Annotated in this window: 44 protein-coding genes and 3 rRNA genes (2 of these 47 running past the window's edge); 25 read left to right on the top strand and 22 right to left on the bottom strand. The window is 49.4% G+C overall.

Annotated features, from left to right (window positions below; translation table 11 throughout):
- From ACYQ2N_RS22910 to rrf, 3 genes are all read left to right on the top strand, one after another.
- A 16S ribosomal RNA gene (locus ACYQ2N_RS22910) occupies positions 1 to 208 on the top strand (it extends 1,457 nt beyond the left edge of the window).
- Between the two features lie 373 nt (positions 209 to 581).
- A 23S ribosomal RNA gene (locus ACYQ2N_RS22905) occupies positions 582 to 3,490 on the top strand.
- Between the two features lie 132 nt (positions 3,491 to 3,622).
- A 5S ribosomal RNA gene (rrf, locus tag ACYQ2N_RS22900) occupies positions 3,623 to 3,739 on the top strand.
- Together the 16S, 23S and 5S rRNA genes form the textbook arrangement of a ribosomal RNA operon.
- A 406-nt stretch (positions 3,740 to 4,145) precedes the next feature.
- Here the strand turns inward: rrf and hypE are convergent.
- The 17 genes from hypE to ACYQ2N_RS22815 all read right to left on the bottom strand — a co-directional run bounded on the left by hypE (position 4,146) and on the right by ACYQ2N_RS22815 (position 22,145).
- Positions 4,146 to 5,219 (bottom strand): hydrogenase expression/formation protein HypE, encoded by a 1,074-nt coding sequence (gene hypE / locus ACYQ2N_RS22895; RefSeq protein ID WP_460001743.1) that lies wholly within the window; start codon positions 5,217 to 5,219, stop codon positions 4,146 to 4,148.
- A complete protein-coding gene (hypD, locus tag ACYQ2N_RS22890; protein WP_459999035.1) occupies positions 5,212 to 6,330 on the bottom strand; it encodes a hydrogenase formation protein HypD in 1,119 nt (372 codons plus the stop codon). The genes hypE and hypD overlap by 8 nt, the downstream gene beginning before the upstream one ends.
- On the bottom strand, positions 6,314 to 6,538 hold the full coding sequence (locus tag ACYQ2N_RS22885) for a HypC/HybG/HupF family hydrogenase formation chaperone (RefSeq protein ID WP_459999034.1): 225 nt from the start codon (positions 6,536 to 6,538) through the stop codon (positions 6,314 to 6,316). Before ACYQ2N_RS22885 ends, hypD begins: the two co-directional genes overlap by 17 nt.
- Positions 6,516 to 8,918 carry a carbamoyltransferase HypF gene (hypF, locus tag ACYQ2N_RS22880; protein ID WP_459999033.1) on the bottom strand — a complete coding sequence of 801 codons (2,403 nt, stop codon included), beginning with the start codon at positions 8,916 to 8,918 and terminating at the stop codon, positions 6,516 to 6,518. Before hypF ends, ACYQ2N_RS22885 begins: the two co-directional genes overlap by 23 nt.
- A gap of 7 nt (positions 8,919 to 8,925) precedes the next feature.
- On the bottom strand, positions 8,926 to 9,594 hold the full coding sequence (hypB, locus tag ACYQ2N_RS22875) for a hydrogenase nickel incorporation protein HypB (RefSeq protein ID WP_459999032.1): 669 nt from the start codon (positions 9,592 to 9,594) through the stop codon (positions 8,926 to 8,928).
- Positions 9,591 to 9,953: a hydrogenase maturation nickel metallochaperone HypA/HybF gene (locus ACYQ2N_RS22870; RefSeq protein ID WP_460001742.1), complete on the bottom strand. Its 363-nt coding sequence runs from the start codon at positions 9,951 to 9,953 to the stop codon at positions 9,591 to 9,593. The genes hypB and ACYQ2N_RS22870 overlap by 4 nt, the downstream gene beginning before the upstream one ends.
- Positions 9,954 to 10,128: 175 nt before the next feature.
- Positions 10,129 to 10,347: a HypC/HybG/HupF family hydrogenase formation chaperone gene (locus ACYQ2N_RS22865; RefSeq protein WP_460001741.1), complete on the bottom strand. Its 219-nt coding sequence runs from the start codon at positions 10,345 to 10,347 to the stop codon at positions 10,129 to 10,131.
- A gap of 12 nt (positions 10,348 to 10,359) precedes the next feature.
- Entirely contained in the window at positions 10,360 to 10,962 is a 603-nt protein-coding gene (locus ACYQ2N_RS22860; protein WP_460001740.1) for a hydrogenase maturation protease, read from the bottom strand.
- Entirely contained in the window at positions 10,938 to 12,404 is a 1,467-nt protein-coding gene (locus ACYQ2N_RS22855; protein ID WP_460001739.1) for a Ni/Fe hydrogenase subunit alpha, read from the bottom strand. The genes ACYQ2N_RS22860 and ACYQ2N_RS22855 overlap by 25 nt, the downstream gene beginning before the upstream one ends.
- Complete coding sequence (locus ACYQ2N_RS22850) at positions 12,401 to 13,414, bottom strand: NADH-quinone oxidoreductase subunit B family protein (protein WP_460001738.1); 1,014 nt, start codon at positions 13,412 to 13,414, stop codon at positions 12,401 to 12,403. The genes ACYQ2N_RS22855 and ACYQ2N_RS22850 overlap by 4 nt, the downstream gene beginning before the upstream one ends.
- Positions 13,407 to 13,886 carry a hydrogenase iron-sulfur subunit gene (locus tag ACYQ2N_RS22845; protein WP_460001737.1) on the bottom strand — a complete coding sequence of 160 codons (480 nt, stop codon included), beginning with the start codon at positions 13,884 to 13,886 and terminating at the stop codon, positions 13,407 to 13,409. Before ACYQ2N_RS22845 ends, ACYQ2N_RS22850 begins: the two co-directional genes overlap by 8 nt.
- Complete coding sequence (locus tag ACYQ2N_RS22840; protein ID WP_460001736.1) at positions 13,883 to 17,224, bottom strand: NAD(P)-binding protein; 3,342 nt, start codon at positions 17,222 to 17,224, stop codon at positions 13,883 to 13,885. The genes ACYQ2N_RS22845 and ACYQ2N_RS22840 overlap by 4 nt, the downstream gene beginning before the upstream one ends.
- Positions 17,224 to 18,102, bottom strand: a complete 879-nt coding sequence (locus ACYQ2N_RS22835) for a CoB--CoM heterodisulfide reductase iron-sulfur subunit B family protein (RefSeq protein ID WP_460001735.1) — start codon at positions 18,100 to 18,102, stop codon at positions 17,224 to 17,226. Before ACYQ2N_RS22835 ends, ACYQ2N_RS22840 begins: the two co-directional genes overlap by 1 nt.
- Positions 18,099 to 18,671 (bottom strand): 4Fe-4S dicluster domain-containing protein, encoded by a 573-nt coding sequence (locus ACYQ2N_RS22830; RefSeq protein WP_460001734.1) that lies wholly within the window; start codon positions 18,669 to 18,671, stop codon positions 18,099 to 18,101. The genes ACYQ2N_RS22835 and ACYQ2N_RS22830 overlap by 4 nt, the downstream gene beginning before the upstream one ends.
- Positions 18,672 to 18,983: 312 nt before the next feature.
- Positions 18,984 to 19,187, bottom strand: coding sequence for a helix-turn-helix domain-containing protein (locus ACYQ2N_RS22825; RefSeq protein WP_460001733.1), 204 nt, complete (start codon positions 19,185 to 19,187; stop codon positions 18,984 to 18,986).
- A 17-nt stretch (positions 19,188 to 19,204) separates the two neighbouring features.
- The gene (locus tag ACYQ2N_RS22820; protein WP_460001732.1) at positions 19,205 to 20,446 is read right to left on the bottom strand and encodes a sigma 54-interacting transcriptional regulator; all 1,242 of its coding nucleotides are present in this window, start codon (positions 20,444 to 20,446) and stop codon (positions 19,205 to 19,207) included.
- Between the two features lie 142 nt (positions 20,447 to 20,588).
- Positions 20,589 to 22,145, bottom strand: a complete 1,557-nt coding sequence (locus tag ACYQ2N_RS22815) for an ABC-F family ATP-binding cassette domain-containing protein (protein ID WP_460001731.1) — start codon at positions 22,143 to 22,145, stop codon at positions 20,589 to 20,591.
- 119 nt (positions 22,146 to 22,264) lie between these two features.
- Here ACYQ2N_RS22815 and ACYQ2N_RS22810 point away from each other — a divergent pair, with 119 nt between their 5' ends.
- Together ACYQ2N_RS22810 and ACYQ2N_RS22805 are read left to right on the top strand one after the other, a co-directional pair.
- Positions 22,265 to 22,420 (top strand): hypothetical protein, encoded by a 156-nt coding sequence (locus ACYQ2N_RS22810; RefSeq protein WP_460001730.1) that lies wholly within the window; start codon positions 22,265 to 22,267, stop codon positions 22,418 to 22,420.
- A gap of 24 nt (positions 22,421 to 22,444) precedes the next feature.
- Positions 22,445 to 24,514 (top strand): DNA topoisomerase III, encoded by a 2,070-nt coding sequence (locus tag ACYQ2N_RS22805; RefSeq protein WP_460001729.1) that lies wholly within the window; start codon positions 22,445 to 22,447, stop codon positions 24,512 to 24,514.
- Positions 24,515 to 24,705: 191 nt separating this feature from the next.
- Here ACYQ2N_RS22805 and ACYQ2N_RS22800 read toward each other — a convergent pair whose 3' ends face one another.
- Positions 24,706 to 25,035: a hypothetical protein gene (locus ACYQ2N_RS22800; protein WP_460001728.1), complete on the bottom strand. Its 330-nt coding sequence runs from the start codon at positions 25,033 to 25,035 to the stop codon at positions 24,706 to 24,708.
- Between the two features lie 287 nt (positions 25,036 to 25,322).
- Here ACYQ2N_RS22800 and ACYQ2N_RS22795 point away from each other — a divergent pair, with 287 nt between their 5' ends.
- From ACYQ2N_RS22795 to ACYQ2N_RS22750, 10 genes are all read left to right on the top strand, one after another.
- The gene (locus ACYQ2N_RS22795) at positions 25,323 to 25,898 is read left to right on the top strand and encodes a uracil-DNA glycosylase (protein WP_460001790.1); all 576 of its coding nucleotides are present in this window, start codon (positions 25,323 to 25,325) and stop codon (positions 25,896 to 25,898) included.
- Positions 25,899 to 25,960: 62 nt separating this feature from the next.
- The gene (locus tag ACYQ2N_RS22790; RefSeq protein ID WP_460001727.1) at positions 25,961 to 26,677 is read left to right on the top strand and encodes a ClpP family protease; all 717 of its coding nucleotides are present in this window, start codon (positions 25,961 to 25,963) and stop codon (positions 26,675 to 26,677) included.
- Between the two features lie 166 nt (positions 26,678 to 26,843).
- Positions 26,844 to 29,282: an FtsK/SpoIIIE family DNA translocase gene (locus tag ACYQ2N_RS22785; RefSeq protein ID WP_460001726.1), complete on the top strand. Its 2,439-nt coding sequence runs from the start codon at positions 26,844 to 26,846 to the stop codon at positions 29,280 to 29,282.
- 111 nt (positions 29,283 to 29,393) lie between these two features.
- Positions 29,394 to 30,431, top strand: coding sequence for a tRNA 2-selenouridine(34) synthase MnmH (mnmH, locus tag ACYQ2N_RS22780; RefSeq protein WP_460001725.1), 1,038 nt, complete (start codon positions 29,394 to 29,396; stop codon positions 30,429 to 30,431).
- Between the two features lie 73 nt (positions 30,432 to 30,504).
- Complete coding sequence (locus tag ACYQ2N_RS22775) at positions 30,505 to 31,194, top strand: DUF3388 domain-containing protein (protein ID WP_460001789.1); 690 nt, start codon at positions 30,505 to 30,507, stop codon at positions 31,192 to 31,194.
- A 44-nt stretch (positions 31,195 to 31,238) separates the two neighbouring features.
- Positions 31,239 to 32,015 (top strand): helix-turn-helix domain-containing protein, encoded by a 777-nt coding sequence (locus ACYQ2N_RS22770; RefSeq protein WP_460001724.1) that lies wholly within the window; start codon positions 31,239 to 31,241, stop codon positions 32,013 to 32,015.
- A 40-nt stretch (positions 32,016 to 32,055) separates the two neighbouring features.
- Positions 32,056 to 32,547: a YajQ family cyclic di-GMP-binding protein gene (locus ACYQ2N_RS22765; protein ID WP_460001723.1), complete on the top strand. Its 492-nt coding sequence runs from the start codon at positions 32,056 to 32,058 to the stop codon at positions 32,545 to 32,547.
- Between the two features lie 139 nt (positions 32,548 to 32,686).
- A complete protein-coding gene (locus ACYQ2N_RS22760; protein WP_460001721.1) occupies positions 32,687 to 34,561 on the top strand; it encodes a YgiQ family radical SAM protein in 1,875 nt (624 codons plus the stop codon).
- A gap of 84 nt (positions 34,562 to 34,645) precedes the next feature.
- Positions 34,646 to 35,950, top strand: coding sequence for an alkaline phosphatase family protein (locus ACYQ2N_RS22755; RefSeq protein ID WP_460001720.1), 1,305 nt, complete (start codon positions 34,646 to 34,648; stop codon positions 35,948 to 35,950).
- A gap of 47 nt (positions 35,951 to 35,997) precedes the next feature.
- On the top strand, positions 35,998 to 37,245 hold the full coding sequence (locus ACYQ2N_RS22750; RefSeq protein ID WP_460001719.1) for an MFS transporter: 1,248 nt from the start codon (positions 35,998 to 36,000) through the stop codon (positions 37,243 to 37,245).
- A gap of 8 nt (positions 37,246 to 37,253) precedes the next feature.
- Here ACYQ2N_RS22750 and ACYQ2N_RS22745 read toward each other — a convergent pair whose 3' ends face one another.
- Entirely contained in the window at positions 37,254 to 37,853 is a 600-nt protein-coding gene (locus tag ACYQ2N_RS22745) for a hypothetical protein (RefSeq protein ID WP_460001788.1), read from the bottom strand.
- A gap of 208 nt (positions 37,854 to 38,061) precedes the next feature.
- On the opposite strand from ACYQ2N_RS22745, the gene pstS reads away from it, so the two are divergent.
- From pstS to phoU, 5 genes are all read left to right on the top strand, one after another.
- Positions 38,062 to 39,150 (top strand): phosphate ABC transporter substrate-binding protein PstS, encoded by a 1,089-nt coding sequence (gene pstS / locus ACYQ2N_RS22740; protein WP_460001718.1) that lies wholly within the window; start codon positions 38,062 to 38,064, stop codon positions 39,148 to 39,150.
- Between the two features lie 190 nt (positions 39,151 to 39,340).
- Entirely contained in the window at positions 39,341 to 40,312 is a 972-nt protein-coding gene (pstC, locus tag ACYQ2N_RS22735; RefSeq protein ID WP_460001717.1) for a phosphate ABC transporter permease subunit PstC, read from the top strand.
- A complete protein-coding gene (pstA, locus tag ACYQ2N_RS22730) occupies positions 40,309 to 41,148 on the top strand; it encodes a phosphate ABC transporter permease PstA (protein ID WP_460001716.1) in 840 nt (279 codons plus the stop codon). The genes pstC and pstA overlap by 4 nt, the downstream gene beginning before the upstream one ends.
- Positions 41,149 to 41,164: 16 nt before the next feature.
- Positions 41,165 to 41,917, top strand: coding sequence for a phosphate ABC transporter ATP-binding protein PstB (gene pstB, locus ACYQ2N_RS22725; protein ID WP_460001715.1), 753 nt, complete (start codon positions 41,165 to 41,167; stop codon positions 41,915 to 41,917).
- 19 nt (positions 41,918 to 41,936) lie between these two features.
- Entirely contained in the window at positions 41,937 to 42,590 is a 654-nt protein-coding gene (gene phoU / locus ACYQ2N_RS22720; RefSeq protein ID WP_460001714.1) for a phosphate signaling complex protein PhoU, read from the top strand.
- A 2-nt stretch (positions 42,591 to 42,592) separates the two neighbouring features.
- Here the strand turns inward: phoU and ACYQ2N_RS22715 are convergent, their stop codons facing one another.
- From ACYQ2N_RS22715 to ACYQ2N_RS22705, 3 genes are all read right to left on the bottom strand, one after another.
- Complete coding sequence (locus tag ACYQ2N_RS22715) at positions 42,593 to 43,105, bottom strand: GGDEF domain-containing protein (RefSeq protein ID WP_460001787.1); 513 nt, start codon at positions 43,103 to 43,105, stop codon at positions 42,593 to 42,595.
- Between the two features lie 33 nt (positions 43,106 to 43,138).
- Positions 43,139 to 44,746, bottom strand: coding sequence for an EAL domain-containing protein (locus tag ACYQ2N_RS22710; RefSeq protein WP_460001713.1), 1,608 nt, complete (start codon positions 44,744 to 44,746; stop codon positions 43,139 to 43,141).
- A gap of 87 nt (positions 44,747 to 44,833) precedes the next feature.
- On the bottom strand, positions 44,834 to 45,556 hold the full coding sequence (locus ACYQ2N_RS22705) for a zinc dependent phospholipase C family protein (RefSeq protein ID WP_460001712.1): 723 nt from the start codon (positions 45,554 to 45,556) through the stop codon (positions 44,834 to 44,836).
- 257 nt (positions 45,557 to 45,813) lie between these two features.
- On the opposite strand from ACYQ2N_RS22705, the gene ACYQ2N_RS22700 reads away from it, so the two are divergent.
- The 5 genes from ACYQ2N_RS22700 to rimO form a co-directional block, all read left to right on the top strand.
- Positions 45,814 to 47,208, top strand: coding sequence for a methyl-accepting chemotaxis protein (locus ACYQ2N_RS22700; RefSeq protein ID WP_460001711.1), 1,395 nt, complete (start codon positions 45,814 to 45,816; stop codon positions 47,206 to 47,208).
- Between the two features lie 287 nt (positions 47,209 to 47,495).
- On the top strand, positions 47,496 to 48,011 hold the full coding sequence (locus ACYQ2N_RS22695; protein WP_460001710.1) for a tetrahydrofolate dehydrogenase/cyclohydrolase catalytic domain-containing protein: 516 nt from the start codon (positions 47,496 to 47,498) through the stop codon (positions 48,009 to 48,011).
- On the top strand, positions 48,008 to 48,268 hold the full coding sequence (locus ACYQ2N_RS22690) for a methylenetetrahydrofolate reductase C-terminal domain-containing protein (RefSeq protein WP_460001709.1): 261 nt from the start codon (positions 48,008 to 48,010) through the stop codon (positions 48,266 to 48,268). The genes ACYQ2N_RS22695 and ACYQ2N_RS22690 overlap by 4 nt, the downstream gene beginning before the upstream one ends.
- 18 nt (positions 48,269 to 48,286) lie before the next feature.
- On the top strand, positions 48,287 to 49,150 hold the full coding sequence (locus tag ACYQ2N_RS22685; protein WP_460001708.1) for a methylenetetrahydrofolate reductase: 864 nt from the start codon (positions 48,287 to 48,289) through the stop codon (positions 49,148 to 49,150).
- A 209-nt stretch (positions 49,151 to 49,359) separates the two neighbouring features.
- Positions 49,360 to 50,416, top strand: partial view of a 30S ribosomal protein S12 methylthiotransferase RimO gene (gene rimO / locus ACYQ2N_RS22680; protein ID WP_460001707.1) — the 5' portion only. The gene runs 269 nt beyond the window's last position; 1,057 of the gene's 1,326 nt are visible here — the first part of the coding sequence; it begins with the start codon at positions 49,360 to 49,362; its stop codon lies off the right edge, out of view.

The raw sequence follows: 50,416 nt of genomic DNA, 5'->3' as shown, positions 1-50,416 counted from the left end.
GGAATCGCTAGTAATCGCAGGTCAGCACACTGCGGTGAATACGTTCCCGGGCCTTGTACACACCGCCCGTCACACCACGAAAGTTTGCAACACCCGAAGCCGGTGGGCTAACTCGCAAGAGAGGCAGCCGTCGAAGGTGGGGTAGATGATTGGGGTGAAGTCGTAACAAGGTAGCCGTATCGGAAGGTGCGGCTGGATCACCTCCTTTCTAAGGAGACATGTTTAGCAAGCTATTGCTAAACTAATCCTAAGGTCGAGACTCAAATCGAAGTTCTGCTCCTTAGTTTTCGGACGAAGGAAAGAAAACTGGATGAGAGTTTAATGAAGTTATAACAGACTTCAAGCCGGAAACGGCAAAACCATTGGCGGCGTGATTGCTTTGGCAATCTGCTTAAGTCTTGTTGTTTAGTTTTGAGGGACCAGATTATCCAAGTGCGAGGCACGAAGCCGGAGGCCCGTAAGGGAACGCCGAAGTCGTGCATCGTGCATCTGACCTCGATCCTGTTCTTTGAAAACTGCACAGAGAGATCTTTTTGTCAAAGGATTCATAAAGAACGAACCTTAAAGTGTTGGCGAAAATAGGTCAAGCTAATAAGGGCGTACGGTGGATGCCTAGGCGCTAAGAGTCGAAGAAGGGCGCGGTCAACGGCGAAACGCCACGGGGAGTCGCAAGCAGGCTTTGATCCGTGGATACCCGAATGGGGCAACCCAGTTGGAGTCATATCCAGCTATCTCTAACTGAATACATAGGTTAGAGAGGACAACCCGGGGAACTGAAACATCTAAGTACCCGGAGGAAGAGAAAGAATAATCGATTCCCGTAGTAGCGGCGAGCGAAGAGGGAAGAGCCCAAACCGGATTCTTCGGAAGCCGGGGTTGTAGGACTTTCTATTAAGCAAGGAAATCTAATCGAAGCGGTCTGGAAAGGCCCAGCAGAGAAGGTAACACTCCTGTAGGTGAAAGATAGACTTGCTGTGAAAGTATCCTGAGTACCGCGGGACACGAGAAACCCCGTGGGAAGCAGGGAGGACCACCTCCCAAGGCTAAATACTCCTTAGCGACCGATAGTGAACCAGTACCGTGAGGGAAAGGTGAAAAGCACCCCGGGAGGGGAGTGAAAAAGAACCTGAAACCGTACGCTTACAAGCAGTCAGAGCTCTTTGGAGTGATGGCGTGCCTTTTGTAGAATGAACCGGCGAGTTACGGTATGTAGCGAGGTTAAGGCGAGAAGCCGGAGCCGAAGCGAAAGCGAGTCTGAATAGGGCGACGAGTTACATGCTGTAGACCCGAAACCGTGTGATCTACCCATGGCCAGGGTGAAGTCCGGGTAAAACCGGATGGAGGCCCGAACTCACTGTCGTTGAAAAGGCAGGGGATGAGCTGTGGGTAGGGGTGAAATGCCAATCGAACACGGAGATAGCTGGTTCTCCCCGAAATAGCTTTAGGGCTAGCCTCAATTGATGATTATTGGCGGTAGAGCACTGAATAGGCTAGGGGCCTTACCAGGTTACCGAACCTTATCAAACTCCGAATGCCAAATAATTTAGATTGGGAGTCAGACTGTGGGGGATAAGCTTCATAGTCGAGAGGGAAACAGCCCAGACCATCAGCTAAGGTCCCAAAGTATACGCTAAGTGGAAAAGGATGTGGAATTGCCCAGACAACCAGGATGTTGGCTTAGAAGCAGCCACCATTCAAAGAGTGCGTAATAGCTCACTGGTCGAGTGGTTCTGCGCCGAAAATGTAACGGGGCTCAAGCGTATCACCGAAGCTATGGCTTGCCACTTATAGTGGCAGGGGTAGGGGAGCATTCCAAGTGCAGCGAAGTTATTCTGTAAAGAATGGTGGAGCGCTTGGAAGAGAGAATGCCGGTATGAGTATGCGAAAAGGAGGGTGAGAATCCCTCCCGCCGAAAACCTAAGGATTCCTGGGGAAGGCTCGTCCGCCCAGGGTAAGTCGGGACCTAAGCCGAGGCGAAAAGCGTAGGTGATGGACAACTGGTTGAAATTCCAGTACCACTCTTAAGCGTTTGAGTGAAGGGGTGACACAGAAGGATAAGTTAAGCGTGCCGTTGGTTGAGCACGTCCAAGCCAGTAGGGAGTGAGGTAGGCAAATCCGCCTCGCTAAGTCCTGAGAGGTTAAGGGGAGCGAAATTAAGTAGCGAAGTAACTGACTCCAAGCTGTCAAGAAAAGCCTCTAGCGAGCGAGAGAGTGCCCGTACCGTAAACCGACACAGGTAGGTAAGGAGAGAATCCTAAGGCGCGCGAGAAAACCCTCGTTAAGGAACTCGGCAAAATGACCCCGTAACTTCGGGAGAAGGGGTGCTCCTAGGAATAGGAGTCGCAGAGAAGAGGTCCAGGCGACTGTTTAACAAAAACACAGGTCCCTGCAAATTCGAAAGAAGAAGTATAGGGGCTGACGCCTGCCCGGTGCTGGAAGGTTAAGAGGAGAGGTTAGCGCAAGCGAAGCTTTGAATTGAAGCCCCAGTAAACGGCGGCCGTAACTATAACGGTCCTAAGGTAGCGAAATTCCTTGTCAGGTAAGTTCTGACCCGCACGAAAGGCGTAACGATCTGGACACTGTCTCAACGAGGGACTCGGCGAAATTGTAATACCCGTGAAGATGCGGGTTACCTGCGACAGGACAGAAAGACCCCATGGAGCTTTACTGTAGCTTGACATTGGATTTTGGTAAGGAATGTACAGGATAGGTGGGAGACTAAGAAGCTAGGGCGCCAGCCTTGGTGGAGTCGCCGGTGGGATACCACTCTTTTCGTACTGAAGTTCTAACTTAGGCCCCTGAATCGGGGTTGAGGACAGTGTCAGGTGGGCAGTTTGACTGGGGCGGTCGCCTCCTAAAGAGTAACGGAGGCGCCCAAAGGTTCCCTCAGAATGGTTGGAAATCATTCGCAGAGTGTAAAGGCAGAAGGGAGCTTGACTGCGAGACTTACAAGTCGAGCAGGGACGAAAGTCGGGCTTAGTGATCCGGTGGTACCGAGTGGAAGGGCCATCGCTCAACGGATAAAAGCTACCCTGGGGATAACAGGCTTATCTCCCCCAAGAGTCCATATCGACGGGGAGGTTTGGCACCTCGATGTCGGCTCATCGCATCCTGGGGCTGTAGTAGGTCCCAAGGGTTGGGCTGTTCGCCCATTAAAGCGGTACGTGAGCTGGGTTCAGAACGTCGTGAGACAGTTCGGTCCCTATCCGTCGCAGGCGCAGGAAATTTGAGAGGATCTGTCCCTAGTACGAGAGGACCGGGATGGACGGATCACTGGTGTACCAGTTGTCTCGCCAGAGGCACCGCTGGGTAGCTATATCCGGATCGGATAAGCGCTGAAAGCATCTAAGCGCGAAACCGGCCTCAAGATGAGATTTCCCACAGCATAAGCTGGTAAGACCCCTGAATGATGATCAGGTTGATAGGCCAGATGTGGAAGCACGGTGACGTGTGGAGCTGACTGGTACTAATCGGTCGAGGGCTTGACCTAAAATTAAGCCACACAAGAGGTTAGGCTCACTTGGGCTCAAACTAAAGTGAGTAAATGATCCTAAGACAAAAAGATCTGTGCAGTTTTGAGAGAACAGAGTTCGCAAGGAACAACGTTCTAACTCAAACTTAATCTGGTGACAATGCCGGAGGGGTTCCACCCGATCTCATCCCGAACTCGGAAGTTAAGACCTCCAGGGCCGATGATACTTGGATTGCAGAATCCTGGGAAAGTAGGTCGTTGCCAGGTGACATGTGAAGAGACTATCTTTTGGTAGTCTCTTTGCTTTTCACTGCGTGAAAACTTAATCTGTGAAAGATTCTATGGGGTCTGTTCCACCCGATCGATCCTCGGGCGGTAAGTTAAATATGGAGAAGCGCCCTCGGCGATAATGTCCACCGGACACTATCATCACACGGCGAAAGTATTCGTCACTAGTTTGCCGTGTGGCGTTAGTCTCCACCGTGTCTCGCCGCCAATCTTGTCATCCCCACGAATCAGAACCATGGCAATATCCAGAAAGATTTTGAAGCTCTGGTGCCGCAAATTTTAGACCGCAGTGAGGAGGAGATCAGGCTGCTGTTGGAGATGCTGGTGCGCGCTTATGACCCGTGTGTTTCCTGCTCAACGCACTAGGTTGCTCTTGCTGGGGGGGTCAGCAGATCCTGGGGAGCGGGGCTCCGGCCAGCATTTCAAGCAGGCGGGTCCCGCCCAGGGGAGTTTCTAAGAGGACCCGGCCCTGGCCGGAGCGGATTTCCCCGATAATAGCCGGATTTAGGCCGCTGACTAAGCCATTCACTTCATAATAGTCCCTGATAAAGCTGAGGATTTCCTCAGCTTTATGCGCTTCCACAACAAGCATCACTTTGCCCTCGTTAGCCAGGTAGAGGGGATCAAGCCCCAGCAATTCGCAGGCTCCCCGCACTTCGTTTTTCACGGGAATTTGTTCATCTTTAAGCCAAATGTCTAGTTTGGCCGAGAGGGCGATTTCTTTGGCCGTTGTCGCTAACCCTCCTCTGGTGGGATCACGCATGAACTTAATAGACGATCCAAAGCGGGCAAGCAAGGCTTGGATCAGCCCGTTTAAGGCGGCACAATCGCTTAAGAGCGGAGTAGAGAATGAGAGCCCGGACCGCTCAGCGAGCACAGCTACCCCGTGTTCGCCCACCCCGCCGTTAATAATCAGCTGATCGCCGGGCTGGATTTTATCATAGCCAAGATGAATCCCCGGCTGCATCATTCCGATGCCGGTCGTGTTGATGTACATTCCGTCACAGCGTCCGCGCTCTACCACCTTCGTGTCTCCGGTGATGATTTTGACGTGAGCAGCACGGGCGGCTGCAGCCATGGAAGCTACGATTCTCTCAAGCAGACTCAGGTCCAAACCCTCTTCCAGGATAAAAGCGGCGCTTAAATACAACGGCTTGGCACCGCTGACGGCTAGGTCGTTCACGGTGCCGGCAATTGCCAGTTTGCCAATGTCCCCGCCGGGGAAAATAAGAGGGTTGACTACGAAAGAATCAGTGGTCATCGCAAGCAAGTTAGTTGGCGCAATATATGAATTTTCGTTCGGAAATACTTCGGCATCTGGAGCAGGGAAGGGCAGAATAGCAGCATCGCTCAAAGCCGCAAGCTCCGCAGAGGTAAAATATTTATGAAACAGTTCCTGTATCAGGGTATGGGTCAAAATCCCTCCGTCCCCGTGGGCGAGCAAGATGCGTTCAGCCATAGAGGGCACCGTCCCTTCGTTCGTACTTATAGTAAGCGGCACAAGTCCCTTCAGCCGAGACCATGCACGGCCCCACCGGGTTAAGGGGATTGCAGGCAGTGGCAAAATGCCTGCAGTTAAAGGGCAGGGCTTTGCCCTTAAGAATTTCCCCGCACAGGCAGCCTTTAGGCAGACGGGCCGTCGGCACGGACACTGAGTAACGGTCTTTGGCATCAAAGTGTGCATACTCCGGGTGCAAGACCAGGCCGCTTCCCGCAAGTTCCCCGAGCCCGCGCCATTTGGCTGGCCCTGGTTCAAAGAAACGCTCCACTAAGCTCCAGGCTTTAGTGTTTCCTCCTTCGCGCACAACCCGGGGATAAGCGTTGAAGGTATACGATTTGCCGTTAAGCAGCTGCTTCACGATTTCCTCCACCCCTGCGAGCAGGTCTAATTCAGCAAAACCGGTAATGGCAGCGGGCACTCCGAACCTTTGCCCGACAAAGTCAAAATGACGCCGCCCTGTGATCGCGGCCACATGCCCGGGCAAGATCAGACCGTCCAGCTTAAGGCCTTCGTCTTCGAGAAGGTTCGCGATAACCGGAGCGGCCAGCTTATGCACGCTGTAAAGGCTAAAGTTGTCCAATCCCAGAGTCTCTGCCTGGGCCAAAGCGGCGGCCACAGTCGGCACGGTGGTTTCAAAGCCGATGCCGAGAAAGACTGTCTGGCGTTTAGGGTTGGCTTCGGCTAAAGTTACGGCTGCCAACGGAGAGTAAACAACCTGGACATTCGCCCCCTCGGCTCTGGCTTGGGCCAGGTTGCCGCTGCTTCCGGGTACGCGCATCATGTCGCCGAAGGTTGCAACCGTGATCTGAGGCAGAGCAGCCAAAGCCAGCATGTTGTCGATATCCTGCTGATCTGTAACACAGACCGGGCAGCCGGGCCCGCTTTTGAGTTCAAGGAAAGGCTTGAGCAGTTCACGGATACCGCTTCGGGAAAAGGCAACGGTATGAGTTCCGCACACTTCCATTAAAACCAGGCGGCGGCCGGATTTGTCAGTCCATTGGTGCAGGAGTTCTTGTACGTTCGTAAGCATTTTGCGGCCCAGTGCCGGATCGCTAAAGTCCGATAGCATAGATTTCCCTCCACAAGACCAGGCTCTCCAGGGCGGATTGTTCATCAATCACTTGGATTGCGAACCCGGCATGAACCAGAACATAGTCTGCAAGCGCGGGCGGGTCGATGAGCATGGTATTCACGGTGGTGCGGCTGCCGAAGGTTTCCACTTCGACAGACTGCTCGCCTAAGAGCGAGACGACTTTAGCGGGTATTGCCAGACACATGCATTTTCCACCTCCAGTAAGCTGCAACGGCTTGGCCCAAAGCCAGGCCGCCGTCATTGGCCGGAACTTGCCGGTGAGTATAAACATCAAAACCATGGGCAGTTAAGAGTTGTTTCGTTAAGGAAAGCAGATAGGGGTTTTGCCATACTCCGCCGCTAAAGACCACGCGCTTAAGTCCGGTCTGCGCCCGAACGTCGGTCACGGCTTTGAACACCATGGCAGCGACAGTGTGATGAAAACGGCGGGCTATCTCCTGCCTTTCCTTGCCCTGTTGTAGGTCGGCCAGTATTTCGGCGAATAGTCCTTTAACTTTGAGAGTCCCAGCCTCAAGCGTAAAAGGATAGGGATTTAAAGCCGATCTTGTGCTAGCTTCGGGTTCATGAAGCTCTTTGATCAATCCCTGATTCGGCATCATGGCAGTGAGCGCCAGCTCTCCCAGTTCGATCGCGGCCTGGCCGTCATAGGTATTTTCCCGGCAGAGCCCCAGGATCGCTGCAACGGCGTCAAAAAGTCTGCCGGCACTGGATGAGTAAGGAGCGTTAATTCCCTTTTCAATCATTTGGAGGGCAATAGCCAGTTCTTGTTCTCGCTCTGGAAACAGGCTTAAGGCTTTGTCCCAACCGGCCTGGCCGAAGCGGGTCCAAAGATAGGCAGCGGCCGTGAGCCACGGGTTGGCCACCGCCCGCTCCCCGCCGGGCAAAGGGATTTCTTCTAAGTGAAGGTGGCGGGTAAAGTCGTTGTAATCCCCGGAAAGGATTTCGAAGCCCCAGAGGCGGCTGTCCGGGCCGTACCCGGTACCGTCCAAAATAGCCCCGATGACTTCCCCGCGGAGGCCGTTGTCAGCCATGGCAGAAACCAGGTGGGCATGGTGATGCTGAATCGGAAGCTGGGTCTGGGGCAGCTCAGGGTGTTTTAACACGGAGTTAAGGCTGTAACTGGGATGAGGATCGTACCCAAGCACCAGCGGGCGGATTGACAGGAGGCTCTCCAGTTGGGATAAGGAATAAGTATAGTTTTCCAAACCCTCGAGGGAGCGCATGTCTCCCAGGTGTTGGCTGAGAAACGCCTTGTTCCCTTTGATCAGGCAAAACGTGTTCTTCATTTCCCCGCCTAAACCGAGAACCTGGGCTTCCGCTTCAAAGGGCAAGGTCAGAGGGGCTGGGACATAGCCGCGGGAGCGGCGGTAGAAGTGGATGTCCTGGCCGATCACGCGTACCACGGAATCATCGCAGCGGTTAATGACCGTTCGGTCATGAACTAAGAAATAATCAACGTAGGGAGCCAATTCTTTGAGGGCTTCTTCATTATCCTTGACAATCGGCAGCCCCTTGGCATTGCCGCTGGTCATGACCAAGAGATCAATTTCCGGCGGAAAAAGCAGAAGATGGAGAGGGGCGTAGGGAAGCATAACCCCGAGGGTGGGGTTGTGCGGTGCCAGCCCCTGAAGAGCATCCAGCCCCTGAGGAGGAGCCTCTCTAGCCCTGAGAATGACGATCGGGGCAGCCGGGTCTGAGAGGGCTTGGATTTCTCTAGGATTAAGATGGCAATATTTCTTTACTGCTTGAAGATCACGGGCCATTACGGCCAGTGGCCTAAACGGCCTTTTCTTGGCTGAGCGCAGTCTTTGTACGGCGGCATCATCCAAGGCGGAACAAACCAGGTGAAAGCCGCCGATTCCCTTGACCGCGATGATTTTCCCGCGCCGTATCAGGTCATGGAAGTTTGCGAGCCAAGAGCCGGACAAGGCTTGGCCGTCCTTCGCAAGTAACTGAACTTGAGGCCCGCACTCACGGCAGGCTGTGGGCTGGGCATGGAAACGGCGGTGAGCGGGATTATGGTAATCGTGTTCGCAATCTGCGCACATGCTGAACTCGGACATCGAAGTCCGCACCCGGTCATAGGGAAGAGCCTTAATCAGGGTAAAGCGGGGTCCGCAATTCGTGCAGTTGGTAAACGGGTATTGGTAGTAACGGCTTGCGGGCGTGAAAACCTCATCCCGGCAGTCCGGACACATAGCCAGGTCCGGGGGAACTAAAACATGGGCCTGCGGGGACACTTCGCTCTCTAAAATACGGAAATCACGGTAATTTTGCGGCTGGACTTCCCGTTGGCTGAGGTGTGTGATCTGGGCCAGGGCAGGTTTTTCCTGCGGCAGCGCCTGCAAAAATCCGGCCAGATTTTCCGGGCGGCCCTGTACTTCCAGAATGACTCCGCGACCGGTGTTTTCCACCCAGCCGGCAAGCTCCCACTCTTTCGCCAGACGGTAGATAAATGGGCGAAATCCGAGCCCTTGCACCATGCCGGAAATTTCGAGATGCCAGCATTTAAGTAAGGTATCTTTTTGAGCTTGGTGAAGGGGTTGGTGCGAGTTTATGGACATACCGGCGTTATCCTCTCTGGGCTTTCTTAAGGGCGAAGCCCGCCAGCTGTTCTGCGAAGGAGTCTATTCCTGTGTCTTGGCGCGCGGACACATAATGAATCTGCAAATCAGGATTAATTGCCAGGACATCATGCTCCAATTCCTTGATGTTAAAATCCGTATAAGGGAGAAGGTCTGTCTTATTAATTACGAGGATTTGGGCCTCGCGGAACATGAGCGGATATTTAACGATTTTGTCATTCCCTTCGGTCGTGCTTAAAAGCGCGATGCGCAGGTCTTCCCCCAGGCTGAATTCAGCCGGACACACCAGATTGCCGATGTTTTCAATGATAATCAGATCCAGTTGAGCCAGATTTAGCTGTTGCAGCGCCTGGTAAATCATGCGGGCGTCTAGGTGGCAGCCTCCGTCCGTGTTGAGCTGCACGGCGGTTACCCCCTGGGCTGAAATGCGGTCCGCATCGCGGGTGGTGGCAATATCTCCTTCAATGATGGCCACACGCACTTTGTTTTTGAGCTTGGGCAGGGTTTTTTCCAAAAGGGTGGTTTTCCCGGCTCCGGGGGAGCTCATAATATTTACGAGGAAGATTCCGTTGTCTGCACATACATACCGGATCTCGGCCGCCAACTCGTCATTGCGGGCTAACAGGGTTGTTCCCAGTTCAACTTTAATAGTCACGAAGCAGGTTCCTCCTCCCCTTCAAAATGATCAATGTACAACTCGCGCCCGGAGAGGATGTCAATGCGGACGCTCTCACACGCAGGGCAGACAAAGAGGTAGTTGTCGACTAAAGAAAATGAATGGCCGCACGCTTGACATTTCCCCAGAGTTTCCCGCTCCTCAATCTCCAACAAAGCTTGTGGGCTTAAAGGAGGCTCTCCCTTGAATACTTCGAAGGCCAACCGGAGAGCATCAGGCAGGGCCATAGTCATTTTTCCCACGACCAATTTGACCCGGGTAATCTCACGGATGTTGTTTTCCTGGGCACTTGCGGCCAGGAGGGTGACCATTTCCGACATTAAGCTTATTTCATGCATGCAGACACCCACTTTATGTTTACATTAACACGTACGCATTATACAAATCAAATCTTGGGTTCGCATTTTTTCCGGGGAATTCCAATGTTCCAGGAGCTAACAGCCGGATTACGCTTTTCTTTTCATTCGTAAATTCCTTGTCCAGGATATAACTCAAATTCCCCGTGGTAGCGTTTCACTCGCTGCCGTAGACGGCTTCTAAGAGGGCCAGTGTTTCCCAAGCCTCTGCTTCGTCGATAACCTGAATGGCATAGCCGGCATGAACCAGCAAGAAATTATCCGGTTTCACTTCAGAAACCAGTTGGGTATTCACTTGAAGCAGGGTGCCGTTCAGGTTAACCGTAGCCCAGGAATCATGCACTTCTTCCACCCGGGCGGGAACGGCCAGGCACATAAACATCACCTCCTACCCCGTGTATTTTTCCCAGATGTCGGCGGCGATTCTGGCGGCTAAATCCGGAATGGCAGCGGTCAATTCCGGAGTGCAGCTTTCCTGGAAAGTAAAAAGGTCTTGGGCCTCGACAGCATAGATGTCTACCTGGGCCGGTATGGCCATGCCCAGTTGCCGCCCCAATTGTAGAGCCGTTGTCAGGTTGATGTCGTGGACGGAGGTTAAGCGCACTGTGCTGGCCAGGGACTTTTCGGTCAAGGAGTACAATTGCCCCGCCACCCCGTCCGCCGTCTGCACAGCATCGATGATAACCAAGTGTTCATAGCCGTCGATGTAATCCAGCAGTTGGAGCCCACCCAAAGAGGCTTCGACAAAATCCGGGCCAAGACCATCCATGCCGCCCAAGCCGTCCGCTCCCGAGAGAAGTGTACTCACCTGACGCCCTAAATAGATCCCGATCCCGTCATCACTGAGCAGAGTATTGCCCAGCCCCAGAATAAGCAGCTTACGCTTTTTTAGCCCTGCTTCATTCCCTGGCTCCCCTATTAGCCCTGGACCATTTCCTGCCAATTCTCCTTTTAACCCTGAGTCCTTTAGCCTTGCGTCATTTCCTGCCATAAGTTCCCCTCGTGATCATAGATTTTGGCCAGCAGCGGCATGGAGCCAGGCAGATTATGGGTAGCGCAGGCCAGGCAGGGATCATAAGCCCGGAAAGCCATTTCCACCATGTTGAGCAGGCCTTCACTCACCTGGCCTTTTTTGATCAAGCCTTTGGCTGCCCTTTGCACGGAAATGTTGATGGCGGCATTATTGTTGCCGGTGGCGACAATCAGGTTGACTTTGGTCAGCAATCCTTTTTCATTGGTCTGATAGTGGTGGATCAAAGTGCCCCGGGGAGCTTCAATAATTCCGACTCCCTCTTTGGGCGTGCCCTGAGGCAGATTACGCATCTGGGGGCTGGTGATTTCCGGATCGCGGGCCAGTTCCAACACTCTTTCCGAGGCATAGAGCAGTTCAATCAGACGGGCCCAGTGATTAGCCAGGGTATGATGGGCCGGTTTGCCGCCCAAAGTTGCATACATCTTTTCATACGCTTCCTGGGCCAAGGGAGTGGCCATACCGTCGGCCACATTGAGACGGGCCAGAGGGGCTACCCGGAAGACCCCGCTCTCCGGTCCGTCCTTGAAACCTTTCCAGCCTAACTTTTTCAGGAAGGGAAATTTCAGATAGGACCATGATTCTACATGCTCGCCGATGTGTTCCAGATAATCCAAGCCGGAGAACCGGGCAAATTCGCGTCCCTCAGGATCGACCACCCTGACTTGACCGTCATAAAAATTGACCCGGTTTTTCTCATCGACCAAGCCCATATAGTAGGATTTCATGTAGTAGACATCACCGAGGATCAGGTCCACATACTGTTTATTCTTGAGAACCACATCCTCAAATATTTTGAGTGAAAACTGGGCGAAGCGGACGAAGGATTCGGCTTTTGCTTCAATATCCTTGCGCTCTTCCTCTGTGATACTCTTGCTCATACCGCCCGGCAGACCGCAGACAGCGTGAGTAGCTTTCCCCCCGATCATGGTCTGGATGTCCTGAGCCCAAGCCCGGTGCTTGATCACCTCTCCGCCTACTTCCAGCCCAACTTTGCTGATGACCCCCAAGATGTTGCGTTCCGCCGGATCGGCGTCAGGACCGACCACAAAATCGGGAGCGGCCAGTGCGTAAAAATGGGCAATGTGGGAGTGGATCATGTGGGCGTTATAAAACAACTCGCGCAGTTTTTTGGCCGCCGTCGGCGGTTCCACATTGAAGACTCCGTCCAAAGCTTTGGTCGAAGCGATATGGTGGGCTGAAGGACAGACACCGCAGATCCGCGGGGTAATCCGGGGCATTTCTTCGGCCGGACGGCCTTCACAGAACTTTTCAAAACCGCGCAATTCCGGGACCTGGAAATAAGCGTTGGCTACATCTCCTTGGTCATTGAGGAAAATTTCAATCTTGCCATGCCCTTCCAACCGGGTTATGGGGTTGATCGTAACTTGTTTCAGGCTCATAAGGCTGCCCTCCCTTCGGCGCTGTCGGATGGTGAACGGCTCTCTTTCTCGTCCCGGATGACTTTGTGCTTTAATAAGGAACTGGCCATGCCAAAGCGGTAGAAATAGCCGGCAGGGTCGACCACTTGATCGATCAGGTGCTGAATCTCGGTCAGGTCTTTGCTGTCAACCAGGGTAGCCAGAGCGGAAAGGAGACGCGCCCCCTGATCGGCCACTCCGTCCGGAGGCCCAAAACAGCCCCGGCACGGCATGTTGGCATTGAGACAAAGGGTGCCGCAGCCATCCCTGGTGGCTGGACCGGCACAGATAATTCCCTGCTCCAAAAAACAGCGTTCCGGGTCGGCCTCTACTTCGTGGATGCGCCGGAAAGCCTTGACTTTCTTTTCCTCCTTCGTCCGCCGGCAGGAATCACAAACCGTCGTCGGGCTGCCAAAGACCGTACCCACAGGCGGTAGGTTTCCTTCCGCGATGGCTGTCACTGCTTCCAGGATCATTTTGGGTGTAGGGGGGCAGCCGGGCACATAGTATTCCACCGGGATGATTTCATCCAGGCGGTAGACATGGTTAAAGAAGACAGGGAGTTCCAATTCGCCCTCCGGAACAGTGGTCCGCGTCTGCGGCCGGATATTTTCCGGATTGACCGTGCTGGGTGTTTCCCGGTAAGCCCGCTCAAAAATTTCCTCCCGGCTGCGCAAATCAGCCAGGGCCGGGATCCCACCCAAATGGGCGCAGGAACCGAAAGCCACCACAGCCTTGCTCTTCTGCCTGAGCAACTCCACAATCTCTTTTTGTTCCGAGTTGCGGATTGAACCGTTGATAAAACTGACATCAATAGCCCCGTCGGGGAGGGCCCGAATATGGTGGTATTTAAAATCAAGGGCGACCGGCCAGAGAACGATGTCGGCCAGAGCGGCAACGTCGAGGATCTTTTCGTTAATATCCAGGACAGCGATCTCGCAGCCGCCGCAGCTGGCGTTCCAGTAGAAAGCAAATTTCAACTTATCAGCCATTGTTTGTCCCTCCTTCCGCCAGATCTTCCTGAGCGAACAAGCCGTCCAGAGCGGCGATCCGGGCTCTTGCTCCGGACAGGGGGCCTAACTCTTTGATTTTCGCCACCATTTCTCCCACCACGCGGGCGAATTTCTCTCCTTCGCTGCTGGCGATAAACTCCAGCCGGAAGCGTTCACTTTCAATCCCGAATTGGGGGAGCATTTTCTGCAGTAAGAGTGTGCGTTTATAGGCTTTGTAATTGCCTTCCTGGTAATGGCAGCCACCCGGATGGCAACCTGCCAACAGTACGGCATCTGCTCCGGAGGACAGGGCTTTGAGGACAAAGGTCGGTTCTACCCTGCCGGTGCACATAACCCGGATGATCCGGATATTGTCCGGGTATTTGATCCGGGCGATCCCGGCCAGGTCGGCGGCCGTATAAGCACACCAGTTGCACAAAAACCCGGCGATTGTAGGTTCAAATTCACTCATAAAGCACACACCCCCTCGATAATCTCCAGCATTTGCTCCTCTTCAAAATTACGCATGTGAGCCGCCCCGGAGGGACAGGAAGCCACACAGGTACCACAGCCTTTGCAGAGCGCTTCATTGTAGAGGGCTACTTTTTTCTCTTCCGAGAAGGTAATGGCGTTATAGGGACAGAGGGGAAGGCAGGTTTTACAGCCGGAACAAAGCTCCTCCAGGCAGTAAGCGGTGATCGGGGAGACACGCACCCGGCCGGCGGCTATTTTTTCCAAAGCCTCTGCTGCCGCTCCAGCCGCCTGAGCCACGGTGTCGGGGATATCTTTCGGTCCCTGGCACGTACCGGCCAGGTAGATGCCGTCTGTCGCTGTTTTGACCGGTTCCAGCTTAGTATGGGATTCCAGGAAGAAGCCGTCGGCACTGCGCTGGATCGTAAAGAGGCGGGCCACTGCGTCGGCGTCGCAGCGGGGAGTGAGCGCGGTGTTGAGAATAACCATATCGACAGGGATCTCGCGGAAGGCACCCAGCAGGGTATCCTCGGCCCGGACGAGTAAGTGACCGTCTTTTTCCAGGACTTCGGCCCCTTTGCCCCGGATGAAATTCACACCCTCGTCCTGGACCCGGTTGTAAAATTCTTCATACTGTTTACCATAGGCTCGCATGTCGATATAGAATTCATAAACTTTGGCTTTGGTCTTGTCCTTGACCAAATGGGCAAATTTTAAGCTGGCCATGCAGCAGACGCGGGAACAGTATTCTTTGTAATTCTTGTCCCGGCTGCCAATACAGTGCAAAATGGCTACGGCTTGCGGTTCCCGGCCATCCTCCGTGACAATCCGGCCCGAGGTGGGCCCGGAAGCGTTGGTGAGACGTTCAAACTGCAGACCGGTCAGGACGTTGGGAAAGCGTCCATAGCCCCATTGCACCCCGGCACTGGGATCAAGGGTTTCGAAACCGGTAGCCAGGATGATGGAGCCCACTTCCAGATCGACATATTCATCCTGCATTTGGTGATCAATAGCCTGCGCCTGGCACACTTTGACACACTCCAGGCACTCGGAACAGACTCCGCAGTCCAGACAGCGCTTGGCTTCGTCCACGACATCCACTTCACTCAAGGTTGCCGAAACCTCAGCACTCAGACTTCGCCGCTTTTCCGGGGCCAGGTGGGCAGGTTCGTGGCGGGAAGCCTTATAAAACTCTTTCCCGCTTAACGATTCTTTGACAGGCCGGGGTCTGTTTTCCCGGGCCTGTAAAGTTTGGCCGTGCACATAGGCATCGATCATCCGGGCCGCTTCCTTGCCGGTCGCGATCGCTTCCACCATGCTGGAAGGACCGCTCACCAGGTCGCCGCCGGCAAAAACTCCCTCGATGTTCGTGAGAAAATGTTCATTGACCTCAACTGTACCCCGGTCGGCAACAGCGATACTTCCCACCAGGGAGGCGGGAAGTTCTACCTTCTGGCCGGCCGCGACAATGATCAAATCCGCTGCCAGCAGGAAATTAGAACCGGCAATCGGCAGACTTTGCCGGCGCCCGCCGGCATCGACTTCTCCCAACTGCCTGGCCTGGCATTCCAAAGCCTTGGCCCGTCCTTTTTGGTCCACTATCCGGACGGGAGCGGTCAAGAAACGAAATTTCACGCCTTCCCGTTCCGCCTCCAGGACTTCTTCGGCAAAAGCCGGCATCTCTGTGCGTGTTCGCCTATAGACAATTTCCACGTTTTCGGCCCCTAGACGCAGGGCTGTGCGGGCAGCGTCCACGGCGGCGTTGCCGCCTCCAATCACCAATACCCTACCTTGCAGTTTCAGATCCGGCTGAGTATTGGCCGCTTCCAAAAACTCCAGGCCGCCCTGTACTCCGGGCAGGTTCTCGCCTGCGATCTCCAGGGTTTGTTCCCGGGCGGTTCCTAAAGCCAAAAAGACGGCGTCATATTCTGCCTGCAAATTGGTCAGCGTAAAATCCCGGCCGAGTCGTTCGTTGGTACGGATGGTCACGCCGCTCTGGACGATATGCTCTATTTCCTGACGCAGGACACTCTTGGGCAGACGGTATTCCGGGATACCGTAACGCAGCAGTCCGCCTGGTTCCGCTTTCCCTTCCAGGATGACCACTTCGTGCCCCGCTTTGGTCAAATAATAGGCAGCGCCCAAACCGGCCGGACCCGAACCGACAACCGCCACTTTCCAGCCGCTTTTTGCAACCCCAGCGGCAGGAGGTGCAGTTTTTCCCTTATTCGCTTCCTGATCGGCCAAAAAGCGCTTGATAGCACTGATGGCGACAGGCTGATCGATTTCGCCGCGCCGGCATTCCCCTTCACAGGGGTGGAAACAAACCCGACCACAGACAGCCGGGATGGGCATAGCCTCCCGCACCAAAGCCAGAGCTTCGCCAAATTTGCCTTGGCTGGTTAAGGCCAGATACCCCTGGACGTTGACGCCGGCCGGACAGGTTACCCGGCAGGGGGCTATCCCAGTTTTCGTGATCTGGTAGACATTGGGGACCGCCTGGGGGAATTCTTTATAAACTGCTTTGCGTTCAGCCAGTCCTTCATTAAAGCTGTCCACGGTATTCACGGGACAGACCTGCTCGCAATCACCACATCCGGTACATTTGTTAATATCGATATAACGGGCTTTTTTCCGGACCTTGACCTGGAAGTTGCCAATGAAGCCGTCCACTTGAACCACTTCACTGTAAGTCAGGAGCTTGACATTTTCATGCTGGCCGGCTTCGACCATTTTCGGGGTCAGAATACAGGCGGCACAATCTAGGGTGGGGAAAGTCTTGTCAAATTTGGCCATATTGCCGCCCAGGGAGGCCTCCCGTTCCACCAGGAAGACTTGGTTCCCCGATCCGGCGATTTTCAGGGCGGCTTCCAAGCCGGCCACACCGCCTCCCACGACCAGCACGTTAGGATTGACCGGGACATACCTTTCTTCCAGAGGCTGGTTGTACCGGACTTTGCGCACAGCCCCGGAGATGAGGGATTTAGCCTTGAGCGTGGCCTGGAGAGGATTTCTGGTCACCCAGGAAACCTGTTCCCGGATATTGGCCATCTCAAAGAGATAACCATTAAGCCCTGCCGAAGTGAGCGCGCGGCGAAAGGTCGGTTCGTGCATCCGGGGAGAACAGGAAGCGACAACCACCCTGTTGACCTCCAGTTCTTTAATATCTTTTTTGATCAGTTCCTGACCTGGTTCAGAGCACATGTATTTGTAATCACGGCTGACGGTTACGCTCGGCAGAGTTTCGGCAAATTTGCTCACAGCCTCAACATCAACCTTATCGGCAATATTTGTGCCACAATGGCAGACATAGACTCCGGTCCTGACCTCCGCTGCCATCAAATCACCTCCCCGACATACTTTTGCATCAAGCCTTTAATCGGAACCAGATTCCGTTTCAGACCCAGCTTCTTGGGTGATATTCCCTGCGCGACGCCCAGAAGTTGGGTGAAATAGATAACGGGAATGTTGTAATTCGTTTGGAACCGTTTATTCACTTTATCCTGGTAAGCATCCAGGTTGAACTGACAGAGCGGGCAACTGACCGCTATGGCCTCCGCGCCCCGCTCTGCGGCTTCGCCGAGAAGATCCCTTTCCAATTCCAGAGCAGCTTCAGGCTTGGTTGTCATCAAAGCACCACCACAACATTTTGTCTTATGGTCATAGCGCAAAACTTCCGCTCCCAGCACATCTAATAAGCGATCCATCTCGGTGGGCAGTTCCGGATGGGCAAATTCGTTTTTCGGCCGGGCAATCTGGCAGCCATAATAAGGGACTACCTTTAATCCGTGCAAAGGATTGCGAACCGTAGCCGCAATGGTTTCCAGACCGACGTCATTGACGACAATATCCAGGATATGTTTAATCTGGATACGGGCCTCAAAATCCTTGCCGATAACGCCCATGGCTTCTTTAATTTTGGCTCTCCAGACGGGATTGTCTTCATAAACAGATTTGGCCCGGCGCAAAGTGACAAAACAGGAATTACAGGCCACAGCCACATCCTGTCCCTGTTCTTCGGCCAAGGCGAGGTTACGGGTAGGGACCACGAGAGAGAAAAGGTAACTTGTCGAAGGCAGCGCTGTGGCCCCGCAGCAGTTCCAATCCTCGATTTCCCGCAGACCTATCCCCAGATTTTCAAATACCGCCCTGGTCGACTCATCATATTCGCGGGCCGTGGCATGGAGAGAGCAGCCCGGATAGTAGGCATAAGTCATATCTTTTCCTCCATTTCCCCAACCTTATCGTAGAGTTGCCTGATGTCGGAGAGGGCCCGTACCCGGCTGGGCAAAATATTCAGTTTGCCCTTGAGGAACATTTTCACCCCTAGAGGACCGTAAGCAACCAGCATCAGGGGATCCGTCTTCAGAGCCAGCTTTAAAAGCAACCCGTTTTCATAGAGTCTACCGTAACTTTGCAGAACAGAATTGAAACAGTCATAAAAGACGGCGTTTTTGTCCTTGTTCACGGCTATGGCCACATGTTTGAGGGCGTACATGACTTCGGTCAGGTTAATGCCCCGGGGGCAACGTACAGTACAGTAGTAACAGGAAGTGCAGTACCAGTAAGTGTCACTGTTCAGCACTTCTTCCCGCATGCCTGCCCGCACCATCTCCAGGAGCCGGCGCGGGGTATGCTTCATCCTCTCACTGAAAGAGCAAGAACCGGAGCAGGTACCACACTGAATGCAGGCATTAATATTTTGGGCACCGGAAAACGATTCAACCAACCTTTTAAAATCCGGATCCAAGCTTGCCTCTTGAATTACCGGCATTTCTCCTGTCATTGGCATCCCTCCTTTCTTAATTCGCTCTTATGCAAAATCCATGCCATGGACAATTTTGCGAAAATTCCCTCCGTTTACTCTGCGTACCTTTCGCTGCTTCAGTTCGCTGCCCAGGCTATGATCAGCGCAAAAATGCTTTCTGGCGGGATAAAAAAGTCTTCCCTTTTGGAGAAGACTAAGGTGTCCGATTTTCCGGATAGTGTGCTAATATTCATACTATTCTGAACTCATAAAATGTAAGGGGATGTATCCCAAACCTGGGAAGATGTCCTATTCTTTAAAGGCAAAATCAATAGCTCTGCTTCATGAGGGCTAGTCCTCCGTCAGAACAATGTTATGCTGCTTCAACTTAAGATGAAAAGTGGAACGAGACAGACCTAAAATTCTGGCAGCTTTACTCCGGTTGCCTGCTGCGGTTTCAATAGCTTCTAAGATGAGTTCCCGCTCAATCTCGGCCAAGCTGGTTTTGAGGGAGCCGGTACTGCGCCCGTTCGGCGGAGATAAATTAGAAGGCATGAAAGCAAGCAGATCATTTAAGTCAATAATCCCGGAATCAAGCAGAGAGAAAAGGCTCTTTCCATAATGTTTTCCAGTTCCCGCACATTACCGGGCCAAACATATTTTTGCAGGCGTTCAATCGCGGTGGAGGTGATTTCCTTACTGCATTCCGGATACTTCCGGTTTAGCTTGGACAGAATGTGCTGAACGAGAACCGGAATATCCTCCGGGCGCTCGCGCAGAGGCGGAACTTCCAAGCGAATGACATTCAAGCGATAGTAAAGATCTTCCCGGAACCCTCCCTCCTCCACCAGCCTGGTTAAATTCCTATTGGAAGCGGCGATCAAACGCACATCCACTTCCAGCCGGCTGGTGCAGCCCAGTTTCTGCACTTCGCCATATTGCAAGACCCGTAGTAACTTGGCCTGCATGGCCAAGGGCATGTCACCTATTTCATCTAAAAAAAGGGTACCTTGATGGGCAAGTTCAATTTTACCGGGATTTCCGCCCTTTTTCGCCCCCGTGAAAGAACCTTCTTCATACCCGAAAAACTCTGCTTCCCAAAGATTGTCCGGGACAGCGGCACAGTTTAAACTGATCAACGGGTTTTCCGCCCGCCGGCTCATATGATGGATGGCATGAGCTAACAACTCTTTACCTGTGCCGGACTCGCCTTGAACAAGTACGGTAAAATCCGAACGGGCGGCTCTGGCAGCTATTTTCTTCAAATAACTGATACTTTCGGATATTCCTTTCAGGTCGTCAAGCGTAAATACCGGAGCGGGCAGAGTTCTTTCGGTTTTTTTCGGTAAATTGTCGCCGCTTTCACGTAAAGAGCCCCGGGGCTGCAGCCATTGTCTTTGTAAGTCTAAAAATGAATTGATCAATAATTTGTTTATCTCTTCGGCATTGGGCTGATCCACTGGTGCGGACGCGTAGGGTTGCCGGTGGGAAAAAGGCAAAACCGTAAATTCACAACAGGTATCACCAAGGCTCAGGCATTTAGTTTCCCGAACATTGATCTTTTTCTGCCAAAGATTCTGCAAGCATCCGGCCAAAAAACCGGCCTGAAAAAAACATGAGGCCATCCCGGCAGAAAGTCTTGGCCAACTGTGATCAGAAATGCGGAATACAGGCCATTCATTTTTCCAGTCGATGCGGACATTGCCAAATCCTAAGGAAGAAAGAGTTTTTACCAACTCAGGGAAGTCAGCGCATTGTAGGGTGAGACCCACAGTTTCACCCAACTGATAGAGGACAAGACGTAGACTATCCATTATGATCGCCCCCTAAATTCAAACGCGCAGGATGTTCACATAATACCTGTATTTAGGTTTCGTCATAGCCATAGCAATTCCTGCTGTAAGGGAAATATTTCATCAAAAAGAAGCACAGGAAAGAAGCACAGGGCCGATAATACTATACAATTTTAGTGGTCCACTGTTCGAGATTCCACACATCGGTAACCCAATCCTCATAGAACTCGGGCTCGTGCGAAACGAGGAGTACTGTACCTTTGAACTCTTTGATCGCCCTTTTTAGTTCTTCTTTGGCGTCAACATCAAGATGGTTTGTCGGCTCATCGAGTACGAGCCAATTGATTTCTTTGAGCATGAGCTTACAAAGTCGGACTTTAGCGCCTTCCCCACCACTTAAGACCATCATTTTATTGGAGATGTGCTCATTGGTTAGTCCGCATTTCGCTAGAGCCTGTCTTACTTCGTAATTAGTAAGTCCGGGGTACTCGCTCCAGATTTCTTCCAAAGGAGTGTTGGTATTATTTCGGCTAGATTCTTGCTCGAAATAACCGGGATAGAGATAATCGCCAAGTATGACGTCTCCTTGGATGGGTGATATGCTTCCCAATAAAGTTTTAAGCAGAGTGGTTTTCCCGACACCGTTCACACCCCGTAGGGCCACTTTTTGTCCGCGTTCCAGCTTTAAGTTGATCGGACGGGTTAAGGGTTCATTATAGCCTAAAACGAGATTTACTGCTTCGAAGATTATTCGGCCGGGACTGCGTGCCTCTTTAAACTTAAATTGCGGTCTAATTTTCTCTTTGGGTTTTTCCATGATATCCATCTTGTCAAGCTGCTTTTGACGGCTCTTTGCTCGGCCTGTTGTAGATATTCTCGCTTTATTGCGGGCAATGAAATCTTCCAAGCGGTCAACTTCTTTTTGTTGCTTTTCGTAGGCCTTTAGTTCTTGCTCTTTTCTAACGGAATGAAGCTGCATAAACTGCTCATAGTTTCCCGTGTACCGGGTTAAAATGGTATTCTCAACATGATAAATGACGTTGACGACGTCATTTAGAAAGGGGATATCGTGCGAAACAAGGATAAAAGCATTCTCATAGTTCTTGAGGTAACTACTAAGCCATGTGATGTGCTCTACATCCAAATAGTTGGTTGGCTCGTCAAGAATTAAAATCGTAGGTTTTTGTAGCAAAAGTTTAGTAAGAAGTACTTTGGTTCGTTGACCACCACTTAAATCTGTGACATCTTTGTCTAAGCCAATTGCACCTAAGCCCAAGCCGTTGGCAACTTCTTCGATTTTCGCATCAATTGTATAAAAGCCATTATGCTCAAGAATGGTTTGGATTTCTCCTACATCTTCCATCATCTTGTTCATCTGCTCTTCTGAGGCCTCGGCCATAAGGTTATAAAGTTCAAGCATTTCAGCCTCAAGTTTGAACATTCCTTGGAAAGCTTCTCTTAAAACATCACGAATGGTTTTTCCTTTAGTTAAGACGCTATGCTGATCCAGGTACCCGACACTGACGCGGTTGGACCATTCTACCTTACCCCGGTCAGGACTAAGCTTACCCGTGATAATATCTAAAAAAGTAGACTTTCCTTCCCCATTGGCACCGATTAAGCCAACGTGTTCACCTTTGAGTAAGCGGAAGGAAGTATCTTCAAGGATTTGCCGGCCACCAAAGCCGTGAGTAACATTTTCAACATTTAAGATGCTCATATCTAACTCCTTCATTATTTTTCGTTCACCATATACCACCGTACCATGCTCGCGCTAGTATGTTATAATATTAAGAATGAAGTTTCAAATAACAAAATTTGTAATAGAGAAGGTGTAAAATGGAGGACAAAACACGGGAAGCTATGCTTAAAATTATTGAAGAGAAAAAGCAAAAAAGTGCTAGTCAAAAGGGATGGCAGCGCGGTCAGAACAGTTTGGGCAGTCGCCAACAGGAAAAGAAGAAGCATAAAAAGGGTGGCTTATTCGATAAGTAGAAGCGGAGAGAAAGGTCGTTGGTCATGAAATCACTGGTATTGGCGGAAAAGCCAAGTGTAGCCCGGGAAATTGCCCGGGTTCTTAACTGTAACGTGAAGAACAAAGGATACATGGAAGGGTCAAAGTATGTTGTGACCTGGGCCCTAGGACATTTGGTGACGTTGGCCGAACCGGAGGATTATGATCAGAAATATAAACAGTGGCGGTTGGAAGATTTGCCAATGTTGCCTGAAAATATGAAGCTGAAGACGATTCGCCAGACATCCCAGCAGTATAAAGTCGTTTCTCAGTTGATGAAACGGCAGGATATTGGGGAATTAGTAATTGCTACTGATGCCGGACGGGAAGGCGAGTTGGTTGCTCGCTGGATCATGAAGCTCGCTAACTGGAAGAAACCATTTAAGCGTCTCTGGATTTCTTCGCAAACTGATACTGCAATTAAGGCGGGTTTTGCAAACTTAAAACCGGGGACAGAGTATAACAATCTCTATGAGGCGGCGTCATGCAGGGCAGAGGCTGATTGGCTAATCGGGCTCAACGTGACCCGAGCTTTAACCTGTAAATTTAATGCTCAACTTACCGCCGGCCGGGTTCAAACTCCAACCTTAGCTATGATTGTGCGGCGAGAAGAAGAAATCAAAAACTTTGCACCTGTGGACTACTGGACTGTTCGGGCCGATTTTGGAGACTTTTTCGGGGATTGGCGTAGCAAAGATGGCAGTCGTATTTTCGATTATCCCAGGGTTGAAGCACTACTAACGAAGTTAAATGGGCATACCGGTAAAATCTCTGACATGCGTCGGGAAGGGAAAAGCGAACCGGCTCCTCTGGCGTATGACTTGACAGAATTACAGCGGGATGCTAACCGCCGGTTAAGCTTTTCTGCCCAGAAAACGTTAAGTGTCCTGCAAAATTTATATGAAAGACATAAGCTTGTCACCTATCCCCGTACGGATTCGCGTTATATTTCAGCTGATATTGTGCCTACGCTTGCGGCCAGACTAAATAGTATGGCCGTGGGGCCTTACGCGCAGGCAGCCAAGACACTTTTGCAGAAATCGTTAACTCCGTCCAAGCGTTTTGTTGACGATAGCAAGGTTTCCGATCACCATGCTATTATTCCTACGGAACAACCCCTCAAACTTGAAACGCTTACAGGGGATGAAAAGATCCTCTACGATCTGATTGCCCGCCGTTTTCTGGCTGTGCTGTATCCTCCTTATCGCTATGACCAGCTTACGTTGGTTACCCATGTTAATGGAGAGAGTTTCTATGCCAGAGGAAAAGTAGTGATAGACCAAGGTTGGCGGGCGGTGGCTTTTCACCTAAGCGAACGGGAAGAGGGGAAAGAAGAGAATCTGCCCGAGCAAACGCTTACGAATCTGAGCAAAGGGGAAGAGAGGCCGCTTAAAACGCTCAAAGCGAATAAGGGCAAGACGAAGCCCCCGGCGCGCTATACCGAAGCGACGTTGCTCTCAGCTATGGAAGGTGCGGGTAAATTTATTGAAGATGAGGAATTACGGGAGAGCATTAAGGGCGGCGGGTTGGGAACTCCTGCGACGCGGGCGGAGATTATTGAAAAAATCATTTCTGCTTTCTATGTTGAACGCTCTGGCAAGGAGTTAGTTCCGACCTCTAAAGGAATCCAGCTCATTAGCTTGGTGGCACCCGAGCTTAGGAGCCCGGAACTCACGGCCCAATGGGAACAGAGTTTGACTGATATTGCGCGGGGTAAAGGCAGCCGAAATAAGTTCATAAGCGGCATCCGGGAGAATACCCAGGCCCTGGTACGTAATGTTGTTGTGGATGATACGGTCTATAAAGCAGATAATGTTTCCAAGACGAAGTGTCCGGTCTGCGGCAAGTATATGCTGCTGGTTAAAGGCAAACGGGGCAAAATGTTTGTGTGTCAGGATCGAAATTGCGGACACCGCCAGCCGGAAAAAGAAAGCGTAGGGTTTACCAGTTCGAAGCGGGCCAGCCAAACGAACCAGAGATTAATTGATCAGTACAGTGACCAAGGGTCCATTGGCAACAGTTTGGCAGAACTGTTTAAGGAAGCGATGGCTAAACAGGAGAAGGATAAGAAGTGATACTTTGGGTGCATCAGAAAGTTCACATTTTAGGCGATATGGAAATAAGGATAGGCTAGAGATGGAGAATTGGTTTATTATCACGAAGTTGGCGGTTTTAGTGTATTGCGTCTTGAGGCCTTTTCCAGTTAAAATAAAGACCCTCTCTTTTCGGTTAGAACCGCATAGAAAGGGTCTTTTTAAGTAATAGGCTAATGAATTGAAGGAGGCTGTCTCAACCGGTTGGTAGCATAGTCAACTATGCTGTTATTAAGGTTTGCAAACCTCTTGCTGATTTCCGGAGATTCGACCCATTGACTTAACGCAGATTGCCGGTCAAAGCGTTCCGCAAATTCCCTAAAGCCGTCTTCCCCGGTAAAAGCATCACGAAACCCATCCAAGCCAAAATAAGAAGAAAAGTTGCAGTTTAAGTTAAGATGGTTATAAAGGTCGTCTGCGATTAAGGAAGTATCCTGGCTATCAATGACTTCTTTGAAATTGGCTAAGATAAACTCTTCCTGATCGCCGGTTAAGTCATACATATAATCGCTCCTTTAATTTCTCCTTTGTTTGGCGTACAGCCCTAGTTGTCAGGCCCTTTTCGAGAATATTATAACCTTTACTCTTCGAATTTCTGCATATGAGCGAAACGATTTGTTTGAGCACAGCTTGGTGTCGGATTGTGTTTCGTCTAATTGTGTAGGGGTACGACTTCAGTATGTGACCCAGCAGGAGTTTTAGCTGTCCGGCTAGAATTAGATATATTATAGAAAACGCGAGACGCAGGCAGCTAGCGTTTACAGGACAAGGGATGGTCTAATTGGATTCTGTGAGCGAAATGAAAATGAATAGTCTGAAGGACTTGGAACATAGGGCCAAAGAGTGTGCAAACTGTGGCTTACGCTCAGGATGCCGCGGGGTAGTCTTTGGCGAGGGGAACATTGATTCTCCGGTGATGTTTGTCGGGGAAGGGCCAGGACAGACAGAGGATGAACTAGGTAGGCCGTTTGTGGGCAAAGCTGGACAGCTTCTTGACAAGATTTTACTGGCGGCGGAACTGCCGCGCGAAACGGTGTATATAACGAACATTGTCAAATGCAGGCCACCCGGAAACAGAACTCCCAACACGCAAGAAATGCAGGCTTGTTTGCCGTGGCTCAGGCAGCAGTTTGCCGTGATGCGTCCCCGGTTTATGGTTCTTCTTGGGTTAGCTGCTTCTCATGGAATTCTTGAGCCGAATCTCAAGATGGGGCAAAGCCATGGACAATGGTTTGAAAGAGGTAATGTCTTAATTATGCCGACTTACCATCCGGCGGCAATCTTGCGCAATCCCGCGCTACGCAAACCGGCCTGGGAGGATTTTAGGAAGATTAGCCAAACTGTTCATAATGAGCGTCTGCATTGAATCCCTGCCAACTCTCCATACTAAAGATGATTTGTTAATAAAATATGGAGGGGTCTTAAAAAATGAAGGGAATTTCAGCGTTGACGAAGAATGAAGAAACTCCGGATGAAGGACATAGAGAAAGTGCTGTCGAAAACCTCAAACAAGTGGGGGAACTCCGCCTGCCGGAACCGCCAGGTAATATTTTTACCTTAACAATTATAGGACAGATTGAAGGGCATCAAATCCTGCCGCCGCAGTCCAAGACAACTAAATACGAGCATGTGATCCCGCAGTTAGTCGCAGTAGAACAAAACCAGAAGATTGAGGGTTTGCTGGTTATGCTGAATACCGCAGGAGGAGATGTGGAAGCGGGGTTGGCGATTTCTGAGCTTATTAGCAGCCTCAGCAAACCGAGTGTATCCTTGGTGTTGGGTGGAGGACACAGTATCGGAATTCCCATTGCCGTAAGTTGTACTCGGAGTTTTATCGCACCTACAGGAACTATGACTGTGCATCCCATACGGTACACAGGTTTGGTTATTAATGGGCACCAGCAATTCGAGTATTTGCAAAAAATGCAAGAGCGGGTAAATAACTTTATTATTCAGCATTCAACAATGTCTGAAGCTGGATTGAAGGACTTGATGTTTACGACAGGGGAACTGGCTCAGGATATTGGCACTATTTTAGTTGGGCAAAAAGCTGTTGATGTGGGCCTGATTGGTTCAGTCGGTGGGCTTAAAGAGGCATATGCGGAGCTAAACCGGTTAATTGGGGAGAACGCGGGTAAACAGTAAGAAGTTAGCAAGTGCAGCAAGGATGATTTACAGACAAGCCTTTGCTCATAAAAGAAATTCGCGGAGTATTCTTTAGGCAATTTTATCGGGGATCAACACGGCATCGAGCGCAACAGCGGTGTAATCCTGATAGATTAGGCTTAGTTAATGTTTTGGAGGAAGCTTTGTGGCTAATAAAAAAGTTCGGCGCAAGTATGAACGAAAAAATCCGAGCTTAAAAGAGAATATCCAGAGCGAAGTCATTGGCATTTTTATTGTGGGCATGGCTTGCTTAGGTTTTGTCGCCCTCTATTCAGACCGCAGCGGAGTAGTTGGTGCAGATATAAGATTTGCTTTGACTGCTTTAGCGGGCGGAGGCAGGGCCTGGCTTTTAGTGTTAATCGGACTTTGGGGGCTAACCTTTATGAGTAAGCACACCCGTCGCCCAGGCTGGCGGGCGGTCGGGGTGATGCTTCTGTGGCTCGTGATGTTAGGGCTGATGCATTTTCAGCTGCCAGGTATTCAGGCGTTCTCCCAGCAAGACATGTTTAGGGAAGGAAAGCTTGGGCATGGAGGCGGCTTGATAGGGGCAGTGATTGCCCTCGCTTTGAGGACGGCAGTTGGAGTTCAGGGAGGGTATGTACTATTGGGAATGGGTGCGCTCATCGGAGCACTCCTGGTAGTGAACCGCTCTTTGGTAGGTGGTCTTAGGGAAGCCTGGAGGCTAGGGAAAGAAGCAGGGCATTGGCTTAAAAATCAGGTCGGGGATTTCATTTACGTCGTGCAAAATCCGGAGGAAGATGATGTGCCTTATGAATCGGCTGAAGTGAAAATAAATACGGGATCTAAGGTGTTAAGTAAAGTCTTTAATAAGAAAAAAGGGATCGGGGCCGAGAAATCAGTGGTGCTTGATCCGGATATCGTGGAAAGGCCGCTGATTATTCGTACTTTTGCTGACAATGTCTCTGAACCGGAATTTAATCGGGAGCAAAATGTGGGGTATGACCGACAAGTGGGCCGTCACGCGGAACCTGAACGCTATGCAGATACCAGTGGGTACTCTGCTGATGATAGTTATGTTAAGGGTAAACTAGCGGGTACGCAGCAAACCCCTCAGGTCGGCATATTGCCGCCGGGCAGGCTCACTGGCACCCCAGTGTCGCGCCAGGTGTACCCCGACAGTAATTATGAGCTTCCTCCGCTGACACTGTTGCACAAATCTCTGCGCGTTAAAAACTCACGCTTAAACAAAGATCTGGCGGACAATGTGCGGATCTTGGAAGAAACGCTCGACAGCTTTGGCGTTAAAGTCAAAGTTACTCATGTGACGCAGGGACCAGCTATTACCCGCTATGAGGCCCAACCCGCTCCGGGGATCAAGGTCAGCAAGATTACAAACTTGGCCGACGACATTGCCCTAAGCTTGGCTGCTCAGGATGTGCGCATTGAGGCTCCTATTCCCGGTAAATCTGTGGTAGGGATTGAGGTGCCGAACAGAGAGATTGCAACCGTCCACTTCAGGGAAGTGATGGATGCTCCTGAATTTCAAAGCGCTTCTAGTAAATTAAGCCTGTGTTTAGGGAAAGATATTACCGGAACCCCGGTTGTGGCCGATTTGACAAAAATGCCACACCTATTGATTGCCGGAGCCACAGGGTCAGGGAAATCAGTGTGTGTTAATACTCTAATTCATAGCATTCTGTTTAAAGCCCGCCCGGATGAGGTGAAGTTTTTGCTGGTCGACCCGAAGATGGTGGAACTTACTACTTACAACGGAATTCCGCATCTGATTGCACCGGTGGTGACTGATCCGAAAAAAGCGGCCGGAGCCCTGAAATGGATAGTCACGGAGATGGAAACCCGTTATGAACTGTTTGCGGCTGCAGGGGTAAGGGATGTTGTCCGTTATAACTTTTTAAGAAGCCAAGAAAAACAAAGTGAGCACCCGCCCCTCCCTTATGTTGTGGTAATCATCGATGAATTAGCAGACCTGATGATGGTTGCCCCGGGGGATGTGGAAGATGCAATCTGCCGCCTGGCCCAAATGGCGCGGGCAGCAGGTATCCACCTGATTGTGGCGACCCAGAGGCCGTCGGTGGATGTTATTACCGGACTGATCAAAGCCAATATTCCCTCGCGCATTGCGTTTGCAGTTTCGTCTCAGATCGATTCACGCACTATTCTCGATATGAATGGGGCCGAGAGACTCCTCGGTCGAGGTGATATGCTTTTTTATCCAATGGGTGCGAGCAAGCCTGTGCGGGTCCAGGGCTGTTTCTTAGCTGATAAAGAGGTTGAGAATGTCGTCAAATTTCTGCAGGAGCAGGCAAAACCAGAGTACCAGGATATTCCTAACATTGAAGTAGGGTCGAATAAAGTGGAAGAAGCTGAAGACGAACTCTTCTATCAGGCAGCCCAGCTTTTTATCGAATCAGGAAACGCCTCGGTTTCCCTGTTGCAGCGGCGCTTGCGCATAGGGTATACCCGGGCGGCTCGGCTCATGGATATGCTCGAAGACAAGGGCGTGGTCGGAGGGTATGAAGGCTCGAAACCGCGGGAAGTATTACTTACGCGGGGGCAGTTTGAGCAGAAATTTGGACCTTGGCCAGATGCTAACGCGAATTAACCGCGTGATTGGGCGCTAAGAATTGGTTTAATACGGGAATTTGCCAAGATCTGTGGCAGGATTTATGATATATAATGTAGAATATATTCAAGTTGAGAGGAAAAATAGGGAATGATTAAGGAGATAACGGTCGAAGAACTTGAGGATTTGGCAAATCCTGTTCTGCTGGATGTCCGGTCTGAAGGGGAATTTGCTGAGGCCACAATTCCCGGAGCACTAAATCTTCCTTTATTTAATAATGAAGAAAGAGCTGAAGTCGGAACAACTTACACGCAAGTTTCTCCGGCTCAGGCGCGTGAACTTGGACTTAAATTTGTAAGCCCTAAATTGCCTGCTTTGGTCAAGAAGGCTGAAGAGGCAAGTGCGGCAGGCTCGCTGGTGGTATTCTGCTGGCGTGGGGGAATGCGCAGCAAGTCTATGACATCTGTGCTCGATCTGATGGGAATGACAGTTTATCGCCTGCAGGGAGGGTATAAAGCTTACCGTCGTAAAATAGTTGAGTATTTTGAGCATGATTTTAACAAGCATGTCATTGTTTTGCGTGGCAACACCGGAGTCGGGAAGACTGAGATTCTTAACAAATTGCGTCAGGACGGATACCCTGCTATTGATCTGGAAAAGCTGGCAAACAACAGAGGTTCGGTTTTTGGTGCGATCGGGCTCGGCGGAGCTCCCAGCCAAAAGGCGTTTGATTCCATGTTATACGAAGAAATAAAGAAATTCCCGCATCATGATTATATGATTGTAGAATGTGAAAGTAGGCGTATTGGTCGGGTTACAGTTCCTGAAAGGTTTTTTGCGGGGATGCAAAGCGGTACCCAGATACTTATATATGACAGCCTGGATCACAGAGTTGCCCGCCTAGTGGAGGAGTATACCAAGTTTCCCGATTCTATGCCCCAGATCAGGCAAGCTTTGGACAGGCTGGTTAAGCTCCTAGGGCATGAGCGTATTCATCAGTATCATGAATTACTGGATGGGGGTGAGCTTGCACAGTTTACCAAACGCTTGCTCGTGGAATATTATGACACTCTTTATGGTTATCCCAACGAACCGGGTTTAGGCTATGAGTTTTGTCTTAATTATCAAGAGCCTAAGTCGGCTTTAAGGGAGTTGGAACGCTATTTTGAGCACAGGGTGGCCCAATAAAGAAAAGCTTCTGTATCTTGAATATGAGATTCAGCAGGACAAACCGGGGCTGCTCGGTGCAGTCACGACCTTGATGGGGATGTTGGAATTCAACATTCTGACAGTGTCGGCCACTGGATCCCGGAGGCGCGGTTTTTTGCTGAGGGTGCTGTCCGACGCTAAAATGAATGCGCTTAAGGCGGCTTTGGATCAGGTTGAAGCGATTAAAGTGATAGCCTTGCGTTCTCCGACCCCTCTGGACCGAATTGCGCTGAGGCATGGCAAGAGGCTTGATGTTGCTTCGGAAAATCCTCCTACTTACCGCTTTGTACGCGAAGAATTAGGAGTTTTAGTTGACTTTTTAGGAGATACTTTAGTTGAAGGGGAAAACTTGATTATTGGGGTGCGCGGGATGCCGAGAGTGGGGAAAACAGAAGCTGCTATTGCGGCCTGCGTATATGCCAATAAAAAGTGGATCTTGCTTTCTTCAACGATTATCCGCCAGACTGTACGGACAACCTTAATGTTGGATGAATCAGAAAACAGTATTTTTCTGATTGACGGGATCACCAGCACCTCACGCGGCAATCCTGAACACTGGAACCTGCTGGCACGGGTAATGGAAATCAACACGCCGAAGATTATTGAACACCCGGATGTTTTTAGGCGTGACGGAAAGTTGAAGGTGAATTTTGACTTATTGGTTGAGATAAGGCACAGTGAAGAAGATGTTATCCGTACTGAGGAAGTAGCTTCCAGCTTTTCAGCATTTGATCTTAGTTAGCGCATGCATAAGGCGAACAATGAGGTGTAAAGGAGGGTGTCGCTATGGCCGGAGAAGGGCAAATACTGTGCAAGGCTCGTGAGGCTAGAGGCTGGAGTTTGGCCGAGGCCGAAGAAGCAAGTAAAATTCGTGTGCGTTATTTGCAGGCACTGGAAGAAGAGAACTACTCCGTGCTTCCGGGGAATGCCTATATCAAAGGGTTCCTGAGAACTTATGCCAAAAACCTTGGCCTAAACCCGGAAGAGGTTCTGAGCCTTTACAAGTCTTCCGCAACTGCCGAGGCCGCGCCGGTGCTGGAGGCACCGCTTACTCCTATACGCGCTAAGCCCCTGTGGCTGAGGCCACTAGTAGCTGTGGTCATGGCTTTATTTGCTATTGGGTTGGTTATTGGAATCTCGACTTGGACTCGGCGGCCTCAGGTTACGCCGCAAAATTCTGCTTATATCCCATCGGCCCTGCCAACAGCCCCATCTGAACCGAGCAACCCGCAGAATAATGAAAATACCGCTGCGCCACCAAGTACTCAACCTGCTGCAACAACTGAAGCTCCCAGCACCAATGGATTGTCAGCCAAGCTGGTGTTTATCGAAGATGTCTGGCTTGTGGTCAAGGTAGACGGTCAGCCTGCCTTGCAAGGGACATTCCCTGCAGGGACAACTAAGGAATTACAGGCTAAAGATAAAATTGAGCTGGTAAACGTGGGCAATGCCGGAGGGCTGGCGATCACATTGAATGATAAGCCGCTGCCGAAATTAGGTAAGTCTGGACAGGTCGTTCGCAATATTGCCTTATCTAAAGACAATGTAATTAAAGCCCAGTAAGGATTTTAAGTATAAGGGTTTAAGTAAAGGAGAGAATGGTTTGGCCAAGGAGTCTTCATTCGATATCGTGTCCAAAGTTGAGATGCCGGAAGTGGTAAACTCTGTGCATCAGGCGCAAAAAGAAATGGAACAGAGGTTTGATTTTAAAAACAGTAAGTCATCGATTACCTTGGAAGGGGAAAAAATCGTCCTCGTTTCGGATGATGAATTTAAGCTGCGCAATGTCACTGATATTTTAGAGAGTAAACTCGTGAAGCGTGATATATCATTAAGAGCCCTTGAATATGGAAAGATTCAACCCGCAGCAGGGGATACTGTGCGCCAAGAAGTTAAGCTTGTGCAGGGGATATCCCAGGATAAAGCGAAGCTAGTCAATAAAGTAATTAAAGACAGCAAGATCAAAGTAACGAGTTCAATTCAAGGGGATCAAATTAGAGTTGTAGGGAAGAACAAAGATGACCTGCAGGCTGTTATAAACGTACTTCGCAAAGAAGATTTCGGGATTGAGCTTCAATTTATCAATTACCGCTAACTTTTTGCAAGGATTGAGTTTAAGTTTAAGGATTAAGTTGCGTGTGTTCCTCAAGGCTTTTGGCCGTATTGGGAGTACACGCAATTTTACTAAAGGTATGAGTTTGCACTAATTTAACGGCGCTTTAGGGGTTGAAAGTATGTCTAAGCAGAATTTCCTGCCCATTAGCAGGTCAGAGATGGTTGAGCGCGGCTGGGATGAGTTGGATTTTATCATGATTACGGGGGATGCGTATATTGACCACCCTAGTTTTGGCGCAGCCATTATTGCCCGTCTGCTGGAACGGGAAGGATATAAAGTCGGGATTATTGCCCAGCCGGACTGGAAAAACATTGATGCGTTTCGCATCTTGGGACGGCCGCGCTTGGCCTGCCTCATCACTGGCGGGAACCTGGACTCGATGGTAAATCACTATACTGCAGCGAAAAAAAGGCGTTCTCAAGATGTGTATGCGCCCGGGGGTAAAAGCGGTCTCAGACCTGATCGGGCCACAATTGTTTATTCCAACCGGGTACGGGAGGCTCTGACGGGAGTACCGGTCATTATCGGAGGCATAGAAGCCTCCCTCCGACGGTTTGCGCATTATGACTATTGGAGTGATCGGGTTCGGCGCTCAATTCTGCTTGACAGCCAGGCCGACCTCTTAGTTTTCGGGATGGGCGAGCATGCGATTTTGGAAGTAGCACGTCGTTTGCATGAGGGGGAAAGTATCGGTGCAGTTACGGAGGTGAGGGGGACTATGATTCCCTGGCGGGGAAAGCCACCTGAGGCTGCGCAGGTAATTCCGTCTTATTCTGAAGTAGCGGAGAGTAAGAGAAGCTATGCTGAGGGGTTCTGGCAGCAATACCAGGAACAGGATCCCTACCGGGGGGGCGCACTTTATCAAGAACATGGACGGGAAGGAGTCGTGCAAAACCCTCCTTCTTTCCCATTGACTGAGAAGGATATGGATGAGGTCTATGAACTTCCGTATGCACGTACTTATCATTCCGTGTATGAGCAGGAAGGCGGGGTGCCTGCGATTAAAGAAGTAGAGTTTAGCCTTACCAGTTCACGCGGCTGTCATGGGTCTTGCTCTTTCTGTGCGCTCACTTTTCATCAGGGCCGGATTGTCCAGGGACGGAGCGCTGATTCGATCGTGCGGGAAGCGGAGGCAGTGGCCACAAGCCCTCATTTTAAGGGATATATTCATGATGTAGGCGGACCTACAGCCAATTTCCGCCGACCGGCCTGTAAAGGACAAACGAAAAGAGGGGCCTGCGCGCACCGACAGTGTCTTTTTCCTGAGCCTTGTCCTGAGCTTGATGCAGACCACAGCGAATATATCCAACTTTTACGGCGCTTGCGCCGGGTGCCTAAGGTGAAGAAGGTCTTCGTGCGCTCGGGAATCCGTTTTGATGCGGTTTTAGCTGACAGGAATAGTGTTTTTTTGCGGGAACTGTGCGCGCATCATATTAGTGGGCAGTTGAAAGTGGCACCTGAGCATGTCAGCCCGGCCGTCTTAAAACGCATGGGTAAGCCCGGTCGCAAAGTGTATGACCGTTTTGTGGAGGAATACGGACGGATCAACAAGGAACTGGGGAAAAAGCAGTACCTCGTGCCCTATCTAATCTCGTCCCACCCCGGAAGCACGCTCAAAGAAGCGGTGGAATTGGCTGAATATGTGCGTGATATGGGGGTGAATCCGGAACAGGTACAGGATTTTATTCCTACGCCGGGAACTTTGTCTACTTGTATGTACTATACGGGGCTTGATCCCAGATCTCTGGAAAAAGTTTATGTTCCGCGCACCGCTAAGGAAAAGGCCATGCAGCGGGCCCTGATTCAGTATCGTGATCCCAAAAACTATGACTTGGTGGCCGAGGCGTTGCGTCTTGCTCATCGGGAAGACCTGATCGGGTACGGCCAGAAGTGCCTGATTCGGCCACGGAAAGGGAAGGAAGGGGGAGAAAGGCAGGCGGGAAAGGCGCGGGGCGGAGAGAATAGAAACATGAGGCACGAAGCAAAAATGTAAATATCTCAAGACTTGACCGAGTAAGAATATAAAGGATGTCGTCTTCTTGAAGGAATAATGTCTGAAAAGATAGGTAGTGGTTAAATGAAAAACTTAACAAAGTCCCTGTATGTGATATCCTTTGACGGACTTTCAACATTGGACTTTGATTACATCCAGAAGCTGCCTAATTTTCGGGAGTTCATCCAAAGATCTTCCTATGCGCGAAAAGTATATAGTGTCTATCCCACTCTTACATATCCGGCTCATGCTACCATAGTTACCGGGAAATACCCGAAAAATCACGGTATTATCAATAATACTCTTTTGCAACCGAATCGGAAATCCCCGGATTGGTATTGGCAGCGTCACTATATCAAGGGGCAAACTCTATTTGATTTAGCTGTTGCCCAGGGAATGAAAGTGGCCGCTTTATTATGGCCTGTGACAGGGAAAGCGCGCATTCAGTACAATATGCCGGAAATAATTGCCAACAGGCCTTGGCACAACCAGATCATGGTCTCTCTGCTCAATGGCAGTCCCCTCTATCAATTCATCCTGAACAAAAAGTTTGGACATCTCAGACAAGAGTTTAAGCAGCCTTATCTTGATAACTTTACACATCAGTCTCTGCTGTATACGATCAGAGAAAAACAGCCGAACCTGACGTTTGTACATTATACCGACTTAGACACCATGCGCCATTATCATGGATTTAATTCCGCTGAAGCCCGTGGTGCCCTACAGAGGCTCGATCAAAGACTGGGTGAGATTATCCGAACCTTGATAGAAATGAATATCTATCAAGACAGTACCCTTATAGTTCTCGGAGATCACAGCAGTCTGGATGAGGACAAAATTATTAAATTCAATGTATTGCTCAGACAAAAAGGGTATATTCAGGTCGATGCCAGGGGCCGGATCGTAAACTTCGAAGCCATTGTTAAAAGCTGTGACGGTTCAGCATATGTCTATGTCAAGCCTGGTACAGACGCAAGCGTAGTGCGCGAAATCCGGGCTTTATTGGAAAAGTTCAATCAAGAACATCCCTGTTTAGAATCAATTTATTCCTATGCGGAGGTTCTCAAGTTGGGCGCTGACCCGGAATCCGCCTTAATGCTTGAGGCCAAGCGCGGGTATTATTTCTTGGATAATATTGAAGGGAAGATTCTTACCACGGTCAGACCTGAGCAAGTAGGGGTTGTGCCGCATTACACGAAGGCAGCCCATGGCTATTCTCCGTTTAAGAAGGATTACACCACCGTTTTCATGGCTGCAGGCAATGGGATTAAAAAAAGGGTTGTGTTGGATGAAATGCGTTTGATTGATGAAGGGCCGACCATAGCGAAATTACTAGGTGTTAGTCTTCAAGATGTGGATGGCAGGGTTATCGAGGAGATTTTAGAGTAGACACGACAACCTCTCCCCCTGTGAAATATTGCGAAGGGACGTGGGTTATGTTCAAACTCAGTAAGACGGAAACCAGCTGGGCTTTATATGATTGGGGGAACTCGGCGTATACAATTACTGTTACATCCACCATTCTCCCGCTCTACTTTAAATCTGTGTTTGCCAACGCGGGCGGAGAGGCAGCTCTGTCTACAGCTTATTGGGGATATGCCAACTCGCTTGCTACCCTTGTGTTGGCGGTGCTTGCGCCCATCCTGGGGACGCTGGCAGATTACAAAGGATATAAGAAGAAGTTCTTCAGTTTGTTTTTCGCGCTCGGAGTGATGTTTACAGCCTTGCTGGCTACAGTGCCTAATACATACTGGCCGCTGCTTTTGATCTTCTACATTCTCACGGCCATAGGCTTTTCCGGAAGTAATGTTTTTTATGACGCTTTTCTGGTGGATGTGACGACCGAAAAGCGAATGGACCGGGTTTCAAGCTTGGGCTATGCCTTAGGATATATCGGGAGTACGATACCTTTTATCTTTTCCATGGCTATCGTGATTTTGTCTCAGTTTAATAAAATACCACTTTCCGTGGCCGACGCCAGCAAACTATCCTTTGTCATCACAGCCATCTGGTGGGGGGTCTTTAGTATTCCTATGCTTAAGCAGGTAAACCAGGAATATGGAATTGAAGTAGAGCCAAACCCGGTGCGAAACAGCTTCAAACGGTTGGGTAAAACGTTAAAAAATATCCGCAGTCATAAAACGGTGTTCTTATTCTTACTGGCCTATTTCTTTTATATCGATGGGGTAGACACTATTATTAAGATGGCTACTTCTTACGGGGCTGATCTGGGTATCAGCACCACAAATTTACTAATTATCCTCCTGGCAACCCAGTTTGTGGCTTTTCCGTTCGCGATTCTCTACGGCTGGCTGGCGGGGAAATTCCGGGGAAAAACGATGCTCTATGTCGGAATATTCGTTTATACTTTAATCTGTATTTATGCTTACTTCTTAGACAGCACCCTCGATTTCTGGATCCTGGCCATGCTGGTGGGAACTTCCCAGGGGGGATTACAGGCGTTAAGCAGGTCATATTTCGGAAAACTTGTGCCCAAGGAGAATGCCAACGAGTTCTTTGGTTTTTACAACATTTTCGGTAAGTTTGCTGCGATCATGGGCCCGTTCCTCGTGGGTATCGTGACCCAGCTTACCGGCAGGACCAACAACGGAGTTTTTAGTATTATCTTGCTGTTTATCATTGGCGGAATCATCCTGATGAAGGTTCCGCAGCAAGCACAGTGACAACGAATTTAACACAAACACCCAAATTCATCTTCGATTAACTCTGCTATCTCATCTTTCGTGATGCGCCCTAGCTCTTTCACAAAACCGTCTTCCGACCAAGCGAGAAAAGCTTCATACTCTAAAAGTGGTTCCTCCCAATAGAACTTAGAGAAAGAAAACCAGATTTCTTTCGTTTTTTCTTCTGGCTCATAGCGCAGAAGATAGTGTTCAGTCGGGTCGATGTTGCTTTGGAAAAAGACACATTCTCCGGGCACAACCAGGACGACCCGCGCATCTTCATATTCCTGGCTTACGAACTGAAGGGTAAACGCTTGCAAGAGGGCCTTTTGGTCGGCAGGAGTTTGCTCGCTTGGGGAGCTCCCTTTCTTCCAGGTAAACTCGAGTTCGTGCACTCCGGATGATTCCATGTCTTCGGCCAGTTCGTCCAAACGTCTTGCGACTGCAGAGGGGATCGTGTATTCCCGGCAAGACTCGTCTTTGCAGTGATATACGGGAACCCGGTGGATCTTGCCGACTCCCTGAGCAAGATCGATCGGAAGGGAACGTATGGTGAGGTAGCCCACGTCACCACAGCCACAAGTATCTACAGGTTCAAAAACTTCCATTGGGAACAATTCAAGCACACCCCTTCTAACTTTATCATGCAGCGTTTGATTTCCAAGTGAATCCCTTCGTCAAGAATTATAATCCAGTTATTACATTAAATCTTGCCATTTAACACAAACTTTACACAACGATAATATGGCCTTAACTTAAGTGTGTTAAATTTGTTTCAGGACAAAGCGATATTACAAACAAGGAGGAAAAACGTAAGTGTTTGGAAAGAAAGGCAAGATTTTTACAGTAATATTAGCCGGTGTGCTGGCCATCTCTCTAGCCGGTTGCGGCGGGCAAGCCCCTAGCGGTCAAGGCGGCTCCGCAGTAGGTGGGCAGGCAGTGACACTCTTAGGTGCCGGAGCAACTTTCCCTTATCCTCTCTATTCTGCTATGTTTGACAAGTATAAGCAAGATACCCAAGTTACGGTTAACTATCAGGCCGTGGGCAGTGGGGCTGGGATTAAACAAATATCGGAACAAACGGTGGATTTTGGCGGCAGTGACGGCCCCATGACCGATGACCAGTTGCAGAAGGCCAAAGGTGGTAAGCTCTTGCACATTCCTGCTACCTTAGGCGCAACAGCGGTCGCTTACAGCTTGCCCGGCAATCCCAAAGACCTGAAAATTGCGCCGGATGTGCTGGCTGATATCTTCCTCGGCAAAATTAAGAAATGGAATGATCCGCGCCTTGTCGCTGACAACGCGGGAGTTAGCCTTCCTGACCTCGATATCAATGTCGCCCATCGTTCGGACGGAAGCGGAACCACCTATAACTTCGTGGACTATTTAAGTGAAGTCAGCCCTGAATGGAAAACCAATGTTGGCAAAGGTACATCTGTGAGCTGGCCTGCGGGTATTGGCGGCAAAGGAAATGCCGGGGTTGCCGGAGTGATCCAACAGACTCAAGGTTCTATCGGCTATGTCGAGCTGGCTTACGCCAAGCAAAACAATATTCCGGTTGCGCTCTTGAAGAACAAGGCTGGGAAATGGGTTGGCCCTTCTTTAAAAGGCGCTTCTGCTGCCGCGGCTGAAGCCAAGATTCCGGATGATTACCGTGTCTCTATTGTAAACGCTCCGGGAGATGAAAGCTATTCTATATCAACCTTTACCTGGCTTTTGGTCTATCAAAACCAAACAGATAAAGTTAAAGGGGAAGCTGTAGTTCGCTTAATCAACTGGATGATTCACGACGGGCAAAACCTGTCTGAAGGGCTTGACTATGCGAAACTTCCTGCGAACCTTGTCACCCGGATTGAGGGTACACTCAAAACAATCACCTATCAGGGTGAAGCATTACTGAAATAAGTTATACAAGGATAAAATTGCTTGCCAAAGGGTTGCCGCCATGACACGATTCAAGTATTATGGAAACGAAGCTCGGCAAGAAGCCCAGCCAATGCTGGGCTCTTTGCCGTGTTTTGGTGATATAGAAGCTAAAGGATACTCAGAGAAAGGATACCACCGGGTGTGAAGGGGAAGGGTGAAAAACGCTTACATGAGAAAAAACACTCGTAAAAGCGCACTTACTGCGCGAAGTACCGTAAATATCATTTTCGGAGACCGGGTCTTTAGAGTTTTAACTTTGGTGATGGCTATAAGTGTTGTGGTCTTAATGGTCTTGATCGGGTGGCAAATGTTTCAGTCAGCGCGGCCGAGTATCGAAAAATTCGGATTCAACTTTGTCACCAGCCAGGTGTGGGACCCAGTGAAGGAAGAGTTCGGAGCCTTGCCGTTTATCTACGGTACAATGGTTACTTCTGTACTGGCTTTGCTCATTGCCGGACCAATCGGGTTGGGTGTAGCGATCTTTCTTAATGAAGTTGCTCCCTCACGGGTCAGGGTCGTGGTATCGTTTCTGGTCGAACTCTTAGCGGCAATTCCGAGTGTCATTTATGGTTTTTGGGGAATTTTTGTCCTCGCACCCATACTTAGAGATCATGTTGAACCATGGTTAGGGAAATGGTTCGGCTTTCTACCGCTTTTTCAGGGTCCTCCGCTAGGACTTGGGATGTTAGCCGGAGGACTTATTCTGGCGATTATGATCTTGCCGACGATTGCGGCGATTTCGAGGGAGGTAATGGCTGCCGTACCGGATACTCAGCGCGAGGCGGCTTTGGCCTTAGGGGCCACGAAATGGGAAATGATCAAGGTTTCTGTACTTGGTTACGCTAAATCTGGTATCTTAGGCGGAGTGATGCTTGGATTAGGACGGGCTTTAGGAGAAACGATGGCTGTGACCATGGTGATCGGGAACCGTCCGGATGTGAGTGCATCTTTGTTTGCACCTGCCTATTCTATGGCCAGTGTTATCGCAAACGAGTTTACGGAAGCGACTTATGATTTATATTTGAGTGCGTTAGTGGAGATAGGCCTTATTCTTTTTGTTATAACCTTAATCCTTAATGCCTTGGCCCGGCTTTTGGTGTGGTCGGTGGCTCGCGGGCCGAAGGGGGGTCACTTGGTATGAGTTATCGTATGCGCAAGTACCGCAATTACTGGATGATCGGACTTTTTACCTTAGCAACTCTCTTGGCGCTTATTCCTCTCTTTGGCGTACTTGGTTATGTAATTAAGAATGGTATTACTGCTGTGAATCTGGACTTTTTCCTGAACATGCCGAAACCGTTGGGAGCTTCTGGCGGAGGAATGGCCAACGCGATTGTGGGCACCCTTTTAATGGTTGGAATTGGTAGTCTAATCGGGATTCCGGTTGGGATTTTGAGTGCGATCTATCTAACAGAGTATGACCGCACGAGCTGGTTAAGCACAGCAGTGCGCTTTACGACCGATGTCCTCACTGGAATACCTTCGATCATTATTGGGATCGTGGTCTATACTACGCTTGTGCTCAGAATGAAGCATTTTTCTGCGCTTGCTGGTGGGATTTCCCTGGCAATTATCATGATTCCACTTGTTATTCGGTCCACGGAAGAGATGCTTAAGCTTGTTCCCCATACGATCCGGGAAGCGGCTTTTGCTCTAGGCATCCCGAAATGGCGCACAATTCTAAGCGTAGTCTTGCCTACTGCTGCCAAAGGAATTGTCACAGGAGCCATGCTGGGGGTTGCCCGGGTCTCAGGGGAGACGGCGCCTTTGTTATTTACAGCCCTAGGAAACAATTATTGGGCCAGCTCTCTTAACGAGCCGATGGCTGCTTTGCCTTTGCAAATCTATCATTATGCGATTTCGCCCTATAAAGATTGGCATCGCCAAGCCTGGGCCGGGTCTTTGGTATTAATATTCCTAGTATTTATGCTAAACATCATCGCACGTCTGGCATTCCGCTCGCGCCCGCAACGCTAGAAGAGGAGGTAGGACAATGGGGCAAAGCTTAAGTGTTCGTAATTTAGACGCATGGTATGGCTCTAATAAAACCTTAAAAGGGATTAATATGGAGATTCCGCCGAATCAGGTCACTGCGATTATTGGTCCGTCAGGCTGTGGTAAATCCACTTTTGTACGGTGTATTAATCGTATGCATGAGACCTTGCCAGGTTCAAAAGTAAGTGGAGAGATTCTCTTAGATGGGGAGAATATTTATGAAGAAGATCCCGTGGAATTAAGAAAAACGGTAGGGATGGTCTTCCAAAAGCCTAATCCCTTTCCTTCCATGAGCATTTATGAAAACGTGGTTGCCGGGTTACGGCTAAATGGAGTACACTCCAGGGAAAAGCTGCGCTCGATCGCGGAGAAGAGCTTGCGCATGGCAGCGCTATGGGATGAAGTGTATGATCGCCTTAATTATTCCGGCATGAGTTTATCCGGAGGGCAGCAGCAACGATTGTGCATTGCCCGGGCCTTGGCAGTAGAGCCTTCTGTTCTGCTGATGGACGAGCCTGCTTCGGCCCTGGACCCGATCGCTACTTTACGGATTGAAGAACTTATATTAGAATTGAAAAATCAATACACTATTGTTATAGTCACACACAATATGCAACAAGCTGCCCGTATTGCTGATTCAACAGCCTTTTTCCTGAGCGGGGAACTGGTGGAACACGGGCCGACTTCGGAAATCTTCACCAATCCCAAGGATAAACGGACTGAGGATTACATTACGGGACGTTTCGGATAAGTTAAGGAGGGTCTGGCAGATGGTAAGGCATTCATTAGATGAAGGCTTACAGGAATTGATGGAAATACTTAAGAACATGGGGCAAGAAGTTGAGAATATTTTACTGGGAGCGATGGAGTGCCTTAAAACGCTCGACCGTACCCAAGCAGAGAATTGGATCGCATATGACAAAAAAGTTAATGATTACGAACGCCAGGTTGACGATGTATGCGTACGTTTAATTGCCACCCAGCAGCCGGTGGCCAAGGATTTGCGTAAAGTTATCTCTGCGATGAAGATTTCGACAGATCTTGAACGTATGGCGGATTTGTCGGTCGATATTGCCAAAGTGGTACGGAGAATAGACGGTCCTCTGATGAAGCCTTTGATCGACATTCCCCGCATGGTCGATTTAACAGTGCTGATGATTAGACAGGGTCTGGAATCTTATGTTAACGGTGACCTGGAGCTGGCTCATGGGCTTGCTGCTGAAGATGACCAAGTCGATCATTTGTATAAAAGGGTAGTGCGAGATTTGTTTGAAATAATGACAGCAAGACCGGAAACCCTTAATCAAGGGATGTACTTGTCATTTGTGGGCAGGTATATTGAACGGATCGCCGATCACGCCACCAACATCGGGGAGAATGTTCTCTACATTGCAACGGCTGACAGGCAGGATTTGAATAAGTAGAGTTAACGGATAAGAAAAGAATTTCCTCCGATTTGCTTTACCTCATGTTTAACTTGGGCTGCTTTTTCGGCCAGGGTTATGGGTGTAAAGGATTCTTCCTCTATGAGTAGGCCTGCTAGGGCTACAGTAAGGTTTCCCACTCCCAGGAGGTTTTGTCTTTCCTGGCGGAAGCTGTCCAGAATCTCAATACAGCAGTTTTCTACGTGCTCTTTGCCTAAAATAATAATAAAGTCATCTCCGCCGATGTGACCAACAAATGAATCTTCGTCTTGCTTCAGCGCTTCCTGACGTAAAATCTCGGCGAGCATTTTGATTGCACTGTCCCCTTGTTCAAAGCCGTAGAGGTCATTATAGTGCTTAAAGTTATTGAGGTCTGCATAAATAATGCCAAATGCCGGTTTCTCATCTAAACGGCGTTTGATTTCGAGGCCAATTTGGATATTGCCCGGGAGTCCGGTTAACGGATTAGCTCCTCGGGCTATTTGTATTTGGCGCTCAGCAATAGCCTTCATCATTGAGGCCACGGACACCATCCCCACCGGTTTTTGCTAGTTGACTACCACAATTCCTTCGTAGAGCTGAGCATCCGGTCGTTCCATAGCCAAGGTAGAGACAACCTCAATGGGGGTGCTGTCTTCAACGATGAGAGGGTTTTTATCCATAATAAGGGAAATTGTACGATTGGAATAGAGCGGTACCCCGTAGCGCGTGCCGAGGGCGGCATAAAGTCGGGCGCGCTGTACGACTCCAACCAGTCTGTCATTGTCGACTACCCCAATCAGCCATTGACTGAGCTGATTCTCAAAATAAGTCTGCACGGTTGATACAAGAGTGTTAGGGTTGAACAGGGGCAGGGGCTCTACGATCGACAGAATCGCATTTTCTTCATTGCTTTTGATCCGGCGTTGGAATTTCAAAAGCTCTAAGGCAGCGGGATTGATTTGATCCCTGTCAAAATCCGGTCTGGCGATATAATAACCCTGAATATAATCAACCCCTAACTGTACCACGGTACGCATCTCTTCTTCTGTTTCCACGCCTTCGGCAATGACCTGGCAGCCGATACGCTTGGAGAAAGTTACAAAAGTCTCGAGCAAGGCCCATTTAGTTGGGTCTTGATTTACGTTTGTGATCAATGAGCGATCCACTTTGAGAAAGTCCGGATGAAGTTCGGCAATGGATTGTAAGGATGAATACCCCGCACCAACATCATCCAGGGCGATCAAATACCCTTGATTGCGATAGTGTGCCAACGCTTCGCGGAAAACATTAAAGTCCTCGATCGCACTGCGTTCTGTAATTTCTAAAACAACATCTGAAGGATTTAACTTTTGTTCTTCCAGAAGCATGCGGGTTTGCCCGGAGGCAAAGTCCGGATCCGTTAAGACTTGGGGATTAATATTAAGAAAAAGTAATTCTTGAGGATGTAGGATATGAGAAGAAGATGAGATGGCCTTGCGTCGGCACAGAGTTTCGATTGGGTAGAGCTGTCCAATCTTTTCCGCGAACGGAAACAGTTCCGCGATGTTGCTAAAGGAAGTTGTGCCGCTGATTCTGGACAAAGCCTCAAAGCCAAGAACTTCCCCGGTGCGCACTCTGAGAATGGGTTGAAAGGCTGCCATCAGGCAGCCGTCCGGTTCCTTAAGCAAACGGGCTATTTCTTGGCGGCGGGCGAAATAGTTTGGATCCGGATCAGATTTATTTAAGAGAAAAGCTTCCTTAACAGCCGCATAGACCAAATAATCGGCGCTGCCGCCGTTTTCTTTGATACACTCTGTTACCCCTGCGCGCATGGATATTTTCTCTTTTACCAAACTTCGTATTTTGCTGTTAAGACGGAGCTCGAGCGGTTGAACCCATCTTTCCGTAAGTTCGGTTATGTGCCAGGGGGTTTTGGCATACGGGACTAAGTATACGACAAAGTCATCCCCGCCCCTGCTCTCAAGCATGGTAAACAGAAAATAATTGCGGTGTTCTTTAAGCGTAACTTCGAGTTCTTGTTCTAATGTGTCCAGGATGCGGCGACAAGTTTCATTGCCATAGCGAAACTCTACTTCATGAAACTGGACTAAGTCTAAGTATAACACCCAGACAGGATGTCTCTCGCTTATGTAGTTATGAAGTTTTTTTTGATTACTGCTTGATCTTGAAAACATCTCAAGGACCTCTTTTTATCAGATTCCTCAATAAAAGAAGTAGAAAGTTTAGAAGCTCATAAGTTATAAATTTATAAGTTCAGAAGTCTAGAAGTTTAGATATCCAAAATTATCCGATTCTAAAATTTGTTTGAAGAAAACCAAAAAACCCGCACTGGTTTGTATCGTGAGAGGGAGCAGGTCGCGGGCAGCTTGTTCATACGAACTCTCACTGCATTTGTGGAAAAGGGAGACCTGTGAATAATATGACGCGGAGGTGTTGGCGTTATAATCTATCCATTGGCTCGGATGAGTAAAGGGCAAATACTTTCCGCTGGGAGTACAGGAAAATTGATGCCAATTGTTCTCTACCCACTTCTCAAATTCCTGATGGCCGTCAAAGACAGAACCCACAGCATGATGGGGCACGCACATGTCCTGCACTAAGTGCAATGCTGCTCCAAAATAAAACATGCCCTTGGTTACGTCTTTCTCCAGGGCGTGCAAGGCTTTATTAAAATAATACTGGCATTCGGCAGCAGCTCCGGGCCAGCGTAAAACGCCGGGTTTGTCCGGATTTTGATAGTAATGACAAACATTCTTCCACCCCCGGTCAGCCCAAAAAAGTCCTTTACTTATCCAGGGACGGTAAGCGAAAAACAAGTCGGCAATGTTCTCTTTTCCATCAGCCCGTAGAACCTTTAAGGACTGTTCTAAACACCGGACATGGGTTACACCGGGAGAGTTCAACAAGTACTGTAATGGCCCGATGGGGGTAAGAATAATCTTTGTCACTTTTCCAAGTGTCTGTTCCAGCACCTCGTGGTTCATAGAGCACCTCCAACCCTTTTTTAGTTCCTATTTTAAGGGATAAATATTAAATTACTGTTGTTTTTGTGTAAAGAAACTGTTAAAAACAAGAAATACTAAGGAAAAATTTAAGTAATCGTAAATAAAGGGAATGCTTTGGTAAAATTAACATAAACATAAACCTTACTTAACCTTTACTTAACAAAAGACACAGGGAAGTTTGAACTAAATGTTGAAATATATCCGCATTGTTAAGAAAGGTGAAGGAGATGAATGGATTGAGGTTCCCAGCATCCATACGTTTACCCCGTTTAGGGCAGAAGCTTAGCCAAAAACAGAAGTATGGTTTTTTGACACTAACCCTGTCCATAACTAATATTTTGGTGTTCGTGCTTAACTTTTACTGGCTTTATCAAGCTCAAAAAAACTGGTTGAGTACCCTTTTCCGGGAAAAACTTCGTTATTTGCAGTATTCCATGGTATTTTCAAGCTTGCTAACGATTCTTTTTTCAGGGTTATTTTTCTATCTGGTCTTGCGCTATAACTTACGCCCTCTTAGACTCTTAAAAAGCAAGGTTGAAATCGTAGCTACGGGGGACTTGTCTGTAGACATCCCGGCTCTGGGGACAGATGAGATCGGGCAACTGGCAAAGTCAGTTCACGAAATGGAAGAGAGTTTACGCGCCATTGTGTATCAGATCTGGCTTGAAATTAGAGCGATCAAGGAAACGCTGGTCGAGTTTAATGATTCTTTTACTGCTTTGCACCAAGCAAACGAGGGGATTACAGACTTTTCGAGACAAGTTGTCGTTGCAACAGAACAAGGGCTTACTTCCCTGCAGGCTGCTGACGACGTCTTGCAAGAAATGGAGCAGTTGGTGCAACACGTGGCTGACAAAACAACCGGAGTTGCCGAGTTTTCCACGTCCATGCTTGATCAAGCCCGGGCAGGGGAATGTTCAGTTGTAGTCGCTAAGAATCAAATGGAGCGAATTTCGCAAAGAGTGCATGAAACAGCACTGTCATTATCTGAACTGGAGTTAAAATCCGCAAGCATTAGCACAATCGTGCAAACAATTCAGGGAATTTCCTCTCAGACTAATCTCCTTGCCCTCAATGCAGCTATTGAAGCAGCCAGGGCCGGAGAACAAGGGAAGGGGTTTGCCGTGGTGGCTCAGGAAGTAAAAAGCTTGGCACTTCAAACTACTCAGGCTACGCACGAAATTAGCAAATTAATTGAGGAAATTACCGCGGTTATCCAAGCCAGTGTCAATATGATGAAGAACGGCCTCAAGGAAGTGGACCAGGGGACAGCAATTGTCGGCCAAGCAGGGCAATCCTTTGCCAGTATCCTAAAGACATTAAGTCAGTTGTCAGACGAACTACAGTCCGTGTCTGCCGCCAGTCAAGAAATGGCTGCCGGTGGGGAAGAAGCTGTGGCCGATGCTCATCAGGCTTTGCAGTTTGCCCGTTCCAGTACTGAGCAGCTTGGACAAATACTTAAGCTTAACGAGACTCAGGCTGATAAGATTATGTTCTTGGAAGATAATCTTAAGCGCCTTCAGGATTCGATGGAAATGCTAAGAGCGGTCGGAACTCGCTTTAAGTTAACGGATTTTGAGCCTGACGATGTAGTTATAGGGCAAAAGGCCGATTTTGTGCAGTTAGATTAGAATCAGTTATTGAACCTGTGGTTCAGTGAGAGGGGCGAGAAATGGTACCTACGTTATGTTGAATGTATGAAAAATTCAATTGATTGGTTGGTTGAATACTCGCCACCAGGTGCCAAACGTGGAAAAATGTCATTGAAATGGTATACGGTATACCAATAGCATGGGGAAATGTGCTCTTAGATCTGGATTTCGGGTAATTCAAGGTAGAATTCTTGTCTTCAAGTGAGCAAGCGGCTACAATTATTTATAATTTGAAAATCCAATGGATTAAGAAGGAGGGGTCTCCAGTGGTGGTTGCCTTATTCCAAGAACAAATTGATTTTCACTTATTTATTAGGAGAAGTTTAGAGGCTCTTACCGAGGATTTGGAGTTTTTGTTCGGGTGCCTCCGAGCTCAGGTTTCCTTAGCCGCTGTCTACGTAGAAGGTTACAGTTCCGGTTTTCCCAGGACTCTTCTGCGCCAAACCTGTGAATCTCTGCCTGTTCGATTTGCGGAGTATCTGCTGCCGGACAACGCCGGTCCGGATGAGGCCGTAGCCTTAATTAACTCCCTTAATAAGGCGGAAGATATACATGGTCTAATCGCTGATTTACCGCCCTTTTCAGGCTTTACCTCAGAGCAGCTTTCCGCCCTCATAGATCCGCGCAAAAGTGTACAGCTAAATAACTCGGATTACCTTCCGCCCTGGGAATACGACCTTACTCCGCATGAACAGGAGGTTTTAAGGGTTTTGATCATTCTTGAGAAGACCTTTAGCGCGGCAGCTGAGCAAATTGCAAGAGCTAGGGGGCATGCCAGATGACCTGGCCGGTGCGCCTTGCTTGTCTGCAGTGTGAGGATTGTATGCTTGCGCAAACGGGCGGAATATGCCCGATCCGGCTGTGTGCGAAGAGTCTGGTATGTGGTCCGTGCGGGGGTGCCAGTAATGGCGCGTGCGAAGTTAACATTCTGGCCTCATGTGTATGGAGCGTTATTTATAGCCTAGGAAGCAAGCATGAAGGTCCAAAGCCTTGGCCTCAGTTCTTTAAGGATTATGCCCGTGCAGTTGAGTTAAGTTAAGTTAAGAAGGGTTGTACCATGTCTTTTGCGGAAGACTTAGTTCAGAAAAAATTTCTGATTACGGCAGAGCTAATTCCACCCCGCGGTACGGATTTCAAACATCTGTTACTGCAGGCGGATGAGCTCCAGCCTTTTGTTAATGCGTTTAATCTTCCCGACAATCCAGGTGCCCGTCTGCATGCTGCGCCCCTGGGATTGGCACACATATTGCAAGCGCGTGGCTTTGAGACCATCTATCAGGTTACATGCCGGGATCGCAACAGGCTTGCTCTGCAAGCAGACCTCCTTGCAGCCGGCATTCTTGGCATCCGCAATGTTCTGGTGGTTACAGGAGATCACACTATGCTTGGCGATCATCCTGCCAGCAAACCGGTTTACGATTTGGATTCAGTGCAGCTCCTAGCCTTATTGCACAAACTTAATCAGGGGTTCGATGCCAACGATCGGCCGTTGACAGATATGACAGAGTTCTGCTATGGGGCGGTGGTGAACTCTGCGCTTGACGGGCTCGAAGCTCAGATTTGGAAGTTGCAAAGCAAAGTGGAATTCGGGATTTCCTTTGTTCAAACTCAGGCAGTCTTTGAGCCTGAAGCATTTCGACTTTTAATGGAGACTGTAAAAGGTATTCCGGTTAAAGTTCTGGCAGGCATAATGCCGCTCCGTTCTGCCCGGATGGCTCGTTGGGTAAATCGCAGTGTCCCTGGAGTTTCTATTCCTCCCATCCTTATTAACCGGCTGGAGACAGCAAAAGATCCTGTTTTGGAAGGCTGGCGCATTACCCAGGAAATTGTCGATGCCATCAAAGAAACCAGTAACGGATTGCATTTTATGCCTTTAGGGGACAGTCACGGTCTGGCACAATTTCTTGAATCTCTAACCTAAGTTCTTGGTGTCAGCCTCTGGTATACACAAAAAAACCAACATTTTTCATTAAAAAAATGTTGGTTTTTTTAATGATGTATCAACGAGAACCGTCCCCCTGACACTTCAGAGGGCTTATTTTTAGTTTATATCTAGTTAATATCTTTGACACTTGCCAAAAACTTGGTTTATACTAGGCGTTAGAGTTAGGATAAAATTGAGGTGGCACGTTGAGCAAAAAGTTTGCTGTAATTACGCTAGGCTGTCCGAAAAACCAGGTTGACAGTGAAGTAATGACCGGTCTCTTGGAGCAAGAATATGATTTAGTCCTTGCTCCTGAAGAAGCGGATGTTATTATTGTTAATACGTGCACTTTTATTGATCAGGCCAAGGAAGAATCTGTTAATACTATCTTAGAACTTGCTCATCTCAAAGAAAGCGGCAAAATTCTTGTGGCTACTGGCTGCCTGGCCCAACGTTATGGGGAGCAGCTGCTGCAGGAAATCCCCGAACTTGACGGGGCTGTGGGTACCGGAAAGATTGAGGAAATCGTGGAGGTTGTGGCTAAAGCGGGTAAAGACCGTGCGTATTTCTTGGGAGCGGAGGCTCCTGACTATCTCTATACTGAAAAAACCCCGCGTCGGAGGTCAACACCTGAGTATTATGCCTATGTTAAGATTGCAGAAGGGTGTGACAATTTCTGCACGTATTGTGTCATTCCGCACGTACGCGGGCGTTTTCGCAGCCGCCGCGAAGAATCCATTATCTCTGAAGTTAAAGCTTTATCTGCCGAGGGGGTTAAAGAGATTCTCCTGATTGCTCAGGACACGACCCGCTACGGCTTGGATTTATATGGGGAAGTACGCCTTCCTCAGCTCCTGCGTCGCTTGGCACAGATCGAGGGAATTGAGTGGATTCGCTTAATGTATTGCTATCCGGAAATGTTCACAGATGAACTGATTGAGACAATGAAAAGTGAGCCTAAGGTTTGCCGTTATGTGGATTTGCCTTTGCAGCATGGGGATGATAAGGTCTTGCGCGAAATGAACAGGCGTGGAACTGCCGCAGAGGCTGAAGAATTAATACATAAACTACGGCAGGCACTGCCTGAGATCGTGATACGGACGACGATGATTACCGGCTTTCCGGGAGAGAGCGAGCAGGAATTTCAAAGTTTACTTTCCTATGTGAAAAGAGTACAATTTGATAGATTGGGTGTTTTCGCGTATTCTCAGGAAGAAGGGACCACAGCCGGTCGCAGGGAAGACCAAATCCCGTCTAAGATTC

This window comes from Paradesulfitobacterium aromaticivorans, assembly GCF_054657415.1.
This window is presented reverse-complemented; position numbering and strand designations above follow the sequence as displayed.

Coding starts and splice junctions, on each gene's coding strand:
- hypE (WP_460001743.1), bottom strand. CDS start 5,219: ATGGCTGAACGCATCTTGCTCGCCCACGGGGACGGAGGGATTTTGACC.
- hypD (WP_459999035.1), bottom strand. CDS start 6,330: ATGCTATCGGACTTTAGCGATCCGGCACTGGGCCGCAAAATGCTTACG.
- ACYQ2N_RS22885 (WP_459999034.1), bottom strand. CDS start 6,538: ATGTGTCTGGCAATACCCGCTAAAGTCGTCTCGCTCTTAGGCGAGCAG.
- hypF (WP_459999033.1), bottom strand. CDS start 8,918: ATGTCCATAAACTCGCACCAACCCCTTCACCAAGCTCAAAAAGATACC.
- ACYQ2N_RS22870 (WP_460001742.1), bottom strand. CDS start 9,953: ATGCATGAAATAAGCTTAATGTCGGAAATGGTCACCCTCCTGGCCGCA.
- ACYQ2N_RS22865 (WP_460001741.1), bottom strand. CDS start 10,347: ATGTGCCTGGCCGTTCCCGCCCGGGTGGAAGAAGTGCATGATTCCTGG.
- ACYQ2N_RS22860 (WP_460001740.1), bottom strand. CDS start 10,962: ATGGCAGGAAATGACGCAAGGCTAAAGGACTCAGGGTTAAAAGGAGAA.
- ACYQ2N_RS22855 (WP_460001739.1), bottom strand. CDS start 12,404: ATGAGCCTGAAACAAGTTACGATCAACCCCATAACCCGGTTGGAAGGG.
- ACYQ2N_RS22850 (WP_460001738.1), bottom strand. CDS start 13,414: ATGGCTGATAAGTTGAAATTTGCTTTCTACTGGAACGCCAGCTGCGGC.
- ACYQ2N_RS22845 (WP_460001737.1), bottom strand. CDS start 13,886: ATGAGTGAATTTGAACCTACAATCGCCGGGTTTTTGTGCAACTGGTGT.
- ACYQ2N_RS22840 (WP_460001736.1), bottom strand. CDS start 17,224: ATGGCAGCGGAGGTCAGGACCGGAGTCTATGTCTGCCATTGTGGCACA.
- ACYQ2N_RS22835 (WP_460001735.1), bottom strand. CDS start 18,102: ATGACTTATGCCTACTATCCGGGCTGCTCTCTCCATGCCACGGCCCGC.
- ACYQ2N_RS22830 (WP_460001734.1), bottom strand. CDS start 18,671: ATGACAGGAGAAATGCCGGTAATTCAAGAGGCAAGCTTGGATCCGGAT.
- ACYQ2N_RS22825 (WP_460001733.1), bottom strand. CDS start 19,187: ATGCCTTCTAATTTATCTCCGCCGAACGGGCGCAGTACCGGCTCCCTC.
- ACYQ2N_RS22820 (WP_460001732.1), bottom strand. CDS start 20,446: ATGGATAGTCTACGTCTTGTCCTCTATCAGTTGGGTGAAACTGTGGGT.
- ACYQ2N_RS22815 (WP_460001731.1), bottom strand. CDS start 22,145: ATGAGCATCTTAAATGTTGAAAATGTTACTCACGGCTTTGGTGGCCGG.
- ACYQ2N_RS22810 (WP_460001730.1), top strand. CDS start 22,265: ATGGAGGACAAAACACGGGAAGCTATGCTTAAAATTATTGAAGAGAAA.
- ACYQ2N_RS22805 (WP_460001729.1), top strand. CDS start 22,445: ATGAAATCACTGGTATTGGCGGAAAAGCCAAGTGTAGCCCGGGAAATT.
- ACYQ2N_RS22800 (WP_460001728.1), bottom strand. CDS start 25,035: ATGTATGACTTAACCGGCGATCAGGAAGAGTTTATCTTAGCCAATTTC.
- ACYQ2N_RS22790 (WP_460001727.1), top strand. CDS start 25,961: ATGAAGGGAATTTCAGCGTTGACGAAGAATGAAGAAACTCCGGATGAA.
- mnmH (WP_460001725.1), top strand. CDS start 29,394: ATGATTAAGGAGATAACGGTCGAAGAACTTGAGGATTTGGCAAATCCT.
- ACYQ2N_RS22775 (WP_460001789.1), top strand. CDS start 30,505: ATGGGGATGTTGGAATTCAACATTCTGACAGTGTCGGCCACTGGATCC.
- ACYQ2N_RS22770 (WP_460001724.1), top strand. CDS start 31,239: ATGGCCGGAGAAGGGCAAATACTGTGCAAGGCTCGTGAGGCTAGAGGC.
- ACYQ2N_RS22760 (WP_460001721.1), top strand. CDS start 32,687: ATGTCTAAGCAGAATTTCCTGCCCATTAGCAGGTCAGAGATGGTTGAG.
- ACYQ2N_RS22755 (WP_460001720.1), top strand. CDS start 34,646: ATGAAAAACTTAACAAAGTCCCTGTATGTGATATCCTTTGACGGACTT.
- ACYQ2N_RS22750 (WP_460001719.1), top strand. CDS start 35,998: ATGTTCAAACTCAGTAAGACGGAAACCAGCTGGGCTTTATATGATTGG.
- ACYQ2N_RS22745 (WP_460001788.1), bottom strand. CDS start 37,853: ATGGAAGTTTTTGAACCTGTAGATACTTGTGGCTGTGGTGACGTGGGC.
- pstC (WP_460001717.1), top strand. CDS start 39,341: ATGAGAAAAAACACTCGTAAAAGCGCACTTACTGCGCGAAGTACCGTA.
- pstA (WP_460001716.1), top strand. CDS start 40,309: ATGAGTTATCGTATGCGCAAGTACCGCAATTACTGGATGATCGGACTT.
- pstB (WP_460001715.1), top strand. CDS start 41,165: ATGGGGCAAAGCTTAAGTGTTCGTAATTTAGACGCATGGTATGGCTCT.
- phoU (WP_460001714.1), top strand. CDS start 41,937: ATGGTAAGGCATTCATTAGATGAAGGCTTACAGGAATTGATGGAAATA.
- ACYQ2N_RS22715 (WP_460001787.1), bottom strand. CDS start 43,105: ATGATGAAGGCTATTGCTGAGCGCCAAATACAAATAGCCCGAGGAGCT.
- ACYQ2N_RS22710 (WP_460001713.1), bottom strand. CDS start 44,746: ATGTTTTCAAGATCAAGCAGTAATCAAAAAAAACTTCATAACTACATA.
- ACYQ2N_RS22705 (WP_460001712.1), bottom strand. CDS start 45,556: ATGAACCACGAGGTGCTGGAACAGACACTTGGAAAAGTGACAAAGATT.
- ACYQ2N_RS22690 (WP_460001709.1), top strand. CDS start 48,008: ATGACCTGGCCGGTGCGCCTTGCTTGTCTGCAGTGTGAGGATTGTATG.
- ACYQ2N_RS22685 (WP_460001708.1), top strand. CDS start 48,287: ATGTCTTTTGCGGAAGACTTAGTTCAGAAAAAATTTCTGATTACGGCA.